The following is a 57,671-nucleotide window of genomic DNA, read 5'->3' as shown; positions in this document are numbered from 1 at the left end:
TTCTCTTTTATCTGCAAGATTTGAATCTTGGTCTTTTGGAAATATCTCGTGTTCTTAAGGATTATGGAATATTCTATTGTACAACTTATGGTAAAAATCATATGAAGGAAATTACTGAAATTGTTCATAATTTTGATTCACGTATTCAACTATCTAATAATAACCTCGTAGAACATTTTGGATTAGAAAATGGAAAAACTCTTTTAAGGCCTTATTTTAAACAAATCGAATTAAAGAGGTATGATGATTATTTAATAGTTGATGACGCTAAAGCATTAATGAACTATATAATGAGTTGTCATGGCAATCAAAAAGAATATTTAGGATATCGTTTAAAAGAATTTCAAGCTTACCTTGAAAAAATCATTGATGAAAATAATGGAATTAAAATTACTAAAGATTGTGGTTTATTTATTTGTAGAAAGTAGTCATACTTTAAGTGTGACACTTTTTTTATTGATAAAATGAAGAAATTTTATATTTTGTATTGACACTTACGTAACGTCATGGTTTATTATTTAGAAGTAAACAAAAGGAGGTACTTCTATGAAAGGTATCGTATTAGCTGGAGGATCTGGAACAAGACTTTATCCTCTAACACAAGTAACAAGTAAACAATTATTGCCAATTTATGACAAACCAATGATTTATTATCCTTTGAGTATTTTAATGAATGCAGGCATTAAAGATATTTTAATTATCTCTACCCCTGATGATACTCCTCGCTTTAAAGAATTATTAGGTGATGGACATCAATTTGGTATCTCACTTCAATATAAGGTTCAACCATCTCCTGATGGATTGGCTCAAGCCTTTATTTTAGGAGAAGAATTTATTGATGGTGAAGCATGTGCTATGATTTTAGGAGATAATATCTTCCATGGACATGGTTTATCAAAACGTTTAAGAAGAGCAGCAAATAAAGAAGATGGTGCGACTGTCTTTGGATATTATGTTGATGATCCTGAAAGATTTGGTGTTGTTGAATTTGATGAAAATGGAAAAGCTATTTCATTAGAAGAAAAACCAGCTCAACCTAAATCAAATTATGCTGTCACTGGTTTATATTTCTATGATAACCATGTTGTAGAATACGCAAAACAAATCAAACCATCTGCACGTGGTGAATTAGAAATCACTGACTTAAATAAAATCTATCTTGAAAAAGGTAATTTAGATGTTGAATTATTAGGTCAAGGATTTACATGGTTAGATACAGGAACTCATGAAAGTTTAGTAGATGCAACTAACTTTGTGAAAACTGTTGAAACTCATCAAAACAGAAAAATCGCTTGCCTTGAAGAAATTGCTTATAACAACGGATGGATTTCTAAAGATGAATTAAATACAGCATATGAACTTTATAAAAAGAATCAATATGGTAAGTATTTAAAAGATGTAATGGATGGAAAATTTATAGATCAATAAAAAGGAAGTAAAAAAGATGAAAGTTATTGAAACAAAAATTCCAGGTGTTTTAATTGTAGAAACAGATGTTTTTGGAGATCACCGTGGATACTTTACAGAAACTTATTCAAAACCTAAATATGAAAAATTAGGTATTACTGTTGATTTTGTACAAGACAATATGTCTTTTAGTGCACAAAAAGGAACTTTACGTGGTTTACATTGGCAAAACCCACCTTATGCACAATCTAAATTAGTATCTTGTACTAAAGGAAAAGTTATTGATGTTGCAGTAGATATTAGAAAAGGAAGCCCAACATTTGGTGAATGGGTTTCTGTTGAATTAAGTGCTGAAAATCATCGCCAATTCTTTATTCCACAAGGATTTGCGCATGGATTCTTAACTTTAACAGATGATGTTGAATTTAGATATAAAGTAGATAATGTGTATAATAAAGAATCTGAAGGTGGTATGCGTTATGATGATCCAACAGCTAATGTTGATTGGGGATCATTATTAAATGGTATTGAACCTGTTTTAAGTGAAAAAGATCAAACAGGACCAACTTTAGAAAATTCAAATAATCAATTTGTATATGAAGGAGATAAATAAATGAAAATTTTAGTAACAGGTGGTGCAGGTTTCATTGGTGGAAACTTTGTACATTATATGGTTAATAAATATCCAGAAGATATGATCGTTAACTTAGATAAATTAACTTATGCAGGTAACTTAGAAACTTGTAAACCAGTTGAAGGTAAACCAAATTATAAATTCGTTAAAGGTGATATCGCTGATAGAGAATTTATCTTTGATTTATTCAAAAAAGAAAAATTTGATGTTGTTGTTAACTTTGCAGCTGAATCGCATGTAGATAGAAGTATTGAAGATCCTGAAATCTTTGTTAAAACAAATGTTATGGGAACAACTACTTTATTAGATGCATGTAATGAATTTGGTATTAAAAGATATCATCAAGTATCTACTGATGAAGTTTATGGTGATTTACCATTAGATAGACCTGATCTATTCTTTACAGAAGAAACACCATTACACACATCTAGTCCATATAGTTCATCAAAAGCTTCTGCAGATTTATTCGTATTAGCTTATCATAGAACTTTTGGATTACCAGTAACTATTTCAAGATGTTCAAATAACTATGGTCCTTACCATTTCCCAGAAAAATTAATTCCATTAATTATTTCTAGAGCATTAAATGATGAAGAATTACCAGTATACGGTACAGGGGAAAACGTACGTGATTGGTTACATGTTTATGATCACTGTGTTGCAATCGACTTAATCATTAGAAAAGGTCGTGTTGGAGAAGTTTATAATGTTGGTGGACATAACGAAAGAACTAACTTAGAAGTTGTTAAAACAATCTTAAAAGCTTTAGGTAAACCTGAATCATTAATCAAATTTGTTTCTGATAGAAAAGGTCATGATATGAGATATGCAATCGATCCAACTAAATTAGAAACTGAATTAGGATGGAAACCAAAATATACATTTGATACAGGTATTCCTCAAACAATTGATTGGTATTTAAATAACAAAGAATGGTGGGAAAACATCATTTCTGGTGAATATAAAAACTATTTCCAAAACATGTATGTAGATAAAGGAAGAGTTGAAGAATAAAAAAACAAATGGATCTCGTCTTGAGATCCATTTTTAATTAAACTGATATATATTTTTATCTAAATATTCACTACTTTTTTTGTACTTCTTCATTAATATAATCTTGGCCATATTTTTCAATAATTGTTGGTAATTCAGAAAATAGATTCGTACCTAGTGCTAACTTATTCCCTTCTATATTGAATCCCATTGCAGCCAATGTTGTAGGATACATATCCATATGTGTAAATTGTCTATTTTTTATTTGATCAGTCGTCACTTTAGAATTAATAAAACAATTGTATGTCGTTCTTTGGTAATCTGACGGAACATCATTAACATATTGTTGTGCCATTGTTGGATGATCACCAACTAACACAATGGTTGTATTTTCATACCAAGATTGACTTTTACACCAATCAATAAAACTATTAATAAGTTTTGATTGACATGCATATATATTTTCATATCTATTTTCATATGTATTAGGGCAATATTTACATAGAAACCCCTTAGGCATATGACAATCTATAGTTGCCATCGTAAAATTGAATTTACCTGTTTGTGCAAGCTGCGTAATCTCATTCTTAGCTAATTCGAATAATTTGTAATCGTCTAATCCCCATTGATTAAGTTCATTACTTTTAAATGAATATTCCTGTTTTAACGAATTAATATCACATATTTTATCAAATCCATGCTGTAAAAAAAATTTATCTGTCCCAGCAAATTCTTTTTGAGAACCAATCATAAGTTCTTGTATATATCCGTTTTCATTTAAAATATCTCCAATTGTTTTAGCACCTGGCATAAATCGATTTTGTTGATCCATATCATTAGCAACTTCAACTTTTAAAGGTAAACCTGTAAATTGAGAAGTCATTGATGCTATTGTCCATGTTGTACCAGTAAATGGAATTGCTCCACCTAAAAGCTCATTATTTGAAAAACTAGTGTTATTTAAAGCTAATTCTGTTAATTCTGGCATACAATTAATTGCTTTTACTCCACCATGTGCTGTGTCCAAAAAAGTATTTTCTATTGATTCTAAATAGATATAAATGAGATTATTAGTATCACTACCTGATATATTAATTTCTTTAGGATTTTGATAAACGATAGTACTATCCCCTTGATATTCCTCTTTTTTTACTTTTTTCTTTGTTTTTTTACTTTTATTATAAATTGATGTTGTTTGTGATTTTTGGCTTATATAACCATAAATATCGTATCTAGAATTAGTATATAAACAAGATAAAAACAAAGATACAACAACAAAAATAGCACTTATATTTTTAATATATTTAAAATGTTTACTTTTTTTACGTGTATATAAAACAATAAAACAAGAAAGAACAGTAAATGAAACAGCTATCAATAATACTCTTAGTATGTATGAATAAACAACTGAAGAATCTGTCCCACTAGTTGGAGAAAGTAAAGTAAATAATATTTCTTGTATCTTAACATTACCAAAATTATCAAAAATCCAAATATTAGTTAAAAATAAAAGAATATTAAAAAACAATAATATCGTGAAAAAAAATAATAAAAACTTATTTTTCTTATTCATATAAATAATCTCCTTTATTTGTATAAAAAAAAGAAGGAACTGGCAACGAGCTATTTTCGCACAATGTACTATCTTCGCCGCGATGATGCTTAACTTCTGTGTTCGGAATGGGTACAGGTGTGTCCATCATGCTATCATTACCAGATTCTTCTTGTCAAGTGTCTTCAGGACACTCAAAACCAGACAGTAGTTTTTCTTCTTTCAAGCTCGCTTGCCTTTTCGGTCAAGCCCTCGACCTATTAGTATCAGTCCGCTTAACATGTCACCATGCTTACACTCCTGACCTATCTACCTTATCGTCTTTAAGGGGTCTTACTTGCTTGCGCAATGGGAAATCTCATCTTGAAGTGGGTTTCACACTTAGATGCCTTCAGCGTTTATCCCTTCCGCATTTAGCTACCCAGCTATGCCACTGGCGTGACAACTGGTCTACCATTGATGCGTCCATCCCGGTCCTCTCGTACTGAGGACAGCTCTTCTCAAATTTCCTGCGCCCACGACAGATAGGGACCGAACTGTCTCACGACGTTCTGAACCCAGCTCGCGTACCGCTTTAATGGGCGAACAGCCCAACCCTTGGAACCGACTTCAGCTCCAGGATGCGATGAGCCGACATCGAGGTGCCAAACCTCCCCGTCGATGTGAACTCTTGGGGGAGATCAGCCTGTTATCCCCAGGGTAGCTTTTATCCGTTGAGCGACGGCCTTTCCATTCAGCACCGCCGGATCACTAAGCCCGACTTTCGTCCCTGCTCGACTTGTGGGTCTCGCAGTCAAACACCCTTTTGCCTTTGCACTCTGCGCTTGGTTTCCATCCAAGCTGAGGGTATCTTTGGGCGCCTCCGTTACTCTTTGGGAGGCGACCGCCCCAGTCAAACTGCCCGACTGACACTGTCCCGTCAACGGCTCTACGTCGTCCGGTTAGAAATCCAATACAACAGGGGTAGTATCCCAACAGCGGCTCCTTGAATACTGGCGTATCCATCTCTTTGCCTCCTACCTATCCTGTACATGCTGCATCAAATCCCAATATCAACCTGCAGTGAAGCTCCATGGGGTCTTTCCGTCTAGTCGCGGGTAACCTGCATCTTCACAGGTACTAAGACTTCACCGAGTCTACAGCTGAGACAGCGCCCAAATCGTTACGCCTTTCGTGCGGGTCAGAACTTACCTGACAAGGAATTTCGCTACCTTAGGACCGTTATAGTTACGGCCGCCGTTTACTGGGGCTTCAGTTCAGGGCTTCACTTGCGTTAACCCCTCCCCTTAACCTTCCAGCACCGGGCAGGCGTCACCCCCTATACTTCGCCTTGCGGCTTAGCAGAGAGCTGTGTTTTTGGTAAACAGTCGCTTGGGCCGTTTCACTGCGGCTCATATCTCTATGAGCACTCCTTCTCCCTAAGTTACGGAGTCATTTTGCAGAGTTCCTTAGCTATAGTTCTCTCGCTCACCTTAGGATTCTCTCCTCACCCATGTGTGTCCATTTTCGGTACGGGCCATATATACTTAACGTTAGAAACTTTTCTTGGAAGTTCCTCCACTGCCTTCCGTACTCGCCGTAGCTTTCCGTACGCTTCACGCCTTCTCGTTTCGGATGGTGGATTTGCCTGCCATCCCGATATCTCGCTTGCACCAGCTCTTCCAGCCGCTGGCTGCAGCTTCCTCTCTCCGTCATTCCTTCACATATATACGGGTACAGGAATCTCTACCTGTTGTCCATCGACTACGCCTTTCGGCCTCGCCTTAGGTCCCGACTTACCCAGAGCGGACGAACCTTCCTCTGGAAACCTTGGGTTTTCGGTGCGTGGGATTCTCACCCACGTTCCGCTACTCACACCGGCATTCTCTCTTCCATGATCTCCACACGTCCTTTCGGTCGTACTTCTCCGTTCATGGAACGCTCCCCTACCATCCCTTGGGATCCATAGCTTCGGTAGTATGCTTAGCCCCGGTAAATTATCGGCGCAGAGTCATTCGACTAGTGAGCTGTTACGCACTCTTTAAAGGATGGCTGCTTCTGAGCCAACCTCCTAGTTGTCTGTACATCTCCACATCCTTTTCCACTTAGCATACATTTTGGGACCTTAGCTGATGGTCTGGGCTGTTTCCCTCTTGACAACGGACCTTATCACCCGCTGTCTGACTGCCGAGCATGTTGGCGTGACATTCGCAGTTTGATTATGCTCAGTACCCCGAGATGGGGCCATCACATATTCAGTGCTCTACCTTCACGCAACTCTTCTCTCGACGCTAGCCCTAAAGCTATTTCGGGGAGAACCAGCTATCTCCGGGTTCGATTGGAATTTCACCCCTAGCCACAACTCATCCGCCAACGTTTCAACGGGGGTCGGTTCGGTCCTCCATCGGGTTTTACCCCAACTTCAACCTGGTCATGGCTAGATCACCCGGTTTCGGGTCTACTGCATGCAACTCGCGCCCTCTTAAGACTCGCTTTCGCTTCGGCTCCGCATATCCTGCTTAACCTCGCTCCATACAGTAACTCGCCGGTTCATTCTACAAAAGGCACGCCATCACCCTTTAACGGGCTCTGACTTCTTGTAGGCATATGGTTTCAGGTTCTCTTTCACTCCCCTCCCGGGGTTCTTTTCACCTTTCCCTCACGGTACTGGTTCACTATCGGTCACTCTCTCGTATTTAGCCTTGCCGGATGGTCCCGGCTGATTCAGACAGGATTTCTCGTGTCCCGCCCTACTCAGGTGTCATCTCTCTCCAGTCTCTCATTTCGAGTACGGGGCTCTCACCCTCTCTCGCTCACCTTCCCATGTGATTCCTCTATGATCCTCTGTTTGATTTATCGATGATCCTACTACCCCGATCCTCAGATCGGTTTGGGCTCTTTCCCTTTCGCTCGCCGCTACTCAGAAAATCATTCTTATTTTCTCTTCCTGCAGGTACTTAGATGTTTCAGTTCCCTGCGTCTCGCCTCATCATGTCTATGTATTCGACATGTGATACACGGATATGACTCCGTGTGGGTTCCCCCATTCGGATATCGACGGCTCTTCACGTGCTTACCGCTCACCGTCGCATTTCGCTGTTTGCTGCGTCCTTCTTCGCCGGAGTGTGCCTAGGCATTCCCCATACGCCCTTTCTTGCTTTACCTTCTAGGTTTGCTTGCTTGAACTTTTTTTCGTTTACACTTGCTGTAAAATCTTAGTTACTTTCGACTTTTCGTACTAGACCTTATTTTTTCTTTAATGTCTAATCTCTTCTTTATCGTTTTCGCAATTTTTTTTACTACTATCCAGTTTTCAATGTCCTCTTGAATGTCATGGACATTCAAAACCAAACAAGAAAGCACAACTTTCTCTCCCTAGAAAGGAGGTGATCCATCCCCACGTTCCCGTAGGGATACCTTGTTACGACTTCACCCCAATCATCAGTCCCACCTTAGACAGCTCCTTCCTTGCGGTTAGGCCACCGGCTTCGGGTGTTACCGACTCTCATGGTGTGACGGGCGGTGTGTACAAGGCCCGAGAACGTATTCACCGCGACATGCTGATTCGCGATTACTAGCGATTCCATCTTCGTGCAGTCGAGTTGCAGACTGCAGTCCGAACTGAGAACAGTTTTATGGGTTTCGCTCCACCTCGCGGCTTCGCTTCCCTCTGCTCTGTCCATTGTAGCACGTGTGTAGCCCAGGTCATAAGGGGCATGATGATTTGACGTCATCCCCGCCTTCCTCCGGCTTGTCACCGGCAGTCTCGCCAGAGTCCCCAACTTAATGCTGGCAACTGGCAACAGGGGTTGCGCTCGTTGCGGGACTTAACCCAACATCTCACGACACGAGCTGACGACAACCATGCACCACCTGTCTTCTCTATAGCTATCTCTCCATCTCTGGAGCCTTTAGATCGATGTCAAGACCTGGTAAGGTTCTTCGCGTTGCTTCGAATTAAACCACATGCTCCACCGCTTGTGCGGGCCCCCGTCAATTCCTTTGAGTTTCATTCTTGCGAACGTACTACTCAGGCGGAGTACTTATTGCGTTAACTGCAGCACTGAGATTTGACTCCCAACACTTAGTACTCATCGTTTACGGCGTGGACTACTAGGGTATCTAATCCTATTTGCTCCCCACGCTTTCGGGACTGAGCGTCAGTTATGCGCCAGATCGTCGCCTTCGCCACTGGTGTTCCTCCATATATCTACGCATTTCACCGCTACACATGGAATTCCACGATCCTCTCACACACTCTAGCTCTACGGTTTCCATGGCTTACCGAAGTTAAGCTTCGATCTTTCACCACAGACCCTTAGTGCCGCCTGCTCCCTCTTTACGCCCAATAATTCCGGATAACGCTCGCCACCTACGTATTACCGCGGCTGCTGGCACGTAGTTAGCCGTGGCTTTCTTATAGAGTACCGTCACTTGGATATCATTCCCTATATCCACCGTTCTTCCTCTATGACAGAAGTTTACATAACGAATTACTTCTTCCTTCACGCGGCGTTGCTCGGTCAGGGTTTCCCCCATTGCCGAAAATTCCCTACTGCTGCCTCCCGTAGGAGTCTGGGCCGTGTCTCAGTCCCAGTGTGGCCGGTCACCCTCTCAGGTCGGCTACGCATCGTCGCCTTGGTAGGCCGTTACCCTACCAACCAGCTAATGCGCCATAAGTCCATCATCTACCAGTCCCGTAGCACTTTTCATATAGAGTTCATGCGATCTCTACACCTATGCGGTCTTAGCTGACGTTTCCATCAGTTATCCCCCTGTAGATGCCAGGTTACTTATGTATTACTCACCCGTTCGCCACTCTTCACCGAAGTGAAGCGTTCGACTTGCATGTATTAGGCACGCCGCCAGCGTTCATCCTGAGCCAGGATCAAACTCTCCATTGTCTTATTTCTTTCAGACAACTTTGGTCTGTTTAGCTCTTTTTTATTTCTTTAACTTAATTGACGTTGTGTTTTATTCTTTCCTGTTCAGTTTTCAATGTCCTCTCACTTGACTCTCTCGTCGAGTGCCCATTTATATTACCATCTCCTCTCCCTTTTGTAAAGCTTTTTTTCTGTATTTTTTTATTTTTTTTAAATTATTATTTATATAAACCATTTTTTCATTCTATAATCATTACTTTTTTTATAATTGCTTAAATGAAAGCTACATTTTTCACATAATTCACATACATAATGGAAGCGGAGGTAAAGATTATGCATAAATTAAAAAAATTAATTTTACTAATATTATCTATTTCTATAGCTTCACTCTATCTCATGTTTTCTAACTCTACAGAAATAGAAGCTTCAAGTAATGATAATAATTCAATAAATTACTTAAAATTAAAAAATAAAAGTACATCCCTTTCTACTATTTATAGTGAAAAATATCAAACTCGTATACATAATCAAATTAATAAACAAAAGAAATTAAATAATTATACTTTTCAACATCCTTTATTAATAAGGAATCCATATGGAACAAATACAACAGCTGTTTATATGTATTTTAAAACCACAGAAGAATTACAAGCAAGTTACACAATTCATTGTAATAATTACGCTGATTTTTCACAAACTTTGAATTCTAATACATTAAGCGGTTATACAACAGAACATGAATATCTCTTAATTGGAGCAATTCCTAATCAAACAAATACAATTACAGTTACTCTAACAAATAAACAAGGTAAAGTTGTTGATACCTTATCATGGTCATATAATGCCCCTTCATTACAAGGCGGTGATCAATATCTTACAGTAGAATGTGATGATTCAAATACATCATCCTTATCTAACGACCTTTATACTGTTCTTGGAAACGATGTTACTGAAGATAGTGAAGAACAAGCTTATATGAGACTTTATGATAATTACGGCATCATTCGTAGTGAAATTCCTATCGTTTCTTATAGAAGTCACCGTATTCTTTTTGAAAACAACACCATGTACTTTAGTATTTCTAGTACAAAAATAGTTGGTATGGAACAAACTGGTTATGTTTCTAAAATTTATGATACAGGTAATTATAAATTACATCATGATTACATCTTTGATAGCAACAATAATATTCTTGTTCTTGCAAGTGAAAAAGAGGCAAAAACAAGTGAAGATAAAATTATTATGATTGAAAAAGATTCTGGTAACATAACAGAACTTGTAGATCTTATTGATTTATTACCTGATTATTATTCAACAACTTCATTACCTGATAGTGCAGAAGATCTTGATTGGATGCATATCAATTCACTGTCTCTTATTGATAAAACAAGTTTAATTATTAGTTCAAGAGAAACATCCACAATTATTAAATTAGATAATATCTATTCAAATCCAACAATTGATTACATGATTGGTTCTGATAACTTTTGGCAAGAAAGTGGATATGATTCCTTACTCTTAAATAAAACAAATGATTTTTCAATGCAAGCTGGTCAACATAGTGTCACTTATGTAGAAGATAATTCCCTACCTCAAAGTCAATATTATCTCTATCTTTATAATAATAACCTAGCTGTAAGTACAACACGTCCTGATTATGATTGGAAAAGTGATTCAAATTATTCAAATACTTACTATAACTTAAAAAAAGGAACTTCTTATTACTATAAATATTTAGTAGATGAAAATAATAGTACTGTTGAACTTGTAAGTAGTATTCCTGTTGCTTATTCAGGATATGTAAGTAGTGTTCAAGAATTAGATGGAAATGTAATTATCGATAGTGGTATCGCAATGTCTTGGAGTGAATACAGTCAGGATGGAACTTTATTAAAAACATTTAAAACGACAGGTGGTAAATTCGTTTACCGCGTCTTTAAATATGATTATCTAGATTATTGGTTTCAATAATTAAAAAGGTGTAGTTTGTGCTACGCCTTTTATATTCCATTTTTATAAAGAATATATTGTACAAGATTTAAAAAGAATACTTGTAACTCATTCATACTTTTATCAAAGCTTTCTTGATTTATATTGTAGTTAAAATAAAGATGATTATCTTTAGGAGCAACTCCTATAAACCCAATTTTAGGTTTTATTTTCACATCTAAATAGTTAGCATTTTGATAAAAAACAGATCTATTTGTACAAAAATCATCATATGTTTCATGTAAACTTACAATAATAACCAAATCATCTTCTTTCAAGTGAAACTGATCAATAATTTCTTCTTCACTTCCAAGATAAACCGGTATCTCACAAGGATATCCTAAATATGTCAACGCTTTTTGACATAGTAACAATGCAAACCTATTTCCATCGCCTAATATAACAATTCTTTTACATACCATGATTTTTTTAAAAATTTTTGTTTGTATGTGAGGAAAATTATTTTTAATAACCTTTTTCATCTTTTTCATATCTACTTCCGCATGCATATATTCTTCGTACATAACATTTTTAAAATAAGAAAACTTATTAATATTAATATTTTTTAAATATCTGACCATCGAAGTCTTAGACACACCCACTTCTTCTATAAATCTATTTAATGTATAATCCTTAATATTACCTTTTAATTCCATTATTTTTTTACTAATTAAATATTCCACACTCTCTTTTGAACTACTATTTTGTATCATCATTATTTTTCCTATAATCATATTTTCATTCCTTTATATATAATTCATAGTATCTCGTTTTAATTAAATCAAATAGAAATAAAAAAACATAATGCATTTCATAATAATCATTATCCGTATCCATAGAAAAGCTGAAATCAATATATTCACTATTTATTTGAGATTTACTAAAAAGTATCTTTGTATTCTTTGTATCTAAAACAACTTCTTGAAATTTTGCATCACAACAGCCTAATAATCTTCCTGTTGCTGTAAAGAGACCAATAAGATCATTATTTTTTGGTACTAAAATTTTCCCATTATTTACTGAACTTAACAAAACCGTTTTATCAAATATTTTCATATCTACTTGAAAATCAAACAATAAATTTAAAAGTGTTGGTGACCCATAAGCTATAAATCTTTCATGTTCATTTATTTGTTTACAAATTTTATCTATTTTATCCATATTAATTAGATGATGTCTTAATTGACTCATAATTTGAATAATTTTATTTTTTTCAAAACTTTCATATCTATCTCTGATTTGTTTTAGTCTTACTATTCTTTCAAAAATAACCTCATCTTTAAACGCTGTATAATTTTTATATCCCAGTTGATTAAGATATGTTTTAAATTTAAGTTTTGATATATTTAAAATTGTTAAAATGTCTTCTAATGTATAGGTTGGTATTTTATTATAGTGTTCAAATATTTTTCTAGATATATATGTATCAATATTATCAAATTCTATATTATTAGATGCTTTTAAAATATATTCTATTTTTAAATTTGTTTTGCTCACAATAAACACCCTCCTACAACAAAAATATTATAATATAAAAAGCGGAAAAATTGAAACCATTTTCCGCCTTACTTAATTATTATCTAATTACCTTTTTAGTAGCTGTATAGGCACCTACTGCTAACAACATGATAATAGCATATGAACCAATCATTGTATTATCTCCAGTTTTAACACTTTGTTCAACTTTATTATTAACTGTTGCTTCCTTTTTATCATCTACTTTTTCTTCTGATTTTGACACTGTTTCCACTTTAGATTGTTTGAACAACCAATTCATTGGACTACCATCAGTATTATCATTAAGAACTTTTACCCATGACCAATGCAATAATGTACCTCCCATACCATTGCTGATTCCTACAGCTTTCATTTCATCATCTGACCATATAGATAATTTATTATTTTTATCTCCCATATTTTCCATAGCTTTGTACATAGCTTTTGAACTATCTACATTGCATGTTGGATCATTTTCAGCATGCGTATAATAAATTGGAACATCTAATAATTTTTGAGTATCAATTTTTTTAGAAACCATCGATTGTGTACTTTCATCCCAAGTATATACATTTCCTTGGAATGCTTCTTCAAAATTCGAAACAATTATATCAAAAGGATCTTTTTCTCTACCTAATACTGCAAATGTTTGATTATGTACAGGAACAATTGGATCCATTGAGCAACAAGCTATAGCTCCAGCAAATATTTCAGGATATTGCATTAAAAATCTCATTGTTGCTCCTCCTCCACTAGAAGCACCTGCAACATATACTTGATTTTTATTCACATTTCCATCATTAATTAGATTTTTAATCAATTGTGCTTGTAATGCATTGTTTTGGTCAATTAATTTTTTCTTATCTTCATTTTCTGCAGCACCATAGCTATAATTTTCATTTCCAACTTGCATTTGTAATACTGCAACATCATAACCAGCATCTACCCAACCAGTTAATCCTTTATTCGCTACAAGAGTATCTTCTAAATTACCATTGTATTCTCCACCACCATGATTCCATACAACAAGTGGTACATTTTTCTTAACTGATCCATCCGCATTTTTTGGTAAATACAACGCATATTCACGTGTTAATCCAGCATAAGTAAATGTCTTTCTTTCTGTATCATCTAAGACTTTAGTTTTAACTGTTGTTACATCACTTGCCTTAAAAGATAATGCATCATTAGTTAAACATTTAACTTCCCAATCCAATCTTTGAAATGACCAATCTGTTTTATAGATTCCAGCATAACAAAATGGATTCACTTTCATTTCTAACTTATTTCCTGATACACTTAATTCAATCCCATCATCTTGATAAGCTTCTGCCCAAGATCCTGTATTTACATCAAATGGAACAGTGCTTGAATTATTAATAATATCAAAATCTGCTGCTGTTAAATTTTGTATAATACTTTCATCACTTACCTCAATTTCAAATGAAGATACTTCTCTTTGTCCATCTCCAACTTGTGTGTTTGCAACAATAGAACTAACTGTTGGACTAGTAGCATAAACAGGCATACAAAGCATCGATAACGATAACGCTGCGCCTAATGATGCTGCTATTATTTTTTTACTTTTCATATTCTTTTCCTCCCTTTCGCACTTTCATACTATCACCTCCACCCACTGTAAGCGATTACAATATTATATCTATTGTTTCTTATTTTTTTACTACATATTAATATTTTATATTTGGTATTTTTTTATGGTACTTTTTAAATCCTATTTTTACTATTATTTTTAGTTATAGAAGATTGCTATTTAGGTATTGTACTTTTATAATATTATCGATTAAAGTAAACTTGGGGGGGGAGATTTATCATGAAAAAAACACTCTATTTAATGAGACATGGACAGACTTTGTTCAATCTACAACATAAAATACAAGGTTGGTGTGATGCACCTCTTACACCTTTAGGAATTAAACAAGCACAAATGGCAAAAGAATACTTTACAAATATTACTCTTGATCACGCTTATGCTTCTACTTCTGAAAGAGCATCGGATACTTTAGAAATCATTACAGATATGCCTTATACAAGATTAAAAGGTTTAAAAGAATGGAATTTTGGTGCTTTTGAAGGAAAAGATGAATGTTTAAATCCTAAACTACCTTATGGGGATTTCTTTAAACAATTCGGTGGTGAAGGTGAACTTGAACTTAGAGAACGTATGAATAAAACGTTAACTGAAATCATGGGTAAGAATGATCATCAAGTTGTTTTAGCAGTTTCTCACGGTGCAGCTTGCGCCCAATTCTATCGTGCATGGGAAGAACATGCAAAAGTAAAGAAAACGGAAAGATTTTATAATTGTTGTATTCAAAAATATGAATATGAAAATGGCATCTTTACTCTTGTTGAAATTTTTAATCGTAATATTACAGAATAGGAGAAGAATATGGATTCGACAAAACGTAAATCATTTAATGCAAATGTTGATTTGATTCATGGACCAATCTTTAAATCACTCATCATCTTTGCATTACCACTATTTATATCAAATATCTTCCAACAACTTTATAATACTGTTGATACCATGATTGTTGGAAACTTTTTAGGAGACGCTTCTTTAGCAGCCATTGGATCATGTACTTCCATTTATGACTTGCTTGTAGGTTTTGCCTTAGGAATTGGAAATGGTCTTGCTATTGTTACTGCAAGAAGTTTTGGCTCTAAAGATGAAAAATTATTGAAGAAATCAGTTGCTAGTTCTTTAGTCATTGGAATCGTTGTTTCAATTGGACTAACACTTATTGGTTTAATTTTCTTACAACCACTTCTTCATTTATTAAATACACCTACAAACATTATTGATGAAGCTTATAGTTATATTTTCTTTATTGTTTTATTTATTATTGTTATGTTTGCTTATAACTTATGTGCTGGATTAATGAGAGCCATTGGTAATAGTGTTATGCCTCTCGTTTTCTTAGTTGTTTCATCTGTTTTAAATATTATTTTAGATTTAGTTTTTATTACTCAATTAAATATGGGAGTTCAAGGAGCTGCAGTCGCAACTGTTATTTCTCAAGGAACTTCCGTTATTTTGTGTATCGTTTATATGTTTAAAAAGACACCTTTGTTACTTCCTAAAAAAGAACATTTTGAAGTTGATAAAGATCTTTATAAAGAATTATTAGGACAAGGGTTCTCAATGGGATTTATGAGTTGTATTGTTTCTGCTGGTTCTGTCATCTTACAATATGGTATTAATAACTTAGGTTATTTAATTATTGCTGGACATACTGCTGCAAGAAAACTTTATATGTTCTTTAATATGCCTTTTACAGCGATGGCTCTTGCTATTTCAACCTTTGTTTCTCAAAATAAAGGGGCTAATCAAAAAAATAGAATTAAAAAAGCACTTCGTTATGCTTATATCTATGACATTATTGGTGCAGCTATTGTAACTTGTATTATCTTATTATTTGGTTCTTCTTTAGTGAAATTAATATCTGGTTCAAGTAAAGAAGTTGTTTTACATAATGGGACACTTTATCTTACAATTGTTGGACCTTTCTATGCCGTGCTTGGAATATTGATGCAAACACGTTATGCACTTCAAGGAATTGGTCAAAAACTTCTTCCTTTAATTTCAAGTGTGATTGAATTCTTTGGAAAGATTATCTTTGTTATCTTCTTAATTCCACGTTTTCAATATATGGCTGTTATCTTCTGTGAACCAGTTATCTGGTGTGTAATGACAATTCAACTTGTCTATTCTTTCTATCATAATCCTTATATTAGAAATAATGATTAAAAAATTGGACGGTGCCAAAGCATCGTCCTTTTATTATATTAAATTTCTTCACCATTAGATTCACAAACTTTTTTATACCAATAGAATGAATCTTTTTTACTTCTAGAGAAATCTCCAGTTCCATCATCATGTCTATCTACATAAATGAATCCATAACGTTTTGCATATTGTCCTGTTCCAGCTGATACTAAATCAATTGGTCCCCATGTTGTATATCCAATTAATGGTACACCATCTTCAATAGATTCTTTCATTGACGAAAATATGTTATCAAAGAATACGAGAGCTAATGATTATTATCTTTTTTTAATTCAATTGATTTCACATCCTCAACTAATCTAAGTTTATGAATAACTAAAGTTTCACTAATATTATCTTTCCCTTTTTTTTAATTCATTGAATCAACACCATAAGTTATTCCCAAAAAATGAATATTTTTTTAAAATCGAGAATAGAATAATGACAGGTTACATTTATTATGCTAGTATACATTTGTATATGATAATACCGAAAAATAAAAAAAATTAAAAAAATGGTAATAGGAGATAACAACATGCAACTTATTGTTAGAAAAAAATACTTAGATGAGCTGATTGAATTATATGGGACACCTGATATAAAAGTTATCACAGGTATTAAACGAAGCGGAAAATCAGTATTACTTCAAGAGTTTGTCACTTACTTGCAATCATTACAGGAACAGGTGAATATTGTAATGATAAACCTGCAAGAATTAGAGTTTGATCAGTTATTAGAGTACCATGAATTGCATAAATACATTTTGAATCAGTACAAAGAGGGTATGCCAAATGTTTTATTGATCGATGAAGTTCAATTATGTCCTCAATTTGAACTTGCAATCAATAGCATTTATGTAAAAAGAATCTACGATATTTATATCACTGGTTCAAATGCATTTTTACTAAGTTCGGATCTAGCAACACTTTTTACTGGAAGAACAATGGAAATACAGGTATATCCATTTTCTTTTGTAGAATATCTCACTTACTACAAAATCACAAAAGAATATGATGAAGCTTTTGATCAGTATGTACGAACTGGTGGTATGCCTGGAGCTTATGTATATAAGACTGAAAACAGACAATATGACTATGTTAGAGACGTATATTCAACTATCCTTATAAGAGATTTGGTTGAAAAATATAAGATCAGAAATAAATCAGAATTTACCAACATCTCTGAATTTATGATGGATAATATTGGTAACTTGCTTTCTCCAAATAATATTTGTAGAACCTTAAATAATAGTCAAAGCGAAATAACCAGAAAAACAGTATCAAAATACATTAGCTATTTAGAAAATGCTTTTCTTTTCTATGAAGCAAAACGCTATGACTTAAAAGGAAAAAAATATCTAACGAATAATAGCAAATATTATCTTTGTGATTCATCATTTCGTTATGCAGTTAATGGTACAAGAAACATGGACTTTGGAAGAGTTTATGAAAATATTGTTTATTTAGAGTTACGTAGAAGAGGATATGAAGTATATGTGGGAAAACTTTATAAAAAAGAAATAGATTTTGTAGCCAAGAAACGTGAAACACAACTATATATTCAAGTGAGTGATAATATTTCGAATGAAAAAACATTTGAAAGAGAATATTCTCCACTACTTGCAATAAGAGATGCATATCCTAAAATGATAATTGCAAGAACATATCATGAAACTTATGACTATAAAGGTGTGAAAGTTGTTGATATTTGCAGATGGTTACGAGAATGTTAGCAATTTTTAACAAAATAAAGAATATATAGAAAAAAGATGAACATAGAGGGTAATTTCATTATATATTAATCATCTAATTGCTTACAAAATGATTTCATCATCTTTTCTATATTTCTATCAAAAAATTGGACGGTGCCTAAGCATCGTCCATTTATTATCTTAAATTTCTTCTCCGTTAGATTCACAAACTTTTTTATACCAATAGAATGAATCCTTTTTACTTCTAGAGAAATCTCCAGTTCCATCATCATGTCTATCTACATAAATGAATCCATAACGTTTTGCATATTGTCCTGTTCCAGCTGATACTAAATCAATTGGTCCCCATGTTGTATATCCAATTAATGGTACACCATCTTCAATAGCTTCTTTCATTGCATGGATATGTCCTTTGAAGTAATCTATACGATAATCATCATGAATTGATCCATCTTCTTCTACTGTATCAAATGCTCCAAAACCATTTTCTACAATCATTAATGGAGTATGTGGATAACGATCATGTAATAAGTTTAATGTATATCTTAAACCATCTGGATCGATTTGCCATCCCCAGTCAGATGCTTTTAAGTATGGGTTTTTAGCACCTTTTGACATATTACCTGCAGTAGTTTCAGCATTTTCATCAACAGTTACACAATTTGACATGTAATATGAGAATGTATAGAAATCAACTGTACCTTCTTTAATAATCTTCTTATCTTCTTCTGTAATATAAGAAGTATCAATATTATGTTCTTTAAAATATCTAAAGATAAATGATGGATATTCACCACGTACTTGAACATCTCCACAGAAATTGTTTTTAAAGTTATCTTCATCAAAAGCAGCTAAGATATCTTTAGGATTTGGTGTAAGTGGATATAAAGTTGTATGAGCAATCATATTACCAATCATGAAATCAGGATTGATTTTATGACCTTCAATAACAGTTTTAGCACTTGCTACAAATTCATTGTGTAATGCTTCAAACATAATTTGTTCATTTGATTTTAATTCATTTAATGGAATTCTATGATCTGCATTAACATCTTCTGGATCCATTAACCCAAGTCCATAAAGGTTACCAATTCCACCTTCACCCATACATGCAATATTGATTTCGTTGAATGTTAACCAATATTTAACTTTATCTTTATAACGTTTCATACATGTTGTAGCGTATTTCACAAACATATCGATGACTCTACGATCAGAGAAACCATTATATTTTGTAACAATGTTCCATGGAATTTCATAATGACATAAAGTAACTAATGGTTCCATACCGTGTTTATGACATTCATCAAATACTTTGTCATAGAAAGCTAAACCTGCTTCATTTGGTTCTTCATCATCCCCATTTGGGAAAATACGTCCCCAGTTAATTGATAATCTGAATACTTTCCATCCCATTTCAGCAAATAAAGCAATGTCTTCTTTATAATGATGATAGAAATCTACCGCTTCATGACTAGGATAAAAAGCTTCTGGATCTGTTTTTGGTAAGAATGTTCTTGGTGTATTAACATCTCCACCTAATAACATATCTGGTACCGATAAACCTTTACCATCTTCTAAATATGCACCTTCACATTGGTTGGCAGCTACTGCTCCACCCCATAAAAACCCTTTAGGAAATCCCATTTTCATTACCTCCTTGTTTCCATTTGATTTTTCTATAAACATTATAAAGGAAAATCATTTAAATTTCTTTCATAATATGAAAAACTATTCAACATTTTTCCACCAATGTTCTTGATAAGTTTCTATATGACTATAATCGACAATCTCCCCAATCTTTGGTGTCGCCACATTTAAGTTTTCTTTTTGTGATCTTGTGGTAATTTGTTTAATTGGATCATCCCAAGCATGATTACAAATACAAAAAGCACCCCAATGAACAGGAACTGTCCATTTAGCATGTAGATCTTTCATTGCTTGAATGCCAGCTTTGGGTAACATATGAATATTGGACCATGCTCGATCATACTGTCCATCTTCAATCATTAATAAATCAATAGCGCCAAATTTTTCATAAACTTCTTCGAAATGATTTCCATAACCGGTATCCCCTGTAAAATAAGTTGTATATTTATCATTTTTAAAGACATAGCCACTCCACAATGTCGTATTGTTTCTCCAAGGAACACGTCCAGTAAAATGTCTTCCTGGTGTTGAAGTAATTGTGAGTCCGTCTATTTTTACTTCATCCCACCAATTCATGACATGAATCTTATTTTCATCAATTCCCCAACGAAGTAAATGTTTTTCTACTCCTAAAGGAACACAATAGACTTTTACTTTTTTATCAATTTGTTTAATTGTTTGATAATCTAAATGATCATAATGATCATGAGATAGAGCTAAAACATCAATCATTGGCATGTTTTCTATATCAATAGGTAATTTAGAAAAACGCTTAGGTCCAATAAAAGGTACAGGAGATGCATAATCTGAAAACACAGGATCCATTAATACATTCTTCCCTTCTATTTGTAATAAAGAACTTGAATGACCAAACCATATCCATTTAAGTTCATCGTTCTTCGCTTTTTCTATTTTCTTTAACTGATGAACAGGTATTTCACCTTTAGGAACTGTTTCTTCATTTTTATATTCACTCTTTTGTCCCGTCATCAGTTGAATTTCAGGATTTCCATGAAATATTCCTTTTTTATATAAAGAGTTTCTTGCTTTATAATTCTTTTCATCTTCCTTATTAACATTTCCTCCTAAACTAGGCCAAAACTTAATAAACAACAAAGCAATAACTCCAATACATAAAATGACAATCCCTATTATTTTTAATACCTTCTTTATCATTTTTTACTCCATATAAAGTGTAACAGTTACACTTCCTTTCCCTATCGCTTCTTTTAAATGTGTTGTATCTTTAATATGACCTAATTTTGTAAAATCCCATGTATTTTGATTATAATAAAGACATAATTTATTACCTAAATATAAAATAATATCTCCCTCTTTTGTAGTTATTGTCTCATCATTACGAGGTAATGATGTGCCTAAATCTCCTACTTTTTCAAAGTTTCCATAATCATCTAAAGAAAGTACTCTTTTTTCTTTAGAAACATATTCTTTAAATGCTTTTGCACTTGTATTGTTTTCTAACTCTATTTCAAATGTATAACCATTAACTTCTAATTTCATTATTTCTCTTCCCCATTCTTTTTCTATACTTTTTTGATGAATTGGTTTATTTGCAAAAAGAAATAAACCTGCAATTATAACGAATACTAAAATAATCCTTTTCATTATTGTATCGCTCTTCCCATTTCATAAGCTTTCTTTAAGGCAGGATGATCTTTAATACTATTAGGAATATCAACACCACCTGCAAATACACTTCCTACAAAGTGGGCTTTAGGATAACAATTAACCCATCCTTTCAAACCATTGATAGCACGTTTATCTACCCCTTCTTCATTTTCAGCAGCTGTTGAGAGTAAATAAACATCTCTAAATTGATAATTAGATGTATAAAGAGAATTAGCTCGATCAATCATGACTTTCATTTGTCCTGACATTTCATAATAATAAATAGGTGTTGCCCATACAATAACATCTGCTTGTTTAATTTTTTCAGTAATAATATTAGCATCATCATCTATTACACAATGTCCCAATTTTTGACAACCTAAACACCCTTTACAAAAAGCAATCTTTTTATCTTTTAAACTGATTTCTATTACATCATTGCCACTTTCTTTTGCGCTTTGAATAAAAGCATCAGCAAGTTGATCAGAATTACTATTTAATCTTAAACTTGTTTTAATAACACATATTTTTTTAGCCATCTTCTTTTCCTCCATTTGAATATTATTATATTCTATGATAAATTAATAGTAATACCTAAACTTAACTTTAGGTCAAGAGGAGGAACTAAAAATGTATTCTATTGGTGAAATATCAAAAATGTTTGACTTACCTATTTCTACATTACGTTACTATGATAAAGAAGGTTTATTTCCTCATTTAAAAAGAGTAAATGGGGTAAGAAAATTTAGTGAAAATGAAATAGAAACCTTACGTGTAATTGATTGTTTAAAAAGATCTGGTTTAGAAATCAAAGATATTAAAGAATATATGAACCTATGTTCTTTAGGAAATTCTACTTTAAAACAAAGAAAAGAAATCTTTGTTAAACAAAAAGAAGAAGTATTACAAGAAATGGAAAAACTTCAAAAAGTACTTTCAATGCTTAATTATAAATGTTGGTATTATGATCAAGCCATTGAAAAAGAAGATGAAGGTTATGTTCAAGCTCTTTCTTTTGAACAACTTCCACCACAAATTCAACAATACTATCAATATAGTCATGAGGATTGTTAGAGATGAAAAAGAAAATATTAATGACACTATCCATCATTTTAATTCTTTGTATGGGTGGTTTTGGCATTTATGTCAATGATTATTCTCACGCACAAAACAATGCCCTAGAAATTTTAAATCATAAAAATGTGGAAAAAGTAAATTCAAATCTTATTACACTAACTCCTGAAAAGAAAAGTGATGTAGGTATTATCTTTTATCCTGGAGCCAAAGTAGAAAATACAGCCTATTTGCCTTTATTAGAACAAATAACAAACAAAGGCTATAACTGTTATTTATTAAAGATGCCTTTTAACATGGCTATCTTTAATAAAAATGCAGCTAATAAAATTATTAATCAATATCCAAATATAAAACATTGGTACATATGTGGTCATTCAATGGGTGGAGCCATGGCTTCTTCCTATGTTTCTAAAAATAAAGATAAAGTAGATGGTTTAATTCTATTGGGTTCTTATATTTATGGAGATGTATCAGATAAAGATGCACTTACTATTTATGGTTCTTTAAATACAAGTGTTAAAAAGAAAATTGATTATAAAAGAAATATCGTTGTCATTAAAGATGGAAATCATGCAAACTTTGGTAACTATGGTCATCAAAAAGGTGATGCTAAAGCAACTATTTCACGTAAAGAGCAACAAAACCAAACTGTAAAAGCTATCAATAATTTCATTGAAAAACGGCTGAATTAATTTTCAGTCGTTTTTACATAATCATTTAAATGAATACCATTCTTCAAGGCATCAATAACATGATTCTTATCGATAACATTTTCTACCTTTTCATCTAAAATCATTCCAATAAAACGTGCATCATCATCAATAGTAAAAGGCCAATAGAAGTAGAAGTGATTTCCATCTTTAAATTCAAAACGATAATCAAGAACATACCAATCTCTCGCAATCGGTGTTCCATAATTTTCATAACGATGTTTTAAAAGAAGTTCTACACTTTGAATATCTTCATATTTATATTCCTTTATAAATTTATCTTCTTTACCCAATAAAACAGAATAAAAATATTTTACATTATCTATATAACCTTTAAATTGATAATAACGAATACGATCATTTAAAAACTCTACCGATTGATTTCTTGTTTGATCAAGTGGCAATCTTAACCATAATTGTGAAAACTGGAAATCAGCAGCAATAAAACCAGTTGTAATTAATAATGAAATAAAAATCACAAATATTATTTTTTGTACAGTTGTTGTAGATGGTGCACTAATGAATAGTACAATTAATAATGTTGGTATAAATTTATATAAGAATTTTTTAATAGCAAGTTTCTTTGTAAGTCTTCTTCCAAGAGATACAATATCTGTTGTTTTTTGATAACCTAATTTATAATTCTTCACTTCTCTTTGGATTTGTTGTAAAGCTGGTAACATTGGTAGATCTTTTCTTACATACATTTCTATATTTTCTTGAACTTCTTCTAAGCTTTTAATTTGTTTTTCTAAATGAATCTGATTGATTTCTAAACATTCTTTAAAATCAAGTTCATTGTTTAAGATTGCTTTTACATCATCAATCGAAATATTTAAGTTACGTAAGAATTTTACCATGATGAGTTTTTGTAAATCATCTTGGCTATAACTACGATAACCATTATCATCTCTTTGTGGTGTAACGATTCCTTCTTTTTCATAATAGAAGATTGTATGTTTTGAAATTCCTAATTCCTTTTCTAATTCGTGTGTTTTCATATATAACACCCCTTCCTTAACTTCATCTAACACTATAGAGTAACTTTATAGTCAAGGTTTTTTATAAAAATAATACCTTTTTTATAAAAAGACTGAATTATTCTTCAGTCCCTCTTACATAGTCATTTAAATGGATACCATTTTTTAAAGCATCAATGACATGATCTTTATCAATAATATTTTCTACCTTTTCATCTAAGATGGTTCCAATAAAACGAGAATCATCATCCAATGTAATCGGCCAATAAAAATAGAAATGATTTCCATCTTTAAATTCAAAACGATAATCAAGAACATACCAATCTTTCGCAATTGGTGTTCCATAACTTTCATAACGATGATTTAAAATCAATTCAACACTTTGAATATCTTCATACTTATAAGATTGCATATATTTTTCTGCTTTATTAAATAAAACACCGTAGTAATATTTCAAATTATTAAGATATCCATGAAATTGATAATAACGAATCCCATCACTTAAAAATTCTACTGATTGATTCATTGTTTGATCTAATGGCATTTTTAACCATATTTGTGAAAATTGAAATTCTGTCGCAACAAAGATATTTATAAAAAGAATCATTAATAAAATAAAGATAATGATTAAAGCTGTTGTCTTTTCAAGGTTTTCATCAAAAAAGGAAGCTGCACAAATCCACATAATAAACGATGGGGTGATTGCGGCAGGAATCTTATATAAGAATTTTCTTAATGCAAGTTTCTTTGTAAGTCTTCTTCCAAGAGATACGGTATCCGTTGTTTTTTGATAACCTAATTTATAATTCTTAGCTTCTCTTTGGATTTGTTGTAATGCAGGTAACATTGGTAGATCTTTTCTTACATACATTTCGATATTTTCTTGAACTTCTTCTAAGCTTTTAATTTGTTTTTCTAAATGAATCTGATTGATTTCTAAACATTCTTTAAAATCAAGTTCATTGTTTAAGATTGCTTTTACATCATCAATCGAAATATTTAAATTACGTAAGAACTTTACCATGATGAGTTTTTGTAAATCATCTTGGCTATAACTACGATAACCATTATCATCTCTTTGTGGTGTAACGATTCCTTCTTTTTCATAATAGAAGATTGTATGTTTTGAAATTCCTAATTCCTTTTCTAATTCGTGTGTTTTCATATATAACACCCCTTCCTTAACTTCATCTAACACTATAGAGTGGCTTTATAGTCAAGGGTTTTTATCAAATTTTGAATGAATTGTAAGAAATCCTGGTTGATATTTATTTTCTTGAACATAAATCCAATGATTTTTTAAATAGCCATTAATAACTTCTAAAATCTTATCTGTAGGATAACTTTTCCCTTCTTGTCTAAGTTCTAAACCACAACATGTACATCCACCAACACCATGAATCGAATATTCTATATTATTTTGTTTAAGTAATTGATTGATTTCGAGAATCATTTTAAAATTAACAACATTATTCATAGTCATCTCTCCTTTACTTTATTATAAACAAAAAGGAAGAACGAATCTTCCTTTATAAACACATTTTATAAATATTCAAACAATCTTTTTGACTTAATGATCGATAAGCTCTAGGTAATGCATCTTGACCATAGCAAGCTTTTACTTTCAACTCATCAAATTTTTCATCATTAATTCCTACTTCACTTAATGATGTAGGTAAATGAAGTTCATCTTTAATAAAGTTTTGTAAAGCTTCAATTCCTGCTTTTGCATTAGCCATGTCATCACCTTGATCTTGAATACCCATCACATTTAAACCAAAACGAGCAAAATCTTCAACAACAGTTTCATCTTTGTTTAATAAATAAGTCATCCATTTAGGGGTAATGATAGCAAGAGCTAAACCATGAGTCATATCATAAGTTGATGAGAATTGTTCAAGCGCATGAAGTTGAGCTTGTGTTTTGTATCCTGATGTACAAAAACTATTTAAAGCCCATGAAGCAGCCCATAACATTGTTGCTCTAGCTGAATAGTTTTCTGGTTCTTCAACAGCAATTGGTAATTGTTGGCGAACTGTTCTTAATAATGTTTGAACAACATTGAATTGTAATGGGTATTTATCGCTATTAACAAAATAGTTCATATCAAATAAGTGAGCCATAATATCAAATCCCCCACATGCTGTTTGTTTAGCTGAAACACTAAATGTATTTGTTGGATCAAGGAAAGCTGCTTTAGGTCTTAAGATATCTCCATTGATTCCACATTTAACACCTTTTTCTACATTAGCAATCACACATGATTTATCCATTTCACTTCCTGTTGAAGCAATTGTAGGCATTGCTAGTACGGGTAAGGCATTATTCCACGCTACTTTCTTTTCTACTAAATCCCAAATATTATCTGTATCAGCAAGTGTTAAAGCCGCAATGGCTTTAGAGGCATCGATTGTTGAACCACCACCAATACCAAGAATGGATGTAACATGATTATCTTTACAAATTTTTGCTCCTTTATTAACTGTTGTATGTCTTGGATTTGGTTCAACGCCTGCAAGTTCATAAACTTCAATATTATTCTTTTTAAGTTCTTTTATAACTTTGTCATAAAGTCCTATTTTTTTAATTGAACCTCCTCCATAAACAACAAGTACACTTTTACCATATTTTAATACTTCTTCATGTAAATGACCTAATTGGTCTTTACCAAAATAAACTTTTGTTGTGTTTTGAAATTGAAAATCGTTCATTTTATTTTCCTCCTTCTGGTTTTAAAGGCCCATAGTAATAAGAAGATGTTGCGCCACCATCCATTAAGAAAGTAGATCCAGTAATAAATGCTCCTTTATCACTCATTAATAATTCAGCTACATTTGCAACTTCATCCGCAGTTCCTGGTCTACCTGCTGGACATTTAGCAAACATATTTTTATAAAAATCTCCCCTTGGTCCATTAAATTCATCAATAGCAAGCGGTGTTACAATAATACCTGGGGCAATAGCGTTGATTCTTGCACCACGTTGTCCCCATTTAACAGATTCAGCCATTACACGTTTTTCATTACATCTTTTTGCTAATTGATAAGCATGTAATGTATCTTTAATATTTTCTGGTTGTAAGATTTCTAAGTCTAATAATTCTTCAGTTGGTGTACAAGCAAGTTGTTCATCTTCTAAAGCTGTAAGTTGTTTCATACGGAAACCTGATTGACTAGAAATTGTCACACCAACGCCACCTTCTTCAATAACTTTTCCTACTTCTTCTAATAAAACAGCTGTTCCATAAAGATCAACTTTTAAAATAGCTTCGATTGGTGCTTGAGAAGGTGAAACCCCAGCGCCATTGACAAGCATTTTAATGGGTCCATAATTTTTAGCCATATCAATCATTTTTAAAATATCTTGTCTACTTGATAAATCCATTTCTATAACTTCAACATCAAATCCTGCATCCACCATTGTCTTTTGAATATTTTTAGCGTTTTCAATATTTTTATCACCTAGAATAATTTTCTTACCAGCACCCATTCTTCTAGCAATCGCCATACTGATTTGACCAGCACCAACAACAATCATAACTTCTTTCATTATTCTTTACCTGCCTTTTCTATACAATCAATGGCATTTAAACTTCTTGGATATCCTACAAAAGGAACATTTTGTGAAACGACTTTAATTAAAAATGCTTCATCATTTCCTAATCTTATATTCGCTTTGGCATGGGCAATGGCTTGTGGCTTGCATCCACCTTGTGCATATAAGAAACAGAAAGTAATCATTTCTCTTTGTTTATAATCAAGTCCACCTCTTGTATAGTAATCTCCAAAACAGTTATCTGTTAACCATTTACGAATATACATTGTTTTAGGATCACCACTTGTCGCATATCCCCTCATTTCTTCACCAAAGATTGCTACTTGTGCTTGCTCTCCTTTTTCTAAACGATTGGTATTAGGATCATTTTGATTTTCTAATGGAAGTTTTAAACCTAAAGTCTCTTCAATAAAACTATTCACAGCTTTTAAGAAAGGAAAAACTCTCCCAATTCCTAAATAAGCAACAGCTTGATAAACAATTTCTTTCATTTCTACTGGAGTTACTCCAAAATTATATGCTGCTTTCAACATTCCTTTAAATTCGTCAATTCCTTGGCATCCTAATAAAACTGCAAGAATTGAAATAAATCTAGTTTTATCATCTAAATCATCTTGATTTACAACTTCATCAAATGCGAAGTTATCAAAAGCTTCAATAAATTCAGGATCTGTTCTTAAAAAATCTGAAACATACCCTGGAAACATTTTTTCATGATAATTTTTAGCGTTATCTGTCATTTTATTTTTCTCCTAATCCTCTTTCTAATTGTTGTCTACATCCATCAACATGACTTCCATGAATACTTAAGCCTTTATGAAGGATACTATTTGGACAAAGTTTCTTTAAATCACTTTCACTTCTTCCCATACCACTTCCTTCATGGCTACAAATCGGATAGATATGCTTATTGGTAAAGTCATAACTTTCTAAAAATGTCATAACAATCGTTGGCATTGTTGACCACCAGTTTGGATAACCTAAATAAATTGTATCGTATTCATCAATACTTTCTAATGGATCTAATATTTGTGGACGGGCATTATTTTTAAGTTCATCACTTGCACGCTTTGTACATTCATGATAATCAAATGGATAAGCATCCACTTCTTTGATTTGATAAATATCTGCATCAATCATTGTAGATAATGTTTCAGCAATGACTTGTACATTCCCTTTTTCTAAATTAACAATATTTCCCGAGAAATAATTTTCTTTATTATGCGAAAAATAAACAATTAAACTTTTACTCATTGATTTTTATCTCCTTTGCTATGTTATATACTTTTTCTATTGAATCTGTTTTTTCAATATCATCTTTATTCCCTGTTTGGAAACCTAAAATAGAATCTACAAAACGATTACCACCAACTCTTAAACAATCAATATATTTTTGGAAAGTATCTTTGATGATTCTAAAATAACTTTCTTCAGGAGCTAATCCTGTTGTAAGTAGATAGAAATCTTTGTCATGAATTGTTTTTTCAATCACAAATGTACGATCAATTAATAACTTCATTGAAGCATTAAATGTATAAAAATAAACCGGTGAAGCAAAGACAATGACTTTTGCTTCTAACATCTTTTCATAAATTTCTTGCATGTCATCTTTTTGTACACATTGATTTGTCTTTTGACAAATATTACATCCTAAACAAGGTTTAATATTTTGATAATTGACATAAATCTTTTCTGTGCTATATCCATTTTCTTCTACACCTTTAATAAAAGCATTCGCTAATCGATCTGTATTCCCATGCTTTCTTGGACTACTCATTAAAACAAGAACTTGTGCCATAATTACTCACTCCTTTTTCCACTTATATGATAAAAAAAAGAAGGAATTGAAACAATTTCAATTCCTAATCATCTTTATAAGTTTTACTTATTTAATATTTCTTTATACATCTTTACAAATTCTTCTATATAATAATTGGTTTTATCTTTAGACCAACAAGCAAAATAATTTCTTTGAATAGGCTTGCCTTTATAAGATAATTCAATTCTTTCAATTCCTGACATAGGCTTATCTAAATGACCGATTTGATCAATTGGTAAATAACCTCTTTGGCTAGCTACCATTAAACGTGCTTGTTCCAAAGAATCCGCATAAAGAAAACGATGTGAAAGATTTAGTGACTTTTCATAAAATTCTCTTTCTGAATCTTCTCTCTCTTTAGAAACAACGATAATACAAGACATATTCTTTAAATCATCAGCACTAATAACTTCTTTTTTAGATAAAGGAGAAAGTGTTGAGATTTCAATAAAAGAAACACTTTCTTTTAAGTTTTCATTATAATAATCTTTATTAAACGTTCTTCTTTGTTCACTTATTTTCATATCAATACGATGATCAACTAATAATTCAAACAATTCCTCATGTGTACCACTGACTACTGAAATATTAACTTCTGGATAAATTCTTTTAAATTCAACAATTGTTTCTAATAATTCATTAGTACTAAAGTTTTTAGGATAACCAATTGTTAGGTTTAATTCCTGATCTTCTCCTCGACGAATTGTTTCTTCTTTAAAATCTTCAATTTCATCAAGAAGTACTTTTCCATGACGATAAAAATATTCTCCTGCCGCTGTTAAAGAAAATTGTCTTTTACTTCTTTCAAATAAACGTACCCCTAATTCCTTTTCTAGAGCTTTGATTTGTTGGGAAATAGCTGATTGTGAAATAAAACATTGTTCAGCTGCTTCTGTAAAACTATGTAAATCAACAACTGTGATAAAATATTTCATTTGTTTAAGTAACATGGATTTCACCTCTTTTTATATTTTACTGTATTTTTAAGTTCTCTGCACAAAAATTTGTTATAATTTAGAAAAGGAGTGGAAATATGAAAAAAATAATCACAGTATTACTATCTTGTATAATGCTTATAAGCTTAACAGGATGTGCCATGTTTGAATCAAAGATCAACGATATTAAAGGAAACCTTGTTGGTAATGGTTATACCATTGATACTTTTGATAACTATGGAAAAAGAGTTATGACAACAACAGGAGATAAAATAAATATTCAAGGTAATCCTGTAGAAACAACTTCTTATGATAGTGATGGAAGTATTATTACAGGATATGAATTATCTTCAGTTATTACCATTACCATTGATGGTCAAGAAATTGAATCTTGTGGAGATACATGTATCTTTACTCAAAAAGGATTAGAACCAAATGTTGATTTTACTCAAGAAGACATAGAAAGTAATGATAATGGAAAACTTTCAAATAATACATATATCGCTAATATTATTAATAAGTATAAAAACTACTTTGGTAAATCAAGAGTTGTTGTTATTAAGTCTCAATTAGGTCAACCAATTACAGCTTATTCAGGAGATGAAGTTTATTGGTCAGTTCCTAAAAAGTTACCTAAAATGACAAAGCTTATGATTGATGGTAAAGCTCTTTATATTCATCGTGCAAATTATCAAATCATTGATACAGCTTTGTTAAACTAAAAGACGGCATTGCCGTCTTTTACATTGTAAATAAACTTAAGATATCTTCTTTAGACATTTGTGATAATCCACCACTATTATTTTCTACAAACATATCCGCTAATTCTTTTTTACGTTTTTGCATTTCAATAATCTTTTCTTCTACACTATCTTTCATCACAAGATTAAATACTTGAACATTACTCTTTTGACCAATACGATAAGCACGATCTGTTGCTTGGTTTTGCGCCGATACATTCCACCATGGGTCATAATGAATAACATTTTCAGCCGATGTTAAGTTAAGACCTGTACCTCCTGCTTTTAAAGAAATTAAGAATAATGTTGTATCATCTTTTTGGAATCTTGAAACAAGTTCTCTTCTTTCTTCCTTATTTGTACTTCCTGTAAGCATGTAATATGTAATACCAGCTTTTTGACATTCCTCAGCAATTAAATCCAAAGCGGAAGTAAATGAAGAAAAGAGAAGTACTTTTTGTTTATTTTCTTGCATTGTTTTAATAAGTTCCATACAGGCTTTAAGCTTCGATGATGGTTGATCGATATTATCATAAACAAGACGTGGTTCTAGACATAATTGTCTTAGTCTTGTAAGCATTTTTAAAATTTGCATCTTATCTGAACCTTCTATGTCATAAAGTTGTTGAAGTTCTTCATTGACTTTAGCAAGATTTGCAACATAGATTTTTTCTTCTTCATCACTAAATGGAAGAATCATATTTTGTTCTATTTTATCTGGTAATTCTTTTAATACTTCTTTTTTATTTCTTCTTAAGATAAATGGTGTTACTAGTTTTTTAAGCTGTTTTGTTTTTTCTTCGTCATTATTTTTAACAATACTTGATTCATATTGTTTTTGGAAATAATGGTAATTGAATAAGTATTGTGGCATTAAGAAATCAAAAATAGACCATAATTCTGCTAAACTATTTTCAATTGGTGTTCCTGTTAAAGCAAGTTTACATCTTGTTTTTAAAGTTTTAACCGATTGTGCATTCTTTGTTTTTTGATTTTTAATATATTGTGCTTCATCTAAGATTACATATTCAAATTCAATATCTTGATACAATTCAAAATCTCTTCTCATATAATCATAAGAAGTTACATATAAACCTTGTTTAATCTCTTTAATTAATTCTTTTCTTAAAGCACCATTACCTGTAATACATGTGACTGATAACTGTTTAGAAAACTTATGCACTTCATCTTCCCAGTTATAAATAAGTGAAGATGGACATACAACAAGACTCGGTCTATTAGTTTCTAATGAATCTAATAAAGTGATAATTTGTAATGTTTTACCTAACCCCATATCATCAGCAAGAATACCATTAAAACCATAATATTTTAACGTATGAAGCCATACATATCCTTCTTTTTGATAATCTCTTAAGATTTTTTCATAATTTTGAGGTACTGGATACTCTTTTTGCGTTGCTGATTTAAATCTATCTAGTGTTTCTACAAAGGATTCTTCACGATCAAGTTCTACATATTCAAAATCATTTTCTTCATCAATTGCGAGCATTCTCTGTTTATTCATTGAAAACTCACCATTATCAATATCTTTAACATCAACATGATAAGCATCCATAAATTCACTTAATTCTTCTAAATCAGGTGAATCTAAATAAAGCAGTTCGCCATTTTTTAAACGATAGAATTTCTTTTTACGACGATATTGATTTAAGACATCTTGTAATTCTTTCTTTGGTATTTCATGAGACGAAATATCAAATTTTAAAAGATTGTTTTCAACACTAACCCCTACATGTAAGTTATAAGAAATCTTCTTACCTACTCTTTTCAATGCTTCTGATACATAAACATCTCCATATTGTTTTAAATAATCTAATCCTTCAAAGATAAATTCATAGGTTGTTTGACTATTGGTATCAAAATAAGCACGATGCTTATTTTGATCTATTGATGAAGCATATTGTTCAATATATTTTTCAACGATATCTTGTTGATAGGTTGTAATAATATTGTCATTAAAACCATAAACACGATTTTGATTTTCATCTACATAAACTGGTTGAAAATAAATCATTTGATCATCATCAATATCCCCATAGATTTTAATTTCATCATAAGTCGGTATATCATTTGAAGTTTCATCAAACACTTCAAAATAAGAAAGAATTGGTAACAAAACATATTTATAGAAGTCTTGATATTGTTCCTCTAAAATAATCAATTGTCCTTCATTATCCATAATGCTACTTAAAAAACGACAAACATTCCCTTCTTCATCAAAAATCATGCGATCCATATAAAACTTACCATTATTCATTCCATAACGATAGCCATGTTTACCACCGATATAAATAGGTTCATCTACATTTACTCGAACAATATAATAATCATCTTCTTTTAAAATATATAAACGTAAATTACATTCAATCTCACCTAAAGAAAAGATTTCTTTATTCGCATCATAGAATTCATCAAATAAACGAGGATCTATTGTTATACTTCGTTTAATAGGTTCATAATAGTAAGGATATTCTTCCATATCATAGCGACGAATGATCAGTGCTTTTTTCATTAAATCAATTTGTTTTAAAGCATCATCTGTAAAGCTTTTTTCACTGTGGACAAATTCTAAAGCTTTTCCATATTTATGGTTTTCTTGATTTTGAATTCTATCTATAAAATCAGCAATATTTTTTAATACATATTTCTTTTCATTTCCAATTTTATACTCGAGTACTATTTCATCTCCATTTAGATAAACATTCGGTGTTAAATCATATTTTTCTTGATTAATTGAAAGGCGTAAGTCTGTTTGATATTGGCTTTTATTAAAATCAATAAGCTTTGTAGACATAGAAGCCATTTGTCTTAATTGTGCTTTTCTTCTTTGTCTTTGATTTTCCTTTTCTATTTCTTTGATTTTTTGTAATTTATCACTTTGATAATCAAAAGGGAGTTCATTGATTTCTAATTCATTAAGTTTTAAAATTACTGCACCTAAATGACCACACATTGAATCTTGATCATTAAATGGACATGAACATTCATAAGAAATAACTTGATTATCTTTAATATCTAATGAACATTTTTGAGGATGATTAAATACTGAAACGACAGCATCTATATGATAAACATCTTCATTAGCTGTAACATGTATGCTTTCTACATTATCATAGTGATGATATTTTCTAGCAATTTCTAAGTTATTTTTACTTTTTACAACATTTGAATTAATATTGAATTTCAATTTCATCACCTTCCTTTAAACATGCATCTAACATTTCATGTAGTTTCTTTTTTCTTGGATATTCTTTTTTCAACAAATCTACTAACTCTAGTTTAGACATTTCATCTAACTCATGAAATAAGTCATAAATATAATCTCTTAAATAATAATTTCTTATTCCTTGATTTATATAATCTTTTAAGCATTCAACATATACCATTAAATACATTTCTAAACTGTATTCTTTTATCATTCCTTTTAGTGGATCAAAAAAATTCATATTTGGTTTTTGTAGTAAGATATAAATAGCATATTTTGCTTCTTGTTTTCGTTTAAACATTATCGCTAATTCATAATCACTATAATAATCATCTACTTTATTTATAAAATCAATCAAGTAATTTTCAAATTTATTTCCATAAAACTCTTTTAAATCATCATAATAAATAGGAACTTCTGAACAATTATAATAGCTTAATTTTGAACATAAATAATTTAAATACGCATCTTCATTTTCTGGATTGAGTAAGGATTCTAATTTTGCTTTTGTTTCTTTTGTTCTAATATTTTGTATATGTTCTTTATAGTATTGCTTAGCATGTCCTATTTGTTGATTATTCATATAATAGCGTATCATTTCCATAATATAATCTTCATTGTTATTATAAATTTGGATCTCATCTAAGTATTTTTTTATATCCAAATGATGATCATTAATTATTTTAAAATATGTATTTAATAAAGCTGGATTTCTTTTATTTAAAAGCATTTCTTTAATAATAGCTATTTGATCTTCAACATCTAATAAATAAACAACAGACATAATATGACTAAATGCATTTTCATATCTTTGATATTTCATATTTTCTTTAAGCCGTTGCACTGTTAATTCTTTATTATGTTCATTAGTAAGCAACTTACAGTATCCTTGAAACATAATATTAAGTATTTCATGGCGATAATCTTTTGGGTAATTAGAACTTAAAAATTCTTCAATAACTTGTTGATAATTAGAAATATGAAAATTTCCTTGCTTATTTAATTGAATAATATTCTTTAAATATTTCTTAAATTCTTCATTAAATTCACGTTTTAACATATAACTACTACGTGATCTTGCACGAACTCTTTTTAATAAAGCATTAATATCGATATATTGTTGTTCATCCTTAGGAAGTCTTTCTTCAATCGCAAAATAAAGTGCTGCCTCATGTTTACAATGATGACCATCTTTAGCATAGGGGCAATCACACGTTGCAGACATCACATTATAATGTTCATCTAAAGTAATTTTAGTATGATAAGCTTCACTTCCTAAAACAATTCCTGTATATGTTTTATCATCTTTTTGATTAATAGAAAAAACTCTGTTTTGTTCAAAATATTTTTTTCCTCTTTCTAATATTGTATCTGTAAAAAATGAACTCATACTCTTCCTCTTTTCGTATTTATTCAATTATACAAAATAGATCACTATTAAAAAAGCACAAACTTTAATTTGTGCCTAAAATATATTTACTAATTACTTCCGCCACAGCATTTTCATTATTTGTCGCCTTGGTAATCACATCACATTCTTTCTTCATATCTTCAACGGTGTTTTGTACCCCAACACCAAGTCCTGCAACTTTAATCATTGATAAATCATTAAAGTTATCACCAATAGCAATCGTCTCTTTAATATCTACACCTAAGATATCCGCAAGTTTCTTTAAACCTTGTCCTTTATTAACACCTTGATGATTAAATTCAATATAACGATTAGATGAATAACTGACATCCAAATCCCCTGTAATATCCTTTAAATCATCTTCAATCTTTTTCAAATAACCATAATCTGTATTCATATACAACACTTTAACAATTTCTTGTCCCTTTAAAAAATCAATATGATCATCAAAGATTTCTTTAACTTCCATTCTTCCCGCTAAATAGTTAATTTCTTCTTGAACAAACTTATAAGCATAAACCATATCTTTTGTGTAAACATGAATACATACATCATAGTTTAAACCTCGTTTATAAAGCTCACTTGCTTTTTCAAAGGTAATCCCTTCAAAATGAAGCAGTTTACTTCCTTTATTTTCGCTAATGGCTCCGCCGTTATAAGAAATTACATATTCATTTTCTAAGTCATAAAGACCTAATTCTTTTAAAGTTCCATCAACCGTATTGTATCCTCTTCCTGTAGCAGGAACAAACTTAACACCTAATTCTTTGGCTTTTTGAATTGCTTCGATATTTTCTTTAGAAATTGAACGATCATCACTTAATAAAGTTTCATCTAAATCACACGCTATAATTTTATACATAAAGAGCCTCCTTTATTTATTATTGTATCTAATTAAATATCTCTTCCACATTAATTTCATAATATGAAATTAATTCTACCTATGTATCTTTAATGAGGGTGATAACATGAAAAAACGTATTTACGAAATAATAGAAGTTTCTAAAGAAGACGATAAAGCAAGTCATGTATATGATTTAGTGATGATGTTTATCATATTTATAAGCATTATTCCACTTGCTTTTAAACAAGAAACAAAGTTATTTACAACACTTGATTTAATTACAGTTATAATTTTTATTATTGATTATTTATTAAGATAGACTACAGCTGATTTAAAATATGATGATCCTCGCTTTATTTCTTACATAAAATATCCATTTTCATTTATAGCTATTATTGATTTACTTTCAATCCTACCATCTATCAGCCTTTTAAATAAAGGATTCAAAGCATTAAAAACAATTCGTCTTATTCGAACATTTAGAGTACTACGTATATTTAAAAGTTTTCGTTATTCTAAAAATATTCAAATTATTATACAGGTTGGAAAAAATTCAAAAGATGCCTTAATTACTGTTCTTTATCTAGCAATAGGCTATATTATTGCCTGTGCTTTAGTCATTTCCAACGTTGAACCTGATAGCTTCCATACTTTCTTTGATGCTATCTATTGGGCAACGATTTCTCTTACTACTGTAGGTTATGGAGACATCTATCCAGTAACAACATTAGGCAGAATGATTACCATGGTTTCTTCTTTCATGGGCATTGCTATCGTAGCATTACCTGCTGGTATTATTACTGCAGGCTATATGAAAGAAATAGGATCAGTATAATCCTGATCCTCTCGATACACCATGGTCAGCTTCGATACTTTGCATAACAAAACATGAATACATTGGATAAGGGCATTCTTTTAAACCAAACAACAATGCGTACTTCATCTCATCTTCTGTTTCAATTTCTTTATAACTATCTAAATACTTTTTATAACCTAATAATTTCTTTAAATCTTCATAAATATCTAAACTATAACAATCATCTACAAAACGATGTTCTTGTCTTAGTTTATTTTGCATATCTTTTAAGTATTCATTTTCCCATTTTATTATTTTTTCAAAATCATTTTCTACCCAAATACGTAATGTTTTATCATCAACAATTTGATCAATAGAAAGAATATATAACATTTGGAATAATTGATCTTCTACTCTATTATTTGTATATGTTTTAAGAAAATGAATACTTAGCTCATAGTCTTTTTCTTCTAAAGAAATATCCTTTTGCTCATTCCATTTTTTTAATAATAAATAGATAAGGATTGATTTATCTTGTGGTAGTTCATCAATCAATGATAATAAATAATAAACATATTGTAAGTCTTGAACAGGTGTATTCGTTGTTTGTATTTTTTTATAATTTAATACATGTTTTTTATGATCTTGATATTGAACGACAGGATAATGATTTTTAGGTTTTTTCTTATAAAAGTAATAAAGAATAATGAGAAGCATTGCAAATACAAATAGTAATTCCATAATGATCACTCCTTTAAATCATTATACCACAACATTAAAATAATAAAATTAATATTTTTAATTTTATTTCTAATACTAATATCTATCTTATTAAATTATCCAGTTTACCTATTTCAATGGTTATAAAAAATGGAGGAAAATCCTCCATTTTTACTTAATTCTAATAAATCGATCTTTGATATCTTTGACCGTTACACCCTGTGTAACTGCGGCATTTTCATCACTATACTGTGATATAGTGCTATCCTCATCTATTTTATCTTTATAACTAATCACAAAATAAATATCTTTTTCACCATTATTGATTACTAAATAGCATTCCTTTTCTTTATCAAACATCTTTGTTATATCAACCGCTTTATCTTGATAATAGAATATATACTTATCTTCTTTTTCATCATAAACAATTTCACTGTCATCATTTAAACTATTTGCTATTTCATCCCCGTTCATCGTTTGAATTCCAAAAGGTGTCCCTTTTAAACCAATATGAACTCCCATATCAATGACATCTCCATTTTTATCAGTTGTATAAAAATGATAAGCGTTATCTTGTACTTTTTCATATTGAACACTTCTTTTTTCACCATGGAACCAGACTTCTAATTTACTTTGTATCCCCCCTACATCAAAGGCATAAGCAACAGTAAATGTAGATAATAAGACAATTAATGATGTTGCAAGAGTAAGTAAAGGTTTTGGAATTTTTCTTTGATTTAAGTTAATTTCTTTTTGATAATGTACATGTTTAAATGCTTGTTTATAGGCTTCTTTATTCTTCATTGTTCCAGTTCTCCTTAAGTTGTTCTTTTAATATTTGTCTTGCTCTAGAAAGTCTTACTTTAACATTCCCTTCATTGAGTTTTAATTGTTGAGCAATTTCTTTAATTGAATAATCTTCATAATAATATAAGTGAATCACAATACTATACTTTGATGGCAAAGCCATCACTGCTTGAAATAATTCTTCATCCTGTGATTTATCAAATGGAATCGTTGCCATATAATCTTCCATAGATACTTGTTTTCTTTTCCAAAACTTTCTTTGAATATCTTTAGCTTTATTAATTGCTACTTTATATAACCAAGATTCTATATGTTTCTTTGATTCAAAACCTTTTTTATATGTATGATATTTAAGAAAAGTTTCTTGAACAACATCCTCAGCATCATCAGGATTTTTTAACATCGTTAATCCTATCGCAAAAATACGATCTTTATATGTTTCAATCACTTGTTCTGTATCTATCTTCATAACTGCCTCCTCAAGAGCTCTTTCACTTATAATACGTTTTATATAGAAAAAAGGTAACAAAAAGTCTATGTATTTCTACATAAACTTTTCATTACCTATTCATTTCTATGATAAAATGAACTTCTTCATCCTGTACAACTTTACAAGTATAGTTGTGTAAATCTAAAATATTTCTAACAATCGCTAATCCCATTCCTGTAGAATTGGTATCATTTCTTGATACATCCGCTTTATAGAGAGGTTCAAATATATGATTAATATCTTTATTTTCTATTTTTGATCCATCGTTACTTATAATTATTTTTTCTTGTTTATAAACAATACTTATTTTTTGATTTGCATATTTAAAAGCATTGTTGATAAGATTGTCAAAGACAATCATCATCAATTGTTGATCACATGAAATATTGATTTTAGAATCAATATCAATTGTAATGATTTTTGATTCTAAATCATAATGTTTTAATACTTCTTCAAACATTGTCGAAAGATTATGATTTTGTTTATGTAATTGATAAGAATTTGTCGTTCTTGTATATATCAACATTTGATTTAAAAGATTATTCATATGCTTAGATTCATCTTCGATCATTTTTAAGTATTTATGTTGTTTTTCAGGATTAACATTCTCTATCAACATTTCTGAACTATTTAAAATAACTGCGTTTGGTGTCTTCATTTCATGGGCCATTGCATTAATAAATAAGTTTCTTGTTTTATTTAATTCTTCTCTTTCATTTTCAAGATACGTATATATAAAATAAATACATGCTAGAATAATTTGTACAAAACTAAACATTAAAATAAATCTATCTTTTAAACTATCTAAAACAATATTGGATGTATCAATAAACATATTAAGTTTTATATTATTTTCTTTATTTACATAATGAACATATATCTTTGACTTATCAGAAGAAATATCACATGTTTCTTGTTCTACTTTAATATCTTTTTCTTTTGGATTCTTTTCTAGTGTTTGCTTTGAATTAAAAAACATTAATTCAAAATCACCAAGTCTATTTTGATCACTTGCTTTTTTATTTTTATATTTATACCATGAATAATAATTCATTGTTCCTTGTGAGTTACCAAGTTTATAAGTCGTATGACTATTTTCATCATAAAAGATAATTTGATCTATGACGTATTGATTATCTTTTGAATGAAAACTCATCTTTTTTATAGTACAACCAACTTGATTTTGATTATAAAAGTCTAATAAATTATTGATCTCTCTTTTATTAAAAGAATTTTCTAGATTAAAAAAAGTATATTTTTCATTTGTACTATCTTTAAAAAAGATAATAAAGTTTTTATTATTAAATTCATATTTATTTTTTACTTTATATTCAAAAGCTATATTTTGTTTAATATCAAACCCATTACCATCATAAATAGTAGATAGTATATCATGCATATTATTTTCAATATTTTTATCACTTTGCGTTATCATTTGATTCGTAACATCACTTGCTAGTGACCACATAACAGTATCCATTGTATTAAGATTACTCGTGTACATCTGCCTACCTATAATAAAAACAATAATTAACACACTTTCAATTAATAAAAATCTTTTAAATTTCTTATTTTTAAAGGCAAGATAAAACATGCCTAATAATAAAACAATACTTAGCGCTCCTAAAAAATCAACCATTTTCAAACACCTTCGTTTCAAAACAATAACCTTGTTTAATCACTGTCTTTATTCCCTTTTGATAAGGTCCCAAGGCTTTTCTTAATATTTTAATATGTGTATCAACACTTCTTTCTTGTCCCGTATAATCAAATCCCCATACTTTCAATAAGATTTGTTCTCTAGATAAGATCATATTGGGATTTTTTATAAAATATTCTAATATTTTATAATCTATTATTTTTAAATTTAAATTCTTATTATTTAGATAAGCTTGTTTTTCTCTTGTATTTAATTTTAAAACTCCTCTTTCTAAAAATTGATAATGTTTTCTATTCATGATTGCATTACATTTAGCAAGTAATACCGGTAATGAAAAAGGTTTAATAATATAATCATCACAACCTAATTCATATCCTTTTAACTGATCAACTTCTTGTACCTTAGCCGTAATAAAAAGAATTGGTATTTCTTCTTTTTCACGTATCTTTTTACATAATGTAAAACCATCCATCTTAGGCATCATCACATCCAATAAAACAAGATCATAACTTTCAGTTAAAAAGCTATAGTAAGCATCTTCTCCATTATCAAAACTTTCCACAACATACCCATGAACAACCAAATAATCTTCTATTATTTCTCTTAAATTATCATGATCTTCAGCAAGTAGTATCTTCATAACAATACCTCCCTTCATCTTTAATATACTTTCTTCATTTGTAATCTTTGTGTAAGTTCTTTAATAATTTAATTTTATATTATGATATCTTAAAGATTCAACTCTATTCCATCATATTTCATATAAAAAAGAAACAGTATCATACTGTTTCCCTCGCCCTAGTTATTATTATCTTTTTTTGGTAAATACCAATAATTATTGAACTGATATAAGAATGTTTTTGAACCCGGTGGCATTTCTACAAATGCATGATATACATTCATGAAATCTACTGCTGAATTTGCAACAACAAACATAGCGGCCATTCCTAAAAAAAACTTACATTTTGTTAATGAAATATAATAAGGAACTAAACCAAATAAAATATCAGGAATAAGATTGATAGCTATATATTTTTTCTTTGTAAACTCTGTTGTATATACTCCTGCAAAACCAACACGTGGTATTTTAAACATATAAATTTCTTTATAGAAATAAAACTGACATAGTTTTGAAAGAACTAATAAAATATTTGCGAGTATAAAATAGCTAAAAAGATTTGATAAATCCATAGAATCAACATCTCTAAAAAAAACATTTAAATATTCTGGTACAAACATAATACATATAATAATAAAAGTAACAATACTTGTTTGTATATTCTGTTTTTTTCTATCCGTTGGCTCATTAAATCGAATAGCCCCTTCTTTAAGCTTATTTGTTGGGAGTGGATTAGTTTCTGGATCTAATTTCCCCATATATTTTATCTTCATAAGTTGTCTCCTCGTATATCCTGTTTCACTTTTATCTATAAATACATCATACCATACATATCACTATTTATTTTACTAAAACATAATACAAAAAAAAGAATGACATAACGCCATTCTCTTATAAGTTCTTAATATCTTGAACGACACGTTGTAAATCTTCTCTGATTTTAATAGATTGTGGACAAAGTTTTTCACATTTCCCACATTTCTTACAAAATTCAGCTTGTGCATCTCCTAGATTTGTATAACGTCTTTTCGCTGTATCTTTAAGACCTAACATACCATATTCATTCCATAACTTGAAGTTACCTGGAATATCTATTCCAAATGGACAAGGCATACAATAACGACATCCTGTACATCCATTTTTAGTTTTTGCTTTAATCATATTAGCTACTTTTTCTACAAGTTTTTCTTCATCTTGATCTAATAGTTTAAATTCTTTAAAAGTAGCAAGATTATCTTCTACTTGATCATAAGTTGACATACCACTTAAAACAACTTTAACATTTGGAAGTGAAGCCACAAAACGTAAAGCCCAACTTGAAATGCTGACATTTGGATTATAGTCAGTAAAAACTTGTTCAATATCATCTGAAAGGCTAGCAAGAGCTCCGCCTTTAATAGGTTCCATAATAACTAATGGTACATTCTTTTCTTCTGTAAGTTTATAACCTTTCATTCCTGCTTGGATATCTGTATCAATGTAATTTAATTGAATTTGACAGAAATCCCAATCACGATAATTAATGATTTCCTCAAAGACTTCATAATCATCATGGAATGAAAAACCAAAGTTTTTAATTCTTCCTTGTTTCTTTAATTCTTCACAATAAGGAATGATATTTAAATCCATAACTTTTTTCCATGTATCTTTATTTAAAGCATGTAATAAATAGAAATCAACATAATTGACATCAAGTCTTTTCGTTTGTTCTTCAAAGATTTCTTTTGCTTGTTCCAATGAATTAATTTTAAACATTGGTAACTTTGTCGCAAGATAAAAATCTTCTCTTTTATACTTCTTTAAAACTCTACCAACAAATGGTTCGCTTTCACCATCATGATAAGGATAAGCTGTATCAATATAAGTCACACCACTTTCAATAGCATGATCTAACATTCTTTCTGCTTCTACCTCATCAATAGTGCCATCTTCATTTTTAGGAAAACGCATGCAGCCAAATCCTAATAATGAAGGATTGACATTAAGTTTATCAATTTTACTATATTCCATCCTTTTATCCTCCCTAAATTAACCTATATACATTGTAAACCCTAAAGCTCGGTTTATGTCAATATTTTTAGAAGATGAAAAAAACAAGACCGTGTCTTGTTTCATTCATCTCTTTCACTTCGATCAGGTAAATTTGAAGTAATATCATTTACATTTTATAATACTTTAATCGACATATTAAAACTTTTCATATCAGGATCAAAATAGTAATAATTCTTTGTTAATTCTTTGCGCATTTTAACAATACCTGCTTCTTTTAAGACCTTTAAATGATGAGATACAGAAACTCTTGATAAGTGTGTTTTTTCAACAATTTCATGAACACGTACACCAGAACATTTCCCCATTTTAATCATTTCTAATATCATATGTTGGCGGTTTTCATCACCTAATGCGAGTAAGATATCTTTGCATTGTTCAAATTCTGATGTAAATGTATCGAGTTCATTATTTAGCTCCATGTCCTGTCACCGCTTCAAAATGGTATTTCACTATTCCGAGATCTATCTTTGAATAAAAACCACGTAATGCTTTAGCACTTACAACACCATTGTTTAATTCAAACATAAACTTTTGTTGATTCATGGCTGTTGGGGCAAGAGCTACAGCTTCCATTCCTTGTTTAAACCAGTCACATTCTTGATCATATTTACATAATGTATCAAGTTCTTTGCTTTTATGAGGAAAACCTTGATTCTTCCCATACCCTAATGAAAGAAGAATTAATAATTTCTTTCCTTTTTCTATTTTAGCTTGTGTTTTACCATGAGTCATTGCGACCCAACAGGTATTTAAGCCTAATTCTTGACACTTTAATACAAGTTTTTCACCATAGTATCCTGCTTTTTCTTGTTGGCTTTTTTCTCCAACAATTGCAATATAATTTGTTACATTTTCAAATTTACCATAGTGTGCCATAAAAGAATCAAAGCATTGAGGTTCATCATAGAATACTTGCATTTGTAAACCACTTTCTTCATTGATTTCTTTAATTAATTTATTAATAACGAATCGTTTATCTTGTTCTATAGGTTGATTGATATATTGACGAACACTATGTCTATCTTTCATTAATTGTAAAGTATCCATAAATAATCTCCTTCTTTAAATATACCCCTAGTTTAACACAAAATAGATTCAATAATTCAATGGTCAAGAAAATCAAGACCATTACACACGATTTTCCAATTCACCTTTTTTCTTTAAATACATCATAAATTCTACACAAAGAACTAATTGTAGAAATGAAGACATAGGTGTTGCAAGTCCAATATGGAATAATGATTTTTCAGGTTGAATACTCATCAAATAAGAAACTGGAACTCTAACACAAAACGCTCCTAAAATACCTTGAATCATCACAAACTTTGTTTTACCAATTCCATTGTAAAAACCTGTATAACAGAAGAAAATAGCTGTAAATAAACAATCAATAGCATAAGCTTTTAAATAATCTGTCACTGCTAAAACAACTTTAACATCTGAAGCAAAGATTCCAACTAGTAAATTTCCATGGAAAAATGTAAAGAAGAAAACAACAACTCCTGTTGCAAAAGATACACCAACACCACAATAAAGAGCTTTTCTTGCACGATGCATTAATCCTGCTCCATAGTTTTGAGCAACAAAAGCAGACATTGATTGCATGAATGCTGAAGAAATAAGCATAATAAAGGCACATACTTTTTCAGCAACTCCTACTCCTGCAGAAGCTATAACTCCCATAGAATTAACAATAGCAAGAATAATTAAAAAAGAAATACTAACTAATAAATCTTGTAAAGCTATAGGTGCCCCAAATGTAATCATTTTTTTCAAATAAGCTTTATGAATACGAATGTTTTCTTTCTTTAATGTAAATGGTAATTCTTTTTTACTAATTAAAAATAAAGAAACAATTACACTAATGACTTGTGCAAATACCGTAGCAATCGCAGCACCTGCTGTTCCCATATTTAAAATAGCACATAAAACTAAATCACCAAAAATATTAAAAACACAGGCGATTACGACAGTAATCAATGGTGTTCTAGAATCACCTAAACCTCTAAAAATACATCCAATTAAATTATAAACAACAATCACAATCATACCGCCACCACAAATACGAATATAATCAACTGCCTTATCAAAAGCTTCAGTAGGTGCATTCATTAAAGAACTTACTTGTGATGCAAAAATTACAAGAATAATAGATAATATAACAGCAATCACACCAAACATCACAATTGATGTTCCTACTGTACGTCCACCTTCTTTTTTACTACCACTACCAATTTGTTGACCTAACAAAATGGTTGTTCCCATCGCAAAACTACTGACTAAATTTGTAAGAGTTGTCATAATTTGAGAACCTGTAGATACTGCTGATACATCAGCTGAAGATGAAAACTTACCAACAATAAGTAAATCTACTACCCCTTACATTGCTTGTAAAAACAAAGCAACTAAAACAGGAAACGCAAATAAAATCAATGGTTGTAATATTTTCCCCTCTGTAAAAAACATATTCTTTTTCATACTCTTCCTCCTTCATAACAAAAAAAGCCAGACAAGAAAGCAGATGTTTCAATCTGCCATCTTATCCAGCTATTGTTTCCATTAAACAAATCACCCTCCGATGACTGCCTAGATTATACAATACACTTTTTTTCTATGTCAAATACGATTTTCATTCATTTTAAGGTGATTTTTTTATCAACTATCTTGATTATTTTATACAGTGACATTCTCTTTTCTAGCAACTAAATGTAATCTAAAGTTCTTTTGAGCTTCTATCTTTTCTACATGTAGACACGCTTTTTGACACATTTCTTGTACTTCTTTACATGAATGTATTTTTACATCACCATGCCCTAATAAATGTGATAAAGGCATTTCAATATGATTCATTAACCAAATCATAAAATTATTGCTAGTATAATCTCTAAGAACTAAATACCCATCTTTTTTTAAAACTCGTTTTACTTCATTAAAAAAAGCTTGGGGATTAGGATAATGATGAAAACTATTAGTACATGTTATTACATCAAAAGATTCATCTTCGAAAGGTAGATTCTCACTATCTCCTACAATAAATGTTGTTTGCGGTAAGTTCTTTTGTGAGGCAACCTCAATCATTTTAGGTGTAAGATCTATTCCTGTATACTCTTTATTTGGAAATTCTTGAACAAAGAGTTCAATCATTGGCCCTGTTCCACATCCTACATCTAAAAGATTATTAAATTCAATATTTTTTAATTCTTCAGCTACAAATGGATAATCATCTTTGCACATTTCATAGATTCCTGCATGTTTAGAATCATAGATTTTAGCTGCTTTGGTAAATTCTTTAATCGATAAATCTTTATATTCTTTATCCGTTAACATCTTATCATCTTCTTTCTTTCATTTTGTTAGCCTTCGCTAACATTATGATAACTTAACTGTTTATTATTTGCAAATAATAAATTTATAGATAAAAATTTTAGAAACTAAAAAGGACTTAAATCCTTAATACATATAGCTTTTAGTCCTTTTTTAGCGATATTTACATGTAGTATAATTATTCTCACGATTCCTGCGTTTATAACATCATTTTTTTCATCAAACCCTTTTAACCTACACCTTAAAGAAAAAATTATATCTGATCTTTTAAATAAATATTATGTTTGTATTTCTAATTATTGTATAGCACTATACATTTTCGTTACATTTCTTATCCTTTTACGCAGATTTTTTGCATCTTATGCAAGTATTATTCCTTTTAAGATTCCTTTATTTTACACTCATATAAAGGAGGTGTAAAACAATGGATAAAAGAAGAAAAATGTTTGAAATTTATGATGAATTAGATCTTATTGCATTTCGTCTAGACGGTGTCTATCAAACTCTTTTTGCAGTTGATTTAGAAACTCTTTCAACATTTACAGATAACCAAGGAAGAGCTGCACAAGATTTTTTATGTCATGAATTGTTTGAACTTACTAAAAGAATACAAAAGTGTGATGAAGATCTTCATGAATTAATGGACAAACCTGATTTAAGCTTATTAGAAGAGAACAATTAAAGTGTAACATACGGTCATTCTATATTATTCTTACTATCTTGCTGTTGAAGATAAAACATTGCCTTTTGAGTTTCAATTTCAGCCTTTAGTTCTTCTTTTGTAGGTAAGTATAATTTATATTTCGAAGCAAATAACTGTTCATTACCATGCATAACAGAATAACGGGCAATATCCTCATCTGTGTCTGAACAAAGTACAATACCTAGTGTTGGATTATCTCCTTCACTTCGTTTTATTTCATCATACATTTTTATATACATATCCATTTGTCCTACATCTTGATGGGTTATCTTTTCTGTTTTTAAATCAATGAGAACAAAACATTTAAGAATATAATTATAAAACACAAGATCAATATAATAGTCCTGCTTTTCTGTATGAATATGTTGTTGTCTTGCCACAAAAGCATATCCTTTTCCAAGTTCCATCAAGAACTTTTGTAAATTAGAAAGAATACTTTTCTCTAAATCACTTTCTGTAAAATCTGTATTTTGAGAAAAACCTAAAAATTCTGCAACTACTGGATTCTTAATAAATTCTAACTTTTCATTTTGATCCTGTGATGTCAGTTCTTTCATTTCATTTTCTACAAGTTTCTTTTTTTGAGTATGAAGCATACGATAATAATATTGAGAAGAAATATTTCTTTGTAAAGTACGTACGCTCCATGTTTGTTCAATTGCTTCTTTTTCATACCAATCACGTGCTTCTTTATCATTTACCTGTAAAAGTGTACGATAATGAGTCCATGATAGTATTCCTCTAGATTGTTGCCTCAGTGAGGCAACAATTTCAGGAAACGTTTTGTAGAACTTCTCACAACGATAAAGAGTTCCTCTGTCATATCCTTTCCCATATCGGTTTGTCAATTCTTTTGACAATTTCTTAATAACCTGAAGTCCATATTCAGAACGATTTTCTCCTTTAAGTTCTTCCTCTGCAATTCGATAACCTATTAACCAATTCCTTTGAACAAGTGCAACATTAACCGCTTTATATGCCGCTTCTCTTGATGATTCAATAATATTACACATATCATTTAACACATTATCTGTTTTAACAAAAGTATCCATAAAATTATTTTGTTCATTTCTTTCTAGTTTATTCTCCATAGCTATTGCTCCTTTAAATTTTTTTCATAGGATTACTTGAATTACAATTATAATAACATAAAAAGAAAAAGTCCCATATCATTAAATACGGGGCTTTTAAACATATTCTCTCTTTATTTGATTTTAATACTATTTATTTCTTGGTTTCATTTGAGGGAATAAAATAACTTCTTGAATAGATTCTTGTCCAGTTAATAACATAACTAATCTATCAATACCCATTCCCATACCACCTGTTGGAGGTAAACCGTATTCTAGAGCTTCTACGTAATCTAAGTCCATTTCGTTTGCTTCATCATTTCCTAATTCTTTTTCTTTTAATTGATCAGCAAATCTTTCATATTGATCGATTGGATCATTTAATTCAGTAAATGCGTTAGCATATTCGTTTCCACAGATGAATAATTCAAAACGTTGTGTGAAACGTGGATCTTCTAAATTCTTTTTAGCAAGTGGTGAGATTTCAATTGGATGACCATATACAAATGTTGGTTCTACAATTGTTTCTTCTACATATTTTTCAAAGAATTCATTGATAATATGTCCATAACCAAAGTGAGCTTCTACTTCAATACCATGTTCTTCAGCTAATTTTTTAGCATCTTCAAATGACATATGTTCATTGAAATCAATACCAGTCTTTTCTTTAATAGCTTCTGTCATAGAAACACGTTTAAATCCTGGAGCTAAAGAAATATGATGTCCTTTATAATCTAATTCATAAGTTCCATTAACTTCCATAGCTGCATTAGAAATAATACCTTCAGTTAAATCCATCATTCCTTCAAGATCACTAAATGCTTTATAAACTTCAATTGTAGTAAATTCAGGGTTATGAGTTCTATCCATACCTTCATTTCTAAATAAACGTCCAATTTCATAAACAGCATCCATACCCCCAACAATTAATCTCTTTAAAGATAATTCAGTCGCAATACGTAAATAGAAATCAGTATCTAATGTATTATGATGAGTAACGAATGGTCTTGCAGCTGCTCCACCTAAGATTGGATTTAATACAGGTGTTTCAACTTCTACATAGTTTTTACTATCTAAATAATGTTGAATTGAACGAATGATTCTTGGTCTTGTAAACGCAATTTTTTTAGCATCTTCATTCATGATTAAGTCAACATATCTTCTTCTATATCTTTCTTCAATATCACTTAAACCATGGAATTTTTCTGGTAAAGGACGCAATGCTTTAGTTAAGTGAGTATATTCACTTACTTTAATTGAACATTCTCCAGTATTTGTCATAAATACTGTACCTTTAACACCGATGATATCTCCAATATCACCTTTTTTAACGATTTCATAAGCATCTTCACCAATAGTATCTTTTCTTACATATAATTGGATTTGTCCATCTCTATCTTGAATATGCATGAAACATACTTTACCTTTACGACGTTTAGTCATAATTCTACCAGCTACAGCTACTTCTACAGCCATTTCTTCTAATTCTTCATGTGTTTTATCACCATATTGTTCTTTAATACCTTTTGAATAAGCTGTTACATCAAATCTTTGACCAAAAGGATCAATCCCTTTGTCAATAAGTTCTTGCATCTTTTCTCTACGAACAAGTTCTTGTTCACTAAACTTTCTTTCTTCCATAATATCCTCCTAAAATATAAAAAACTCTCCATCCCATGGGACGAGAGCTAAATCGTGTTACCACCCAAATTCATTAATAGGTCACCCTATTAACCTCAATAACTATCTATTAATAGTCTTGCCTATAACGTGGCTTACGTCATCCTATCAAAACATCCAAGATGCAGCTCCTAGTCTTTATTCATAATAGTTTCATTATCTTTTCCACCAACCAAGACTCTCTTTGAATGAAGGACTATTATTACTTGTCTATTCATTGCCTTTATTTCTACTTCGTTATCTTAACTTAATTCAAATTTATTGTCAATATAAGCGATAAAATTAGTTTTAATAATGAAAAATGCACCTGAGTGCATTAATCATGAATCTTATTATTTAAAACCATTCTTACAAAATCAGGTTCAAAATGTTTAGCTCTTGATCCTGAATAACCCATATCTAATGATGAGATTTGTTTCATTTCTTCTTCATTTAATTCAAAATCAAAGATATCTATATTTTCTTTAATTCTTTCTACATGTGTTGATTTTGGAATAACAACGACTCCTCTTTGGATATTCCATCTTAGAATTACTTGTCCTACAGACTTATTATATTTAGCTGCAATTCCTTTTAACATTTCATCTTCAAAGGGATTATATCTTCCTCCACCTAGTGGTGCCCATGCTTCTGGAATAACATCATAATATTTCATTGTTTCTAACGCCTTTTCTTGAGTGTAATATGGATGGAGTTCTACTTGATTGACTACTGGTTTTACTTTAACAACTTCACAGAAGTTTGTAAGAATATTTGGATAGAAGTTAGAAACACCGATTGCTTTTAATTTACCTTCTTGATAAGCAGTTTCCATGGCTCTCCAAGCACTGAAATAATCACCACAAGCTTGATGTAATAAATATAAATCAAAATATTCTAAACCACTTTTTTCTAAAGAAGCTTCAATTCCTTTTTGGGCACTTTCGTAATCCATCATATCTTGTACCCATAATTTAGAAGTAATAAACAAATCTTCTCTTGTACAAAGACCATCAGCAATTGCTCTTTTTACAGCAGCTCCTACAGCATCTTCATTATAATAAGCAGCAGCTGTATCAATTAAACGATATCCCGCTTTAATTGCTTGATAAACTGATTCTTCACATTCTTTTTTATCTGGTACTCTAAAAACACCAAAACCTACCATTGGCATTTTTAAACCATTATTTAATGTAACATATTCCATTATATGATCCCCCCTTTTGCTTATATTTTAAATCATCTATATAAATCTTCAAATACTTATTAACTATCATCTATCATACATTTAAAGCATAAAAAAAGAACCTCTCGGTTCTCCTCTATTATTTTTTAGTAGTTTTTTTAGCAGTTGTTGCTTTTTTAACAACTGGTTTAGCTTCTTTAGCAGCTACAGCTTTAGCTGCAGGAGCTTTTTTAGCTGGTGCTTTTTTTGCAGCTGGTTTTTTAACAACTTCTGGATATTCAGGCATAGCATTAACATCTAATTCACCTTTTAATTCAGAACCATCTTTTTTAATTGCTACAAAGAAAACTTTAGCAGTTTCAGGTAAGTAATAAATATTTAAAGTTTCAACTTCTGTTGTTTTTACACCTTGTTCTTTTAAAGTTTCTTTAACGTATTTATCTAAATCACCATTTTTAACATTCTTTTCTTGGTATTGTACTTCGATCATTGTTTTCATATTCTCTCACTTCAAAACCTCAGTTTTTACTTCCTCCTTGGTAAGTATTCTATACCATTTTTTTTATTTGTAAAGTGTTTTTCTTAAGAAAAAGCGCATGAAATCAACGTTTTTCTCTAATTACTTATCATAGTAATAAAATATTGTTTTATCTTCAAACCTTTTATCTTAATTTGTAAAAAAATAGAATTGGAAATCCAATTCTATTTCTTAGATTTTGAATCAATAATCATGATAAATTTAGTTTTAGCTTCTACACCATCTTTACTATCTGCAAATGTTTTATAATCATTAGCTAAATCAACAAGTTTTTGTGTTGTATCTACATCTTTTTTCACTGTATCATTTAAAACACTAGAAATCTTATCTAAACCTTTACTTTTAAATAAAGTTAAACCATCAACTAAAGCATCACTACCTTGAGCTAATTGATTTGATGCCGTTTTTAATTGACTACTTGCTTGTACTAAAGTATTAGATCCATCACTTAATGAAGATAATCCTTCACTTAATTGTTTAGAACCATCAACAGCACTTTGTGCTCCTTCTTTTAATTGAGCAACTCCATCTGTATAACTTTGTAATCCTTGATAGAATTTGTTATATGAATCTAATTGTGCTAAAGCTGTTTTGATTGATGGTTGATTTTCTGCTGGTAATTTTGCCATTAAACCATTTAAAACTGTTTGATAATTATCAATCGTTAATTCAATAGACATTCCTGTAGTAGCCAATTGATTATTAATTTGTGTTTGTGTTGTTGTTAATAAAGTATTAAATACTTGTTTTGCTCCTGCTACTAAAGTTGCACTTTTTCCATCTAAAGTGACTAAACCATTATATAATGTTTCAATACCTGTTGTTAATTTTTGTGATCCTACAAGAGCAGAAGCTGCACCTGTTTTTAAAGATCCTACACCTTGATCAAATTCACTGTATTTAGAAGCATATTGTTTTAAGCCTGATTGTAATGTTTGCCCACCAGCAATAATTTGATCAAATGATGAATTTAATGTATCTACACTATCATAAACATCATTTAAATCATCAAAATTAATATCTGTTTCAGATAATAATGAAGGTGTTGCTACTGACATTAAACTATTTAATTTAAATTTAGTTGTATCATATTTAATAGTTACAGAATTTAATTTTTCTAATTCTTCATTATTATCATAATTCTTTGATAATCCTGGAGCAGCAATTGCCATAATGATATTAGAAGAACCATTACTAATTACTTTACCATTTGTAACTTCAATATTAGAATCTGTTTTTGTTGGTAACATTGTTCCTGTTGTAACAACAAAAGGAACATAAAGTTCTTTACCATCTACATCTTGTTTTTCATTATTAGTATAATCTATTTGAATTTCTACTTTTCCTTTTTTACCAAGCATATTTTTCAACTTCATTTTTTTACCATCTAATTTATAAGTTACTTTCATTGAAACAGGTAATGAATTTGTTGTTTTACCTTGGTAATAAATATCTTGTCCATCTGTTGTTTGCCATACCAAACTAGAACCATCTTGTTTAAATGTTTCTTTTCCATTTACATTTTTAATCTTTTTTAAAGATGATTGATCATCTAATGATGTTTCATTTTGGTCATTGATTAAATGTTCAGAGACAACAGTTGTCTTTTCTGAACCATTTGTTTTTAACTTACTATAAACTGTTTCTTCTTTTGAATAGGCAAAGGCAGGAACAATTGAGCTCATGACCATTGTCATTACAACTGCAGAAGATGTGATTAATTTTGCTTTTTTCATGTTAACATTCTCCTTTATTTTTTAATTGTTTAAAACCGATAGAAGTATGAATAATAACTTTATCAAATACAAGTAAGATTGCTGGAATAACACAAATAACAATAAACATTGAAATAAGTGCTCCTCTAGACATTAAATTACATAATGATGCAATCATATTTAATTTAGAAATCATTCCTACACCAAATGTTGCTGCAAAGAATGACATTCCAGAAACAAAGATTGAACCTGCAGAATTACTAATTGCATTATCCATTGCTTTAATCTTATCAATACCATTTTTTCTATTTTCCAAATATTTTGTTGTAAGTAAAATAGCATAATCAATTGTTGCTCCAAGTTGAATTGTTCCAATAACAATAGAGGCAACAAATGGTAAAACATCACCTGTATAATAACTGATTGCCATATTGATAAAGATAGCAAGTTCAATTCCAGAAACTAACAATACTGGAAGTGAAATTGATTTTAAAACAAATAACATAATGATAAAAATAATTCCTATAGATGCAATACTTACATTTCTAAAGTCTTCATCTGCTATATTAACCAAATCCTTCATGCATGGACCTTCCCCTGCCATTATAGCATTTTTATCATATTTTTTGATAATATGATCTATCTTATCGATGACTTTATTTAATTTATTGGTTGCAATTTCTTCTGTTGAATTGACAAATATCATTTTATAACGATTACTTTCAAAGATATCTTTAACATCATCAGGTACCATTTCATCAGGAATAGCTAAGTCAGATAACTGTGATGGTGATAAAACAAGATTAACAGATTCAACATTTTCTATTTCATCAACCATTTGATTTAAATCATTATCTTTAATACCTTTATCTACTAAAATAACTTGCGAAGCAACTAAATCAAATTCATCACTTAATTCACTATTAGCCACACAACTCTTTAAATCCTGTGGTAAATCTTTTGTTAGATTGTAATAACTTTTAACATGTGCATTTCCATAATAAGCTGGATAAGCAATAACTAATGCGACTAATAAAATAATTTTATAATGTTTAATTACAAAATTTTTAATTACATTAAATGATGGAATAATTGGTTTATGTTTTGTCTTAAAGACAAGTTTATCAAATACTAATAAAAATGCTGGGAAGATCGTAACTGTTGAAAGAACACCAATAAAGACACCTTTAGCCATAACAATTCCAATATCTGAACCTAATGTAAGTTGCATTGTACATAAAGCTAAAAATCCAGCAATCGTTGTAAGTGAACTTCCAGCAATAGAAACAAGTGTATCTCCAATAGCAAGTGTCATCGCTTCATTATTTGTTTTAACTCTTGTTTTTGCTTGTTCATATTTATGATATAAGAAAATTGAAAAGTCTGTTGTAACTCCTAATTGTAAAACAGCGGCAATTGCCTTTGTAATATATGAAATTTGACCTAAGAAAATATTAGATCCCATATTATAAAGAATTGCTAGTCCGATGTTTCCTAATAATAGAAATGGAACAACATAACTATCTAACGATGCCATTAAAACAATTAAAACTAAAATAACAGCGACAATAACATAAGTAATAATTTCACTATCAGCAACAATACTTGTATCTAATGTAGATGCTGACATTCCTCCTATTTTAACGACCTCTTCACTTGTAATTTCTCTCATTTGAGTAATTGCATCGATCGCAATTGTACTATCTTTAAATGTTACCAACATGAGTTCGCTGTTTCCTTTTTTATACTGCTTTGTCACATCACTTGGTAACATTTCTTGAGGTATTGTTGTTCCTATTAAATCATTTGCGGAAATAACTTTAACAACACCATCTATTTTTTTATACTTCTCTTCTAAGTTTAAGACATCTTTAGAAGACATATTTTCTACAACACACATCGCAAAAGATCCCATATCAAAATCTTTAGCTAGTATATCTTGTCCTTTCATTGTATCAATATCTTCTGGTAGATAAACAAGAATATCATAATTGATATCAGTATTGATATATCCAAATAAAGATGGAATACAAAGAATAACTGATGCAATCACGATAAGTATCTTGTGTTTAACAACAAATTTACCAATGATTTCTCCTAGCTTTTTCATAGTTCTCCTCCTAAATGACCTTTGGTCATAAATGATACTAGCACTAAAATGACCATCGGTCAATATATAAATGACTAAAAGTCACTTTTTTAATTAATTCATTGACATTTTTAATTCTTCACCCTAAAATAAATGCTAAAGGGAGTGTTTTTATGGCAATTAAAGAGATAAAATCAAAAATAAATGATAATAAACAAGAAAAAGAACGTAAACTGCTTAATACTGCACTTCATTTATTTTCAGAAAAAGGAATTAAAAAAACTTCTATTCAAGATATTGTTAAAGATGCAGGTATTGCTAAAGGAACTTTTTATTTATATTTTAAAGATAAATACGAACTTCAAGATGTTTTATTAGCTAAAACATCTCATGAATTATTTTCCAAAGCATGTAAGGAAGCTACTCAACAACAATTTGATCGTTTAGATGATAAGATTGTTTTTATTATAGATTCTATTATTAATGAATTAATTGTTAGACCTAACATTCTTAAGTTTATTCAAAAGAACTTATCTTTAGGACTATATAGTGAAAAATTAACTGATTTATTAGATAGTGAAGAATTAGGAATCAAGGAATTATTTGTAAATGAAGTAAAAGAAAAGGATATTCCTTTAGAATATCCTGAGATGACTTTATTTATGATTATTGAACTTGTAAGTTCTACAGTTTTTACTTCTATTGTTGAAAGTCATCCACTTCCAATAGAAGAATTTAAACCTCATTTATATAAAACAATACGCTTATTGATTAATGAATAAAAGGATGTCGTGACATCCTTTTATAACGTATCTAAAAATTGTTCATAATCTTTAAGAATTTTTTCTAATTCTTCATACGTATTTACTTTTGAAAGTTCATTTTTAACAGCAGACGAACTTTTTAAACCTTTGATATACCAAGGAGCATGTCCTCTCATTTGTGACATAGCAATTCTTTCAGGTTCAATCGTCATCAACCTTTTAGCATGTGTTAAACACCATGCTATTTTTTCTTTATAAGTTGGTTCAGGTATATCTGTTCCATGTTCTAAACTTTCTACAACTTGTTTAATAAGCCAAGGATTTCCAAGTGCTGCACGACCAATCATAATTGCATCACAGCCTGTTTCTTCAAGCATTCTTCTAGCATCTTCTACACTTCTAATATCACCATTTCCAATAACAGGAATAGAAACTGCTTCTTTAACCGCTTTAATAATTGACCAATCA

The 57,671-nt window shown here is 30.5% G+C and carries 53 protein-coding genes, 3 rRNA genes, 1 pseudogene and 1 other annotated feature (2 of these 58 cut by a window edge); of the genes and pseudogenes, 15 read left to right on the top strand and 42 right to left on the bottom strand.

Annotated features, from left to right (window positions below):
* The 4 genes from Fi14EGH31_RS00920 to rfbB form a co-directional block, all read left to right on the top strand.
* Positions 1-428 carry the 3' end of a MerR family transcriptional regulator gene (locus Fi14EGH31_RS00920; protein WP_117347631.1) on the top strand. 736 nt of this gene lie to the left of the window's left edge, so only the last 428 of its 1,164 coding nucleotides appear in the window; its start codon lies off the left edge, out of view; the stop codon is at positions 426-428.
* A 118-nt stretch (positions 429-546) separates the two neighbouring features.
* The gene (gene rfbA, locus Fi14EGH31_RS00915; RefSeq protein WP_107030696.1) at positions 547-1,428 is read left to right on the top strand and encodes a glucose-1-phosphate thymidylyltransferase RfbA; all 882 of its coding nucleotides are present in this window, start codon (positions 547-549) and stop codon (positions 1,426-1,428) included.
* Between the two features lie 16 nt (positions 1,429-1,444).
* Positions 1,445-2,020: a dTDP-4-dehydrorhamnose 3,5-epimerase gene (rfbC, locus tag Fi14EGH31_RS00910; RefSeq protein ID WP_022001318.1), complete on the top strand. Its 576-nt coding sequence runs from the start codon at positions 1,445-1,447 to the stop codon at positions 2,018-2,020.
* The gene (gene rfbB / locus Fi14EGH31_RS00905) at positions 2,021-3,055 is read left to right on the top strand and encodes a dTDP-glucose 4,6-dehydratase (protein ID WP_022001319.1); all 1,035 of its coding nucleotides are present in this window, start codon (positions 2,021-2,023) and stop codon (positions 3,053-3,055) included. It abuts the gene before it with no gap.
* Between the two features lie 70 nt (positions 3,056-3,125).
* Here the strand turns inward: rfbB and Fi14EGH31_RS00900 are convergent, their stop codons facing one another.
* The 4 genes from Fi14EGH31_RS00900 to Fi14EGH31_RS00885 all read right to left on the bottom strand — a co-directional run bounded on the left by Fi14EGH31_RS00900 (position 3,126) and on the right by Fi14EGH31_RS00885 (position 9,469).
* Positions 3,126-4,607 (bottom strand): LTA synthase family protein, encoded by a 1,482-nt coding sequence (locus tag Fi14EGH31_RS00900; RefSeq protein WP_200765037.1) that lies wholly within the window; start codon positions 4,605-4,607, stop codon positions 3,126-3,128.
* A gap of 37 nt (positions 4,608-4,644) precedes the next feature.
* A 5S ribosomal RNA gene (gene rrf / locus Fi14EGH31_RS00895) occupies positions 4,645-4,752 on the bottom strand.
* A 74-nt stretch (positions 4,753-4,826) separates the two neighbouring features.
* A 23S ribosomal RNA gene (locus tag Fi14EGH31_RS00890) occupies positions 4,827-7,729 on the bottom strand.
* Positions 7,730-7,944: 215 nt separating this feature from the next.
* Positions 7,945-9,469: ribosomal RNA gene (locus Fi14EGH31_RS00885) — 16S ribosomal RNA — on the bottom strand.
* Together the 16S, 23S and 5S rRNA genes form the textbook arrangement of a ribosomal RNA operon.
* 312 nt (positions 9,470-9,781) lie before the next feature.
* On the opposite strand from Fi14EGH31_RS00885, the gene Fi14EGH31_RS00880 reads away from it, so the two are divergent.
* Positions 9,782-11,419 (top strand): aryl-sulfate sulfotransferase, encoded by a 1,638-nt coding sequence (locus tag Fi14EGH31_RS00880; protein WP_200765036.1) that lies wholly within the window; start codon positions 9,782-9,784, stop codon positions 11,417-11,419.
* A 29-nt stretch (positions 11,420-11,448) separates the two neighbouring features.
* Here the strand turns inward: Fi14EGH31_RS00880 and Fi14EGH31_RS00875 are convergent, their stop codons facing one another.
* The 3 genes from Fi14EGH31_RS00875 to Fi14EGH31_RS00865 form a co-directional block, all read right to left on the bottom strand.
* A complete protein-coding gene (locus Fi14EGH31_RS00875; protein WP_147338501.1) occupies positions 11,449-12,153 on the bottom strand; it encodes a MurR/RpiR family transcriptional regulator in 705 nt (234 codons plus the stop codon).
* A 22-nt stretch (positions 12,154-12,175) separates the two neighbouring features.
* Entirely contained in the window at positions 12,176-12,934 is a 759-nt protein-coding gene (locus tag Fi14EGH31_RS00870) for a MurR/RpiR family transcriptional regulator (protein WP_117576111.1), read from the bottom strand.
* Positions 12,935-13,013: 79 nt separating this feature from the next.
* Positions 13,014-14,525 (bottom strand): carboxylesterase family protein, encoded by a 1,512-nt coding sequence (locus Fi14EGH31_RS00865; RefSeq protein ID WP_200765035.1) that lies wholly within the window; start codon positions 14,523-14,525, stop codon positions 13,014-13,016.
* Between the two features lie 240 nt (positions 14,526-14,765).
* On the opposite strand from Fi14EGH31_RS00865, the gene Fi14EGH31_RS00860 reads away from it, so the two are divergent.
* Both Fi14EGH31_RS00860 and Fi14EGH31_RS00855 read left to right on the top strand, forming a co-directional pair.
* Positions 14,766-15,335 (top strand): histidine phosphatase family protein, encoded by a 570-nt coding sequence (locus Fi14EGH31_RS00860; RefSeq protein WP_107029707.1) that lies wholly within the window; start codon positions 14,766-14,768, stop codon positions 15,333-15,335.
* 9 nt (positions 15,336-15,344) lie between these two features.
* Entirely contained in the window at positions 15,345-16,706 is a 1,362-nt protein-coding gene (locus Fi14EGH31_RS00855; protein WP_107029706.1) for an MATE family efflux transporter, read from the top strand.
* Positions 16,707-16,744: 38 nt separating this feature from the next.
* Here the strand turns inward: Fi14EGH31_RS00855 and Fi14EGH31_RS00850 are convergent, their stop codons facing one another.
* Entirely contained in the window at positions 16,745-16,972 is a 228-nt protein-coding gene (locus Fi14EGH31_RS00850; protein WP_318035567.1) for a family 1 glycosylhydrolase, read from the bottom strand.
* 287 nt (positions 16,973-17,259) lie between these two features.
* On the opposite strand from Fi14EGH31_RS00850, the gene Fi14EGH31_RS00845 reads away from it, so the two are divergent.
* The gene (locus Fi14EGH31_RS00845) at positions 17,260-18,456 is read left to right on the top strand and encodes an ATP-binding protein (RefSeq protein ID WP_234697813.1); all 1,197 of its coding nucleotides are present in this window, start codon (positions 17,260-17,262) and stop codon (positions 18,454-18,456) included.
* A gap of 159 nt (positions 18,457-18,615) precedes the next feature.
* On the opposite strand, the gene Fi14EGH31_RS00840 is transcribed toward Fi14EGH31_RS00845, so the two are convergent.
* The 4 genes from Fi14EGH31_RS00840 to Fi14EGH31_RS00825 form a co-directional block, all read right to left on the bottom strand.
* Positions 18,616-20,082, bottom strand: a complete 1,467-nt coding sequence (locus Fi14EGH31_RS00840; RefSeq protein ID WP_022002347.1) for a glycoside hydrolase family 1 protein — start codon at positions 20,080-20,082, stop codon at positions 18,616-18,618.
* A gap of 84 nt (positions 20,083-20,166) precedes the next feature.
* Positions 20,167-21,261, bottom strand: coding sequence for an MBL fold metallo-hydrolase (locus Fi14EGH31_RS00835; protein ID WP_195947427.1), 1,095 nt, complete (start codon positions 21,259-21,261; stop codon positions 20,167-20,169).
* 3 nt (positions 21,262-21,264) lie between these two features.
* Positions 21,265-21,711 (bottom strand): cyclophilin-like fold protein, encoded by a 447-nt coding sequence (locus Fi14EGH31_RS00830; protein WP_022002349.1) that lies wholly within the window; start codon positions 21,709-21,711, stop codon positions 21,265-21,267.
* Positions 21,711-22,253, bottom strand: coding sequence for a flavodoxin family protein (locus tag Fi14EGH31_RS00825; RefSeq protein ID WP_107029702.1), 543 nt, complete (start codon positions 22,251-22,253; stop codon positions 21,711-21,713). The genes Fi14EGH31_RS00830 and Fi14EGH31_RS00825 overlap by 1 nt, the downstream gene beginning before the upstream one ends.
* A 91-nt stretch (positions 22,254-22,344) precedes the next feature.
* Here Fi14EGH31_RS00825 and Fi14EGH31_RS00820 point away from each other — a divergent pair, with 91 nt between their 5' ends.
* Together Fi14EGH31_RS00820 and Fi14EGH31_RS00815 are read left to right on the top strand one after the other, a co-directional pair.
* Positions 22,345-22,788 carry a MerR family transcriptional regulator gene (locus Fi14EGH31_RS00820; RefSeq protein ID WP_117788559.1) on the top strand — a complete coding sequence of 148 codons (444 nt, stop codon included), beginning with the start codon at positions 22,345-22,347 and terminating at the stop codon, positions 22,786-22,788.
* Between the two features lie 2 nt (positions 22,789-22,790).
* On the top strand, positions 22,791-23,483 hold the full coding sequence (locus Fi14EGH31_RS00815; protein ID WP_200765034.1) for an alpha/beta fold hydrolase: 693 nt from the start codon (positions 22,791-22,793) through the stop codon (positions 23,481-23,483).
* Here Fi14EGH31_RS00815 and Fi14EGH31_RS00810 read toward each other — a convergent pair.
* From Fi14EGH31_RS00810 to Fi14EGH31_RS00770, 9 genes are all read right to left on the bottom strand, one after another.
* Positions 23,480-24,502: a MerR family transcriptional regulator gene (locus tag Fi14EGH31_RS00810; RefSeq protein ID WP_107029700.1), complete on the bottom strand. Its 1,023-nt coding sequence runs from the start codon at positions 24,500-24,502 to the stop codon at positions 23,480-23,482. The two genes, Fi14EGH31_RS00815 and Fi14EGH31_RS00810, sit on opposite strands and share 4 nt — an antisense overlap.
* Positions 24,503-24,599: 97 nt before the next feature.
* The gene (locus tag Fi14EGH31_RS00805) at positions 24,600-25,646 is read right to left on the bottom strand and encodes a MerR family transcriptional regulator (RefSeq protein ID WP_117788561.1); all 1,047 of its coding nucleotides are present in this window, start codon (positions 25,644-25,646) and stop codon (positions 24,600-24,602) included.
* Between the two features lie 51 nt (positions 25,647-25,697).
* Entirely contained in the window at positions 25,698-25,958 is a 261-nt protein-coding gene (locus Fi14EGH31_RS00800; RefSeq protein ID WP_195947456.1) for an RDAC family protein, read from the bottom strand.
* A 52-nt stretch (positions 25,959-26,010) separates the two neighbouring features.
* A complete protein-coding gene (locus Fi14EGH31_RS00795) occupies positions 26,011-27,192 on the bottom strand; it encodes an iron-containing alcohol dehydrogenase (RefSeq protein ID WP_195947458.1) in 1,182 nt (393 codons plus the stop codon).
* A 1-nt stretch (position 27,193) separates the two neighbouring features.
* On the bottom strand, positions 27,194-28,030 hold the full coding sequence (locus Fi14EGH31_RS00790) for an SDR family oxidoreductase (protein ID WP_195947460.1): 837 nt from the start codon (positions 28,028-28,030) through the stop codon (positions 27,194-27,196).
* The gene (locus Fi14EGH31_RS00785) at positions 28,030-28,776 is read right to left on the bottom strand and encodes a carboxymuconolactone decarboxylase family protein (protein WP_195947462.1); all 747 of its coding nucleotides are present in this window, start codon (positions 28,774-28,776) and stop codon (positions 28,030-28,032) included. The genes Fi14EGH31_RS00790 and Fi14EGH31_RS00785 overlap by 1 nt, the downstream gene beginning before the upstream one ends.
* Before the next feature lies 1 nt (position 28,777).
* On the bottom strand, positions 28,778-29,290 hold the full coding sequence (locus Fi14EGH31_RS00780; RefSeq protein WP_195947464.1) for a flavodoxin: 513 nt from the start codon (positions 29,288-29,290) through the stop codon (positions 28,778-28,780).
* A complete protein-coding gene (locus Fi14EGH31_RS00775; protein WP_195947465.1) occupies positions 29,283-29,834 on the bottom strand; it encodes a flavodoxin family protein in 552 nt (183 codons plus the stop codon). The genes Fi14EGH31_RS00780 and Fi14EGH31_RS00775 overlap by 8 nt, the downstream gene beginning before the upstream one ends.
* Positions 29,835-29,917: 83 nt before the next feature.
* Positions 29,918-30,805: a LysR family transcriptional regulator gene (locus tag Fi14EGH31_RS00770; RefSeq protein ID WP_117832661.1), complete on the bottom strand. Its 888-nt coding sequence runs from the start codon at positions 30,803-30,805 to the stop codon at positions 29,918-29,920.
* An 83-nt stretch (positions 30,806-30,888) separates the two neighbouring features.
* Here Fi14EGH31_RS00770 and Fi14EGH31_RS00765 point away from each other — a divergent pair, with 83 nt between their 5' ends.
* Positions 30,889-31,512: a DUF5052 family protein gene (locus tag Fi14EGH31_RS00765; protein ID WP_117851262.1), complete on the top strand. Its 624-nt coding sequence runs from the start codon at positions 30,889-30,891 to the stop codon at positions 31,510-31,512.
* A 19-nt stretch (positions 31,513-31,531) separates the two neighbouring features.
* Here Fi14EGH31_RS00765 and Fi14EGH31_RS00760 read toward each other — a convergent pair whose 3' ends face one another.
* The 3 genes from Fi14EGH31_RS00760 to Fi14EGH31_RS00750 all read right to left on the bottom strand — a co-directional run bounded on the left by Fi14EGH31_RS00760 (position 31,532) and on the right by Fi14EGH31_RS00750 (position 37,029).
* Positions 31,532-34,738, bottom strand: a complete 3,207-nt coding sequence (locus Fi14EGH31_RS00760) for an SNF2-related protein (protein WP_396132926.1) — start codon at positions 34,736-34,738, stop codon at positions 31,532-31,534.
* Complete coding sequence (locus Fi14EGH31_RS00755; protein WP_200765032.1) at positions 34,722-36,146, bottom strand: SWIM zinc finger family protein; 1,425 nt, start codon at positions 36,144-36,146, stop codon at positions 34,722-34,724. The genes Fi14EGH31_RS00760 and Fi14EGH31_RS00755 overlap by 17 nt, the downstream gene beginning before the upstream one ends.
* 64 nt (positions 36,147-36,210) lie before the next feature.
* The gene (locus tag Fi14EGH31_RS00750; protein WP_117575534.1) at positions 36,211-37,029 is read right to left on the bottom strand and encodes a Cof-type HAD-IIB family hydrolase; all 819 of its coding nucleotides are present in this window, start codon (positions 37,027-37,029) and stop codon (positions 36,211-36,213) included.
* A gap of 106 nt (positions 37,030-37,135) precedes the next feature.
* Here Fi14EGH31_RS00750 and Fi14EGH31_RS00745 point away from each other — a divergent pair, with 106 nt between their 5' ends.
* The gene (locus tag Fi14EGH31_RS00745; RefSeq protein ID WP_200765031.1) at positions 37,136-37,330 is read left to right on the top strand and encodes a hypothetical protein; all 195 of its coding nucleotides are present in this window, start codon (positions 37,136-37,138) and stop codon (positions 37,328-37,330) included.
* A 36-nt stretch (positions 37,331-37,366) separates the two neighbouring features.
* Positions 37,367-37,846, top strand: a complete 480-nt coding sequence (locus tag Fi14EGH31_RS00740; protein ID WP_200765356.1) for an ion transporter — start codon at positions 37,367-37,369, stop codon at positions 37,844-37,846.
* On the opposite strand, the gene Fi14EGH31_RS00735 is transcribed toward Fi14EGH31_RS00740, so the two are convergent.
* From Fi14EGH31_RS00735 to Fi14EGH31_RS00685, 11 genes and pseudogenes are all read right to left on the bottom strand, one after another.
* Positions 37,838-38,548, bottom strand: coding sequence for a hypothetical protein (locus Fi14EGH31_RS00735; RefSeq protein WP_117788573.1), 711 nt, complete (start codon positions 38,546-38,548; stop codon positions 37,838-37,840). The genes Fi14EGH31_RS00740 and Fi14EGH31_RS00735 overlap by 9 nt on opposite strands.
* A gap of 150 nt (positions 38,549-38,698) precedes the next feature.
* Positions 38,699-39,331: a hypothetical protein gene (locus Fi14EGH31_RS00730; RefSeq protein WP_117347654.1), complete on the bottom strand. Its 633-nt coding sequence runs from the start codon at positions 39,329-39,331 to the stop codon at positions 38,699-38,701.
* Positions 39,321-39,803, bottom strand: a complete 483-nt coding sequence (locus Fi14EGH31_RS00725; protein WP_117347655.1) for an RNA polymerase sigma factor — start codon at positions 39,801-39,803, stop codon at positions 39,321-39,323. The genes Fi14EGH31_RS00730 and Fi14EGH31_RS00725 overlap by 11 nt, the downstream gene beginning before the upstream one ends.
* A gap of 91 nt (positions 39,804-39,894) precedes the next feature.
* Positions 39,895-41,463, bottom strand: a complete 1,569-nt coding sequence (locus Fi14EGH31_RS00720; RefSeq protein WP_117788574.1) for a sensor histidine kinase — start codon at positions 41,461-41,463, stop codon at positions 39,895-39,897.
* The gene (locus tag Fi14EGH31_RS00715; RefSeq protein WP_022002374.1) at positions 41,456-42,124 is read right to left on the bottom strand and encodes a response regulator transcription factor; all 669 of its coding nucleotides are present in this window, start codon (positions 42,122-42,124) and stop codon (positions 41,456-41,458) included. The genes Fi14EGH31_RS00720 and Fi14EGH31_RS00715 overlap by 8 nt, the downstream gene beginning before the upstream one ends.
* Positions 42,125-42,282: 158 nt before the next feature.
* The gene (locus Fi14EGH31_RS00710) at positions 42,283-42,876 is read right to left on the bottom strand and encodes a hypothetical protein (protein WP_117788575.1); all 594 of its coding nucleotides are present in this window, start codon (positions 42,874-42,876) and stop codon (positions 42,283-42,285) included.
* A gap of 118 nt (positions 42,877-42,994) precedes the next feature.
* A complete protein-coding gene (locus Fi14EGH31_RS00705; RefSeq protein WP_200765030.1) occupies positions 42,995-44,113 on the bottom strand; it encodes an aldo/keto reductase in 1,119 nt (372 codons plus the stop codon).
* Positions 44,114-44,268: 155 nt separating this feature from the next.
* Positions 44,269-44,574 carry an ArsR/SmtB family transcription factor gene (locus Fi14EGH31_RS00700; protein ID WP_117347659.1) on the bottom strand — a complete coding sequence of 102 codons (306 nt, stop codon included), beginning with the start codon at positions 44,572-44,574 and terminating at the stop codon, positions 44,269-44,271.
* Positions 44,561-45,202 carry a nitroreductase family protein gene (locus tag Fi14EGH31_RS00695; RefSeq protein ID WP_117347660.1) on the bottom strand — a complete coding sequence of 214 codons (642 nt, stop codon included), beginning with the start codon at positions 45,200-45,202 and terminating at the stop codon, positions 44,561-44,563. The genes Fi14EGH31_RS00700 and Fi14EGH31_RS00695 overlap by 14 nt, the downstream gene beginning before the upstream one ends.
* A gap of 81 nt (positions 45,203-45,283) precedes the next feature.
* Positions 45,284-46,519 (bottom strand): annotated as a pseudogene (locus tag Fi14EGH31_RS00690) (MATE family efflux transporter); the annotation flags it as partial.
* Positions 46,520-46,828: 309 nt separating this feature from the next.
* Complete coding sequence (locus Fi14EGH31_RS00685; protein ID WP_117347661.1) at positions 46,829-47,482, bottom strand: class I SAM-dependent methyltransferase; 654 nt, start codon at positions 47,480-47,482, stop codon at positions 46,829-46,831.
* Between the two features lie 421 nt (positions 47,483-47,903).
* Between Fi14EGH31_RS00685 and Fi14EGH31_RS00680 the strand changes: the two genes are divergently transcribed.
* Positions 47,904-48,161: a hypothetical protein gene (locus Fi14EGH31_RS00680; RefSeq protein WP_117347662.1), complete on the top strand. Its 258-nt coding sequence runs from the start codon at positions 47,904-47,906 to the stop codon at positions 48,159-48,161.
* A gap of 14 nt (positions 48,162-48,175) precedes the next feature.
* On the opposite strand, the gene Fi14EGH31_RS00675 is transcribed toward Fi14EGH31_RS00680, so the two are convergent.
* From Fi14EGH31_RS00675 to Fi14EGH31_RS00650, 6 genes are all read right to left on the bottom strand, one after another.
* Positions 48,176-49,273 carry a PDDEXK nuclease domain-containing protein gene (locus tag Fi14EGH31_RS00675; RefSeq protein ID WP_234697812.1) on the bottom strand — a complete coding sequence of 366 codons (1,098 nt, stop codon included), beginning with the start codon at positions 49,271-49,273 and terminating at the stop codon, positions 48,176-48,178.
* A 129-nt stretch (positions 49,274-49,402) separates the two neighbouring features.
* Positions 49,403-50,893 carry a lysine--tRNA ligase gene (gene lysS / locus Fi14EGH31_RS00670; protein ID WP_117832633.1) on the bottom strand — a complete coding sequence of 497 codons (1,491 nt, stop codon included), beginning with the start codon at positions 50,891-50,893 and terminating at the stop codon, positions 49,403-49,405.
* Positions 50,894-50,926: 33 nt separating this feature from the next.
* Positions 50,927-51,159, bottom strand: a binding site (T-box leader).
* A gap of 89 nt (positions 51,160-51,248) precedes the next feature.
* Positions 51,249-52,118 carry an aldo/keto reductase gene (locus tag Fi14EGH31_RS00665; protein WP_200765029.1) on the bottom strand — a complete coding sequence of 290 codons (870 nt, stop codon included), beginning with the start codon at positions 52,116-52,118 and terminating at the stop codon, positions 51,249-51,251.
* Between the two features lie 118 nt (positions 52,119-52,236).
* Positions 52,237-52,596: a DUF6465 family protein gene (locus Fi14EGH31_RS00660; RefSeq protein WP_200765028.1), complete on the bottom strand. Its 360-nt coding sequence runs from the start codon at positions 52,594-52,596 to the stop codon at positions 52,237-52,239.
* Positions 52,597-52,799: 203 nt separating this feature from the next.
* Positions 52,800-54,371: a hypothetical protein gene (locus tag Fi14EGH31_RS00655; protein ID WP_200765027.1), complete on the bottom strand. Its 1,572-nt coding sequence runs from the start codon at positions 54,369-54,371 to the stop codon at positions 52,800-52,802.
* A gap of 1 nt (position 54,372) precedes the next feature.
* The gene (locus Fi14EGH31_RS00650) at positions 54,373-56,460 is read right to left on the bottom strand and encodes an efflux RND transporter permease subunit (RefSeq protein ID WP_200765026.1); all 2,088 of its coding nucleotides are present in this window, start codon (positions 56,458-56,460) and stop codon (positions 54,373-54,375) included.
* Between the two features lie 152 nt (positions 56,461-56,612).
* On the opposite strand from Fi14EGH31_RS00650, the gene Fi14EGH31_RS00645 reads away from it, so the two are divergent.
* On the top strand, positions 56,613-57,221 hold the full coding sequence (locus Fi14EGH31_RS00645; protein WP_022002386.1) for a TetR/AcrR family transcriptional regulator: 609 nt from the start codon (positions 56,613-56,615) through the stop codon (positions 57,219-57,221).
* A gap of 20 nt (positions 57,222-57,241) precedes the next feature.
* Here the strand turns inward: Fi14EGH31_RS00645 and dusB are convergent, their stop codons facing one another.
* Positions 57,242-57,671, bottom strand: partial view of a tRNA dihydrouridine synthase DusB gene (gene dusB, locus Fi14EGH31_RS00640; protein ID WP_022002387.1) — the 3' portion only. 545 nt of this gene lie beyond the right edge of the window; only the last 430 of its 975 coding nucleotides appear in the window; the start codon falls outside the window, past its right edge — the gene reads right to left on this strand; its stop codon occupies positions 57,242-57,244.

It is taken from the genome of Faecalibacillus intestinalis, from assembly GCF_015097455.1.
Taxonomy (GTDB): domain Bacteria; phylum Bacillota_I; class Bacilli_A; order Erysipelotrichales; family Coprobacillaceae; genus Faecalibacillus; species Faecalibacillus intestinalis.
Note: the sequence above shows the minus strand (reverse complement) of the source record. Positions and strands in the feature narration are given on the sequence as shown.

Excerpts from the sequence above, each read along its gene's own strand:
- Fi14EGH31_RS00755 (WP_200765032.1), bottom strand. The coding sequence starts at position 36,146 with ATGAGTTCATTTTTTACAGATACAATATTAGAAAGAGGAAAAAAATAT.
- Fi14EGH31_RS00800 (WP_195947456.1), bottom strand. The coding sequence starts at position 25,958 with ATGAATAATGTTGTTAATTTTAAAATGATTCTCGAAATCAATCAATTA.
- Fi14EGH31_RS00695 (WP_117347660.1), bottom strand. The coding sequence starts at position 45,202 with ATGGATACTTTACAATTAATGAAAGATAGACATAGTGTTCGTCAATAT.
- Fi14EGH31_RS00830 (WP_022002349.1), bottom strand. The coding sequence starts at position 21,711 with ATGAAAAGGATTATTTTAGTATTCGTTATAATTGCAGGTTTATTTCTT.
- rfbB (WP_022001319.1), top strand. The coding sequence starts at position 2,021 with ATGAAAATTTTAGTAACAGGTGGTGCAGGTTTCATTGGTGGAAACTTT.
- Fi14EGH31_RS00815 (WP_200765034.1), top strand. The coding sequence starts at position 22,791 with ATGAAAAAGAAAATATTAATGACACTATCCATCATTTTAATTCTTTGT.
- Fi14EGH31_RS00790 (WP_195947460.1), bottom strand. The coding sequence starts at position 28,030 with ATGAAAGAAGTTATGATTGTTGTTGGTGCTGGTCAAATCAGTATGGCG.
- Fi14EGH31_RS00860 (WP_107029707.1), top strand. The coding sequence starts at position 14,766 with ATGAAAAAAACACTCTATTTAATGAGACATGGACAGACTTTGTTCAAT.
- Fi14EGH31_RS00865 (WP_200765035.1), bottom strand. The coding sequence starts at position 14,525 with ATGAAAAGTAAAAAAATAATAGCAGCATCATTAGGCGCAGCGTTATCG.
- Fi14EGH31_RS00855 (WP_107029706.1), top strand. The coding sequence starts at position 15,345 with ATGGATTCGACAAAACGTAAATCATTTAATGCAAATGTTGATTTGATT.
- Fi14EGH31_RS00770 (WP_117832661.1), bottom strand. The coding sequence starts at position 30,805 with ATGTTACTTAAACAAATGAAATATTTTATCACAGTTGTTGATTTACAT.
- Fi14EGH31_RS00715 (WP_022002374.1), bottom strand. The coding sequence starts at position 42,124 with ATGAAGATACTACTTGCTGAAGATCATGATAATTTAAGAGAAATAATA.
- Fi14EGH31_RS00645 (WP_022002386.1), top strand. The coding sequence starts at position 56,613 with ATGGCAATTAAAGAGATAAAATCAAAAATAAATGATAATAAACAAGAA.
- Fi14EGH31_RS00780 (WP_195947464.1), bottom strand. The coding sequence starts at position 29,290 with ATGAGTAAAAGTTTAATTGTTTATTTTTCGCATAATAAAGAAAATTAT.
- Fi14EGH31_RS00900 (WP_200765037.1), bottom strand. The coding sequence starts at position 4,607 with ATGAATAAGAAAAATAAGTTTTTATTATTTTTTTTCACGATATTATTG.
- Fi14EGH31_RS00875 (WP_147338501.1), bottom strand. The coding sequence starts at position 12,153 with ATGATGATACAAAATAGTAGTTCAAAAGAGAGTGTGGAATATTTAATT.
- Fi14EGH31_RS00750 (WP_117575534.1), bottom strand. The coding sequence starts at position 37,029 with ATGTATAAAATTATAGCGTGTGATTTAGATGAAACTTTATTAAGTGAT.
- lysS (WP_117832633.1), bottom strand. The coding sequence starts at position 50,893 with ATGGAAGAAAGAAAGTTTAGTGAACAAGAACTTGTTCGTAGAGAAAAG.
- rfbC (WP_022001318.1), top strand. The coding sequence starts at position 1,445 with ATGAAAGTTATTGAAACAAAAATTCCAGGTGTTTTAATTGTAGAAACA.
- Fi14EGH31_RS00665 (WP_200765029.1), bottom strand. The coding sequence starts at position 52,118 with ATGGAATATGTTACATTAAATAATGGTTTAAAAATGCCAATGGTAGGT.
- Fi14EGH31_RS00710 (WP_117788575.1), bottom strand. The coding sequence starts at position 42,876 with ATGAAGATAAAATATATGGGGAAATTAGATCCAGAAACTAATCCACTC.
- Fi14EGH31_RS00655 (WP_200765027.1), bottom strand. The coding sequence starts at position 54,371 with ATGAAAAAAGCAAAATTAATCACATCTTCTGCAGTTGTAATGACAATG.
- Fi14EGH31_RS00650 (WP_200765026.1), bottom strand. The coding sequence starts at position 56,460 with ATGAAAAAGCTAGGAGAAATCATTGGTAAATTTGTTGTTAAACACAAG.
- Fi14EGH31_RS00675 (WP_234697812.1), bottom strand. The coding sequence starts at position 49,273 with ATGGAGAATAAACTAGAAAGAAATGAACAAAATAATTTTATGGATACT.
- Fi14EGH31_RS00680 (WP_117347662.1), top strand. The coding sequence starts at position 47,904 with ATGGATAAAAGAAGAAAAATGTTTGAAATTTATGATGAATTAGATCTT.
- Fi14EGH31_RS00730 (WP_117347654.1), bottom strand. The coding sequence starts at position 39,331 with ATGAAGAATAAAGAAGCCTATAAACAAGCATTTAAACATGTACATTAT.
- rfbA (WP_107030696.1), top strand. The coding sequence starts at position 547 with ATGAAAGGTATCGTATTAGCTGGAGGATCTGGAACAAGACTTTATCCT.
- Fi14EGH31_RS00735 (WP_117788573.1), bottom strand. The coding sequence starts at position 38,548 with ATGGAATTACTATTTGTATTTGCAATGCTTCTCATTATTCTTTATTAC.
- Fi14EGH31_RS00805 (WP_117788561.1), bottom strand. The coding sequence starts at position 25,646 with ATGAAAACACACGAATTAGAAAAGGAATTAGGAATTTCAAAACATACA.
- Fi14EGH31_RS00785 (WP_195947462.1), bottom strand. The coding sequence starts at position 28,776 with ATGACAGATAACGCTAAAAATTATCATGAAAAAATGTTTCCAGGGTAT.
- Fi14EGH31_RS00825 (WP_107029702.1), bottom strand. The coding sequence starts at position 22,253 with ATGGCTAAAAAAATATGTGTTATTAAAACAAGTTTAAGATTAAATAGT.
- Fi14EGH31_RS00795 (WP_195947458.1), bottom strand. The coding sequence starts at position 27,192 with ATGAACGATTTTCAATTTCAAAACACAACAAAAGTTTATTTTGGTAAA.
- Fi14EGH31_RS00725 (WP_117347655.1), bottom strand. The coding sequence starts at position 39,803 with ATGAAGATAGATACAGAACAAGTGATTGAAACATATAAAGATCGTATT.
- Fi14EGH31_RS00660 (WP_200765028.1), bottom strand. The coding sequence starts at position 52,596 with ATGAAAACAATGATCGAAGTACAATACCAAGAAAAGAATGTTAAAAAT.
- Fi14EGH31_RS00685 (WP_117347661.1), bottom strand. The coding sequence starts at position 47,482 with ATGTTAACGGATAAAGAATATAAAGATTTATCGATTAAAGAATTTACC.
- Fi14EGH31_RS00835 (WP_195947427.1), bottom strand. The coding sequence starts at position 21,261 with ATGATAAAGAAGGTATTAAAAATAATAGGGATTGTCATTTTATGTATT.
- Fi14EGH31_RS00745 (WP_200765031.1), top strand. The coding sequence starts at position 37,136 with ATGAAAAAACGTATTTACGAAATAATAGAAGTTTCTAAAGAAGACGAT.
- Fi14EGH31_RS00880 (WP_200765036.1), top strand. The coding sequence starts at position 9,782 with ATGCATAAATTAAAAAAATTAATTTTACTAATATTATCTATTTCTATA.
- Fi14EGH31_RS00705 (WP_200765030.1), bottom strand. The coding sequence starts at position 44,113 with ATGGAATATAGTAAAATTGATAAACTTAATGTCAATCCTTCATTATTA.
- Fi14EGH31_RS00720 (WP_117788574.1), bottom strand. The coding sequence starts at position 41,463 with ATGGTTGATTTTTTAGGAGCGCTAAGTATTGTTTTATTATTAGGCATG.
- Fi14EGH31_RS00840 (WP_022002347.1), bottom strand. The coding sequence starts at position 20,082 with ATGGGATTTCCTAAAGGGTTTTTATGGGGTGGAGCAGTAGCTGCCAAC.
- Fi14EGH31_RS00845 (WP_234697813.1), top strand. The coding sequence starts at position 17,260 with ATGCAACTTATTGTTAGAAAAAAATACTTAGATGAGCTGATTGAATTA.
- Fi14EGH31_RS00700 (WP_117347659.1), bottom strand. The coding sequence starts at position 44,574 with ATGGAGCTAAATAATGAACTCGATACATTTACATCAGAATTTGAACAA.
- Fi14EGH31_RS00765 (WP_117851262.1), top strand. The coding sequence starts at position 30,889 with ATGAAAAAAATAATCACAGTATTACTATCTTGTATAATGCTTATAAGC.
- Fi14EGH31_RS00820 (WP_117788559.1), top strand. The coding sequence starts at position 22,345 with ATGTATTCTATTGGTGAAATATCAAAAATGTTTGACTTACCTATTTCT.
- Fi14EGH31_RS00810 (WP_107029700.1), bottom strand. The coding sequence starts at position 24,502 with ATGAAAACACACGAATTAGAAAAGGAATTAGGAATTTCAAAACATACA.
- Fi14EGH31_RS00775 (WP_195947465.1), bottom strand. The coding sequence starts at position 29,834 with ATGGCACAAGTTCTTGTTTTAATGAGTAGTCCAAGAAAGCATGGGAAT.